The organism is Bradyrhizobium zhanjiangense (genome assembly GCF_004114935.1).
GTDB classification, from domain to species: Bacteria; Pseudomonadota; Alphaproteobacteria; order Rhizobiales; family Xanthobacteraceae; genus Bradyrhizobium; species Bradyrhizobium zhanjiangense.
Map to the genome: position 1 here is coordinate 563,793 of NZ_CP022221.1, position 56,736 is coordinate 620,528.

Consider the following 56,736-nt stretch of genomic DNA (forward strand, 5'->3'; position numbering starts at 1 on the left):
CGGATTCCTGGAGCACGGGTCCGGCGATACGGATCTCGTCATTGTTCGCGAGGCGGCGGATCACGGACGGCGGCGCCTGCGCGATCGGCGCAAGCTGCGCGCTGATCTCGGCGAGCGCAACGCGGGCGCCGATATCGGCGATGGCGCGCAGCTCGATGGTGCCGATCAGGCGCTCGAGCACGTCGTCGAACAGCGCGATCTGCTCGTCGTCAAAACTGCCGGCAGAAGCCAGGAACAGGTCGGTGACGCGCCGGGCCGTCTCCAGTCCTTTCTCCGGCGAGCCCATCCGTATCGCGGATTCGACCTCGTCGACGATCGATAGCTCGGCCTTGGACATCACGCGCTGCTCGTCCTGAGCGGTTACGAAAAGCTTGTTCTAAGCAACCGCTATCATTAAAGCCGAGCGCTGAACGTTTCGTAAACCATGGCCTGAGGGCGACTAGCTTTAGCGAGATGCCGCCGCAGCGTAAGTGCGCTCCCTCCCCCGCTTGCGGGGGAGGGCTGGGGAGAGGGTATCTCCACAGAGGGACTCCCCAAGAGGAGAGAACCCTCACCCGGCGCTACGCGCCGACCTCTCCCGCAAGCGGGAGAGGTTCAGTCCCCGTTCCATCCGCAGGCGCGGAGGCGCTCGTGCATGTGGGGCGGAGCCGGCGCCACGACGCGGATCGGCTCCTTGTTCCGGGAGATCGGCACCACGATCTCGCGGGAATGCAGGTGCAGGCGCGGCTCGCCGAAGCGCGGGCCGGTGCCGTAAATGTTATCGCCGATGATCGGCCAGCCGGTCGCGGCCGAATGCACGCGCAATTGATGGGTCCGTCCGGTCACCGGTTCCATGGCGAGCCAGGCGAGGCCCGCGCCGCGGCCCATGACCTTCCAATTGGTGATCGCCTTCTGCCCTTCCGGATCCGGCTTCTGCCACCAGCCGCGCTCGGCGTTGAGCCGGCCGAGCGGCATGTCGATGCTGCCTTCGTCTTCGGCAGGACCGCCCTCGACCACGGTCCAGTAGGTCTTGCCGATCTTGCCGTGCTTGAACAGCAGGCCAAGCGAGGCTGTCGCCTTGCGGTGGCGACCAAGCACGAGGCAACCGGAGGTATCCTTGTCGAGCCGGTGGGCCAGCACCGGCGGCCGCGGCAGGCCGAAGCGGAGCGCGTCGAAGGAGGCTTCGAGGTTCGCCCCGCCCTTGGGGCCGCGATGCACCGGCAGGCCGGCCGGCTTGTCGATGACCAGCATCAAGCCGTCGCGATGGAGCACGCGGCCTAAGATTTCATCGGCGGTCAATTCGGGAACATCGAGCAATTGCAAGACTTTCGTTTAATCGTCGGAACGGCTAACACACCCCCGCCATGAACGATACCTCCGAGACCCCCAAGCTGAGCTGGTGGCGCCGCCTGTCCAACGGGCTGAAGCGCACGTCGTCCTCGCTCGGGACTGCGGTCGCCGACCTCGTCACCAAGCGCAAGCTCGACCGCGCCATGCTCGACGACATCGAGGACGTGCTCCTGCGCGCCGATCTCGGCACGCAAGTCGCGGTACGGATCGCGGACGCCGTCGGCGCGGGGCGCTACGACAAGGCGATCTCGGCGGACGAGGTCAAGGACGTCGTCGCGACCGAAGTCGAGAAGGTGCTCGTACCGGTCGCGAAACCGCTCGAGATCGATGCAGCGAAAAAGCCGTTCGTCATCCTCGTGGTCGGCGTCAACGGCTCCGGCAAGACCACCACCATCGGCAAACTCTCGCAAAAGTTCGCGTCCGAAGGCCGCAAGGTGATGCTGGCCGCGGGCGACACGTTTCGCGCAGCGGCGATCGAGCAGCTCAAGGTCTGGGGCGAGCGCACCAAGACGCCGGTCATCGCCGGCGCGCAAGGCTCGGATTCGGCAAGCCTCGCCTTCAACGCACTGACGGCAGCGAAGGAGCAGAGCATCGACGTGCTCCTGATCGACACCGCCGGCCGGCTTCAGAACAAGGCCGAGCTGATGAACGAGCTCGAGAAGGTCGTGCGCGTCATTCGCAAGGTGGACGCCACCGCGCCGCATGCGGTGCTGCTGGTGCTCGATGCCACCGTCGGCCAGAACGCGCTGTCGCAGGTCGAGGCCTTTCATCGCACCGCCGGGGTCACCGGCCTCGTGATGACCAAGCTCGACGGCACCGCGCGCGGCGGCATCCTGGTGGCGCTGGCGGAGAAATTCAAACTGCCGGTGCATTTCATCGGCGTCGGCGAAGGCGTCGACGATCTCGCGCCCTTCACCGCGCGCGATTTCGCCCGCGCCATCGCCGGAATCGAAAGTTGAGAATGGACAAGACCCAGCCGCATCCGCTGTTCAAGCTCGCGACCGAGCTCGGTCCACTGCTCGTGTTCTTCTTCGTCAATGCGAAGTTCAATTTGTTCGCCGCGACCGGCGCCTTCATGGTGGCGATCGTGGCGGCGATGGCCGCCTCCTATGTGGTGACGCGGCACATTCCGATCATGGCGATCGTGACGGGCGTCATCGTGCTGGTATTCGGCACGCTGACGCTGGTGCTACACGATGAGACCTTCATCAAGGTCAAGCCGACCATCATCTACGGCCTGTTCGCCGCGATCCTCGGCGGCGGCCTGCTGTTCGGCCGCTCCTTCATCGCCGTGATGTTCGACCAGGTGTTCAATCTGACGCCGCACGGCTGGCGCATCCTCACGCTGCGCTGGGCGCTGTACTTTGCCGGCATCGCGGTGCTGAACGAGATCATCTGGCGCACCCAGAGCACGGACTTCTGGGTGAACTTCAAGGTCTTCGGCGTCCTTCCGCTGACCGCCATCTTCGGCATGATCCAGATGCCGCTGATCAAGCGCTATCACCTCGAGCCGGTGTCGCTGGAGGCGAGCGAGGCCGAGGCGGGAGATGTGAGCAAGGGGTGAGCGCTCGCCACACATTCGGTGTCATCGCCCGGCTTGACCGGGCGATCCAGTACTCCGAGCCGTCTGTGGCTGAATCGATAAGCCGCGGCGTACTGGATGCCCCGGTCAAGCCGGGGCATGACAGCTGTATGTGGGGCGCCGGGTCTTTGATTCGCAATGATGGGCTTGGCTAAGATCCCGCCTTCAGCGCCTTCTCCAACTCCGGCATCAGCACCGTCTTGAGGTTTTGCGGCGTGACCGGTCCGACCAGCTTATAGACGATGGTGCCCTCGCGCCCGACGACGAAGGTCTCGGGCACGCCATAGACGCCCCATTCGATCGAGGCGCGGCCGTTGGCGTCGACGCCGACGCGGCCGAATGGATTGCCGTAGCGTCCGAGGAAGCGCCGAGCATTGTCGGCCGCGTCCTTGTAGTTGATGCCGACGAGCTGGAAGCGCTTGTCCTTGGCGAGCTCGGTCAGGAGCGGCGCCTCGTCATGGCACGGCACGCACCAGGACGCCCAGACGTTGACGAGGCTGACCTTGCCCTTGAACGCGGCAGGATCCAGCCCCGGCACCGGCGCATTGTCAGCCTGCAATCCCTCGAGCGGCGGCAGCAGCGTTTGCGGCGCAGGCCGCCCGATCAGTGCGGACGGAATCCGCGAGGGATCGCCGCTGCCGAGTCGAAACCAGAACAACAGCGCAAGGCCGAGGAAGGCGATCAGCGGCAGCGCCATCAGGAAGGTGCGGCGCTGCGGCGTCGCCGGGCTCGATTGATTGCTCATGATCGATCCGTCGCGCTGCGGCCCGAGCGGCGGGTCACGCCGCTGCGATCGAGCTCGCGCAGGCGCTGCATCTGGTTGCGATAGTCGAGCACGACCCAGCCGATCAGGATCACGACCACGAGGGCCGCTGCGACATAGGACGTCACGATGAACGACGCGTAAGGGCCGAGCGCCATCATCACGCAGCTCCAGCTTCTTTTGACGCGTTTTCTTCACGCGAACCGGCGCCCACTTCGCTCGAAAACGCGACGCGGCTCGCCTGCATCATTTGCAGGGAACGGACACGGCGGCGCAGGATCTCGTTGCGCATCGCGGCCAAGTGCAGCGTGACGAACAGCAGCGTGAAGGCGATCGCCATCACCAGCAGCGGGATCAGGAACGACTTGTCGAGCGTCGAGCCGCCCATGCGCATCACCGATGCCGGCTGGTGCAGCGTGTTCCACCAGTCGACGGAGAACTTGATGATGGGCAGATTGATGGCGCCGACCAGCGTCAGCACCGCCGCGGCGCGTGCCGCGCGCGAGGGATCGTCGACCGCGCGCCACAGCGCCATCAGGCCGAGATACATCAGGAACAGGATCAGCACCGAAGTCAGCCGCGCGTCCCACTCCCAGTAAGTGCCCCACATCGGCCGGCCCCACAGCGAGCCCGTGAGCAACGCGAGGAAAGTGAAGGCAGCGCCGATGGGAGCAGCCGCTTTCGCGGCGACGTCGGCGAGCGGATGCCGCCACACCAGCGTGCCCAATGAGGCGATGCTCATCACGCCCCACACGAACATCGAGAGCCAGGCATTGGGCACGTGGATGAACATGATCTTCACCGTCGCGCCCTGCTGATAGTCGTCGGGCGCAAGCGCTGACTGGTACAGACCGATGGTGAGCAGGATGACGGTCGCAGCCGCGAGCCACGGCAGCAGGCGCGCTGTCAGCGCGAGGAACCGCGTGGGATTGGCGAGGTCGATCAGCGTCATGGTATTCTGATAATCATCCGGGAGCGCTCAGGCAATCAGCACGAAAGCACGTCGCGAAGGTTGATGCGGGTCAAGGTCAGGCAGGCCCATCTCAGTCGAGCCCATCTCAGTCGAGTCCATGCCGCAGGCTCGCCGCCGCCGCGAACGGGCCGATCACGAGGCTGACCAGCGACAGCGCGCAGAGGATCGAGAACGGTGCACCGAACATCATGGGACCGACGATCACGGCCTGCGAGGCCGCAACCCCGAAAATCAGCACCGGAATCGACAGCGGCAGCACCAGCACGGCCATCAGCAGTCCGCCGCGATGCAGGGTCACCGCCAGTGCCGCGCCGATCATGCCGGTGAAGGTGAGCGCCGGGGTTCCTGCCAGCAACGTCAGCGCCACCGCGCCGGTTGCGACCATGTCGAGGTTGAGCAAGAGGCCGAGCACGGGGGTTGCGACAATCAGCGGCAGGCCGGCCGCCAGCCAATGCGCCAGCGCCTTGGCGGCACAGGCGAGTTCCAGCGGCGTCCGGCTCATCGTGATCAGGTCGAGCGAGCCGTCCTCGTGGTCGGCCATGAACAGCCGGTCCAGCGTGAGCAGGCTTGCCAGCAGCGCACCGAGCCAGAGAATGGCCGGGCCGAGCCGCGACAGCAGCGCCAGATCCGGCCCCACCGCGAACGGCATCAGCACCACCACGGTCAGGAAGAACAGCACGCCGATCAGCGCCCCGCCGCCGACGCGGAGCGCGATCCGGATGTCCCGGCGGATGAGGGCCGACAAGGCGGTCATGGAGGGCTCCCCTCGTGCCCCAAAGGCGGTGCGCTCCCTCCCCCGCTTGCGGGGGAGGGCTGAGGAGAGGGTGTCTCGACAACGAAGATTCCCCCTGAGGAGAGAACCCTCACCCGGCGCTCCGCGCCGGCCTCTCCCGCAAGCGGGAGAGGCGTGGGAGCTCCCGGCGACGGCTGCGTCCCGGGTGAAAGAGCGAAGCTTTGCCGCTCGAAAAACTGAGGGTGAAGCCGCCTCACGCCATTCCCCCGATCCTGAGCTCCCGCGAATCGATCCCCAATGGCGCGTGGGTCGCTGCGATGATCAGGCCGCCGCTTGCCAAGTGCTGTCGCATCAATCCGGCAAACATGTCCTGGCCGGCCACGTCCAGCGCCGTGGTCGGCTCGTCCAGCAGCCAGACCGGGCGGCGCACGGTCAATAGCCGCGCCAGTGACAACCGGCGGCGCTGGCCGGCGGAGAGGAAGGCGGCGGGCAGGTGGGTGGCGTGGTCGAGGCCGACTTTGGTGAGGCTCTCGGCGGCATCGCAGCGCTCGCCGCCTAGAAATTCAGCCCAAAACGCCAGATTTTCTGCCACGCTCAGCGCCGGCTTCAGGGCATCGCGATGGCCGAGATAGTGGCATTGCTCCGGCAGCGTCAGCTCGCCGTCGCCCCCATCCAGCGCGATCGTCCCGCCGGCCGGAATGAGCAGGCCGGCGATCAGCCGCAGCAGCGAGGTTTTGCCCGATCCGTTGCGACCCATCACCGCCAGGGCTTCGCCGGAGGCGGCCGCGAAATCGAGGCCGGCGAACACCTCGCGGCCACCGCGCACGCATCTGAGTCCGTGACCTGAAAGCCGCATCTCGCCTCGTTTCAACCCGCTCAAAGCCAGGCCTCAGGAAAACTTGGGGTAGCGCATGGGAATTTTTGGCTCGCGGATTGGCGCGGCACGATTGTGGCTGTGGCGGCGCGGTTAGAAAGCTTCTATAAGCCCGGAACTACTTGATGCAGCAACTCAACCTGCCCCTGCAAGCGGCCAAGCCTGATACGCTGACGGTGTTAAAATACCCTGCCGGGTATAACTAACAATTGGGATTCCTACATGACCTCGCTCGACAGCTTCAAATGCAAAAAGACCCTCAAGGTCGGCGCCAAGACCTATGTCTATTACAGCCTGCCCACGGCCGAGAAGAATGGTCTGAAGGGAATTTCGAAACTTCCCTATTCGATGAAGGTCCTGCTCGAGAACCTGCTGCGCAACGAGGACGGCCGCTCGGTCAAGAAGGAAGACATCGTCGCGGTGTCGAAGTGGCTGCGCAAGAAGTCGCTGGAGCATGAGATCGCGTTCCGCCCGGCGCGCGTCTTGATGCAGGACTTCACCGGCGTGCCCGCAGTGGTCGACCTCGCCGCGATGCGCAACGCGATGCAGAAGCTCGGCGGCGATGCTGAGAAGATCAATCCGCTGGTCCCGGTCGACCTCGTCATCGACCACTCCGTGATCGTGAACTTCTTCGGCGACAACAAGGCCTTCGGCAAGAACGTCACCGAGGAATACAAGCAGAACCAGGAGCGCTACGAGTTCCTGAAGTGGGGCCAGAAGGCGTTCTCGAACTTCTCCGTCGTGCCGCCCGGCACTGGCATCTGCCACCAGGTCAATCTCGAATATCTGGCCCAGACGGTCTGGACCAAGAAGGAGAAGATGACGGTCGGCAAGAAGACCGGCACCTTCGAGGTCGCTTATCCCGACTCGCTGGTCGGTACCGATTCCCACACCACCATGGTCAATGGTCTCGCCGTGCTCGGCTGGGGTGTCGGCGGCATCGAGGCGGAAGCCTGCATGCTCGGCCAGCCGCTGTCGATGCTGTTGCCGAACGTGGTCGGCTTTAAGCTGAAGGGCGCGATGAAGGAAGGCGTCACCGCGACCGACCTCGTGCTGACCGTGACGCAGATGCTGCGCAAGCTTGGCGTCGTCGGCAAGTTCGTCGAGTTCTTCGGCCCCGGCCTCGACCATCTCTCCGTCGCCGACAAGGCGACCATCGCCAACATGGCGCCCGAATATGGCGCGACCTGCGGCTTCTTCCCGGTCGACGCCGCCGCGCTCGACTACCTCAAGACCTCCGGTCGCGCCTCGGCGCGCGTTGCGCTGGTTCAGGCCTATGCCAAGGCGCAGGGCCTGTTCCGCACCGCCAAGTCGGCCGATCCGGTGTTCACGGAAACGCTGACGCTCGACCTCGCCGACGTCGTTCCCTCGATGGCCGGTCCGAAGCGTCCCGAAGGCCGTATCGCGCTCCCGTCGGTGGCCGAGGGCTTCTCGCTCGCGCTCAGCAGCGAGTACAAGAAGGCCGAGGAGCCGGAGAAGCGCTTTGCCGTCGAAGGCAAGGACTTCGAGATCGGTCACGGCGACGTCGTGATCGCGGCGATCACCTCCTGCACCAACACCTCGAATCCGAGCGTGCTGATCGGCGCCGGCCTGCTTGCGCGCAACGCGGCTGCGAAGGGCCTCAGGGCCAAACCGTGGGTGAAGACCTCGCTTGCCCCGGGTAGCCAAGTGGTCGCGGGCTATCTCGCCGATTCCGGTCTGCAGAAAGATCTCGACAAGGTCGGCTTCAACCTGGTCGGCTTCGGCTGCACCACCTGCATCGGCAATTCCGGTCCGCTGCCGGAAGAGATCTCGAAGTCGATCAACGACAACGGCATCGTCGCGGCCGCCGTGCTCTCAGGTAACCGCAACTTCGAAGGCCGCGTCTCGCCGGACGTGCAGGCGAACTATCTGGCCTCGCCGCCGCTGGTCGTCGCGCACGCGCTCGCGGGCAGCGTGACCAAGAATCTCGCCACGGAGCCGCTCGGCGAGGGCAAGGACGGCAAGCCGGTGTACCTGAAGGACATCTGGCCGACGACGAAGGAGATCAACGCCTTCATGAAGAAGTTCGTGACCGCGTCGATCTTCAAGAAGAAGTATGCCGACGTGTTCAAGGGCGACACCAACTGGCGCAAGATCAAGACGGTCGAGAGCGAGACCTATCGCTGGAACATGTCTTCGACCTATGTGCAGAACCCGCCCTATTTCGACGGCATGAAGAAGGAGCCGGAGCCGGTCACCGACATCGTCGAGGCGCGCATCCTCGCCATGTTCGGCGACAAGATCACCACCGACCACATCTCACCGGCCGGCTCGATCAAGCTCACCTCGCCCGCTGGCAAATATCTCAGCGAGCACCAGGTGCGCCCCGCGGACTTCAATCAGTACGGCACGCGCCGCGGCAACCACGAAGTGATGATGCGTGGCACCTTCGCCAACATCCGCATCAAGAACTTCATGCTGAAGGGCGCCGACGGCAACATTCCCGAGGGCGGTCTGACCAAGCACTGGCCCGACGGCGAGCAGATGTCGATCTACGACGCCGCGATGAAGTACCAGGAAGAGAAGGTGCCGCTGGTGGTGTTCGCCGGCGCTGAATACGGCAACGGCTCCTCGCGCGACTGGGCCGCGAAGGGCACGCGCCTGCTCGGCGTTCGCGCCGTGATCTGCCAGAGCTTCGAGCGCATCCACCGTTCGAACCTGGTCGGCATGGGCGTGCTGCCGCTGACCTTCGAGGACGGCACTTCCTGGCAGTCGCTGGGTCTGAAGGGTGACGAGAAGGTCACGTTGCGCGGCCTCGTCGGCGACCTCAAGCCGCGCCAGAAGCTGACCGCGGAGATCGTCTCCGGCGACGGTTCGTTGCAGCGCGTTTCGCTGCTTTGCCGCATCGATACGCTGGACGAGCTCGATTACTACCGCAATGGCGGCATCCTCCATTACGTCCTGCGCAAGCTCGCGGCGTAAGCGCGGATTTGTGAACGATGGCTCACTGCGAAGTGAGTAGAAGCCAGAACGAAGGCGGCCTATCAAAAGGCCGCCTTCGCGCGTTTTGCGGCACGTTTCGGATGGGCCCGGCCGGTGGAAAACCTCCTCTTGGACGGATGAATGTGCTGCGCCCCGTAAGATTACGGTGACCATCAGGCGATAAGATTCCCTCTCACGAGCAATGGTGTGCGGCGTTCGACATGACAACAATGACGGCTTCTCATCCGATTTCACGTTGGTCCAGTGCCCTCTGGTCGGGTGCTCTCGGCATCTGTGCGATCGTCGCCGTCATCCGCCCTGCCGAGGCTGATCCCCGCGCCGTTGTCGAATTGTTTACCTCGCAGGGCTGCTCGTCCTGCCCGCCCGCCGACAAGATCATCGGCGATCTCTCCAAAGATCCCTCGGTCATCGCGCTGAGCATGCCGATCGACTATTGGGACTATCTCGGCTGGAAGGACACGCTGGCCGATTCGCGCTTCTCTGCGCGGCAGCGTGCTTACTCGCGCATGCGCGGCGACCGCGAGGTCTACACGCCGCAGGTCGTCGTCAATGGCTCGACCCATGTCATCGGCAGCGATCGCACCGGCATCGAGAATGCGATCGGCAAGACCGACAAGGGCATGGGCGTGATGAGCGTGCCGGTGACGATGTCGCTTGCGGGCAAGCAGATCAGCGTCTCCGTCGCCGCGAGCAACGAGCCCACGGTCTCGCACGGCGAGGTCTGGATCTGCTCGATCGCCAAGTCGGTGCCGATCACGATCACCCGCGGCGAAAATCGCGGACAGCAGATCACCTACCACAACGTGGTGCGCAACCTGCTCAAGGTCGGCGATTGGACCGGCCGTCCGGAAAGCTGGACGGTGCCGATCGAGAACCTCACGCGCGACGGCGTCGACGGCGCGGTGGTTTATGTTCAGGATGGCAACCGAGAGAAGCCGGGTGCGATGCTGGGCGCGGCCTACACGTCGCTGCACTGATTTCACTGACTCACCGGCGTCGCGCTCGCTCTAACTCCTCATGGTGAGGAGCGCGCCCTTGCGCGCGTCACGAACCAAGCAGGCCCGGCGGATGCAGTTCGGCCTTATCCTTCGAGACGCCGCGCGAGCGCGGCCCTCAGGAGGGGAGGGAGCCGGTGCATGAGGAGAGCGAAGGCTCGGCGAGCCGGAAACACCCGACACAAACAAAAAAGGACCAACTTGCGTTGGCCCTCCTTGTCGCGCGTACAGACCCGATCCTGTCGACCCCGGGGGGCTGGGGGCTGAGGAATCCGGAACCGAAGGACCGGGCCAACGCACGTGAGCCTTTTCGCAGTGCAGGGCGGCAGTCGCTAGGCGGAAAAGCGGCGACACTATGATTCCTGCTAACGATCCCGTGACGGTTTGCCGCGATAAAGTTCCACCATTGCGTGTGTCCCGATTCGATGAGTCGAACGGGAAGGCCCCTTGCGGTAGGGACCGGTTGGCGCAATCATGCAACTGTCATGATGCCAGAGGTTCCGGTTGTCGCGGACGCGGGTCATGCCGTGCGATGAGGAGGCGCTTCCCATGAATCTGATGTCGGAGGATGCCGAGCCGAGCGAGCAGCGCGCGGCGGCGCGCCCCGCCGCTGCGACGACGCAGCCGAATCGGGTGACCTTCAACCGCCTCGAACTGCACCGGATTCTCAATCTCTACGGCCGCATGGTCGCCGACGGCGAGTGGCGCGACTACGCCATCGACTTCCTGAAGGACCGCGCCGTGTTCTCGGTCTATCGCCGCGCCTCGGAAGTGCCGATCTATCGGATCGAGAAGGACCCGCGGCTTGCGCGCAAGCAGGGCATGTACAGCGTGATCTCGGCGACCGGCCTGATCCTGCGCCGCGGCCACGAGCTCGAGCGCGTGCTGCTGGTGATCGATCGGAAGCTGGCGGTGGTGTGAAGACCTTCGGTCGTCATTCCGGGGCGCGACGAAGTCGCGAGCCCGGAATCCATTCATCCACCGTCCGTGTCGTTCAATGGATTCCGGGTTCGCGCTGCGCGCGCCCCGGAATGACGGGAGCCCCTACTTCCCCGGCACCGTGCTCGCGCCCTCGCCGAGATCCCGCTGCATCATCACCGTATCCAGCCAGCGGCCGAATTTCAGCCCGACATTGGGATGCGTGCCGATCATCTTGAAGCCGCTCTTGGTGTGAACGCCGATCGAGCCGGCATTGGCGGAATCGCCGATCACGGCGATCATCTGGCGGAAGCCACGCGCCTCGCATTCGGTGATCAGCCGCTCCAGCAGCAGCGAGCCGACACCGCGGCGGTGGAAGGAGGGGTCGAGATAGATCGAATTCTCGACCGTGAAGCGATAGGCCGGCCGCGGCCGGTAGGCCCCGGCATAGGCATAGCCGGCCACGCGACGATCGAGGATGGCGACGAAATAGGGATAGCCGCCGTCGATCAGTGCGCGATAGCGGCGCGTCATCTCGGCAAGGTCGGGCGGCTCCAGCTCGAACGTCGCGGTGCCCTCGCGGACGGCCTGCTGATAGATGGCGGTGATGGCGGGAAGGTCGGCCTCCGTGGTGGGCCTGATTTCAGGTGCGGACATGGCGGGAAGGATAGAGGCTTCCCGCGGCCGCTGGAAGAGGCTGCGCTGCTTCTCCGGCGTCATTGCGAGCGTAGCGAAGCAATCCAGAAATGCATCCGTGGAGGCACTCTGGATTGCTTCGTCGCAAGAGCTCCTCGCAATGACGGTGCCTGTGGGTACAGCCCGGCCCAAACAAAAACCCCGGCCTTTCGGCCGGGGTTCATCTCGTTCCCTCGTCCTGGCGTTAGTCGCGCTGGCCGAGGAGCTGCAGCAGCAGCGTGAACAGGTTGATGAAGTTCAGGTACAGCGACAGCGCGCCGGTGATGGCCGCACGCTCTGCGATGTCACCGCCGGCCGAGGCGTAGCCGTAGATGTAGTCGTTCTTCAGCCGCTGGGTATCCCAGGCGGTGAGGCCCGCGAACACCAGCACGCCGACCACCGACACGATGAACTGCAGCATCGAGCTGGCCAGGAACAGGTTCACCAGGCTGGCGATGATGATGCCGATCAGGCCCATGAACAGGAACGAGCCCATTCCGGTCATGTCACGCTTGGTGGTGTAGCCGTAGAGGCTGAGCGCACCGAAGGTCGCCGCGGTGATGAAGAATACCCGCACGATCGAGGTGTGCGTGAACACCAGGAAGATCGACGACAGCGAGATGCCCATCAGCGCCGAGAACACCCAGAACAGGATCTGGGCCGTCGAGGGTGCCAGACGGTTGATGCCCGCCGAGATCACGAACACCATCGCGAGCGGCGCCAGCATGAACAGCCACTTCAGGGGGCTCACGAACATCGCGTAGCCGAATGGCGTCAGGAACAGCTTGCCGACGCGGACGGCTTCCGGCGTCGGGACGTCCGTCACGGCGGCCATGTAGACGCCGAGCGCGGCAAGGCCCGTGATGGCCAGGCCGATGCTCATGTAATTGTAGATGCGCAGCATATAGGCGCGCAGGCCGGCATCGACCGTCGCGGCGTCAACACGCCCGGCGGCCCTGCCGAAAGGAGAAGCGTAGTTACGGTCTAGGTCCGACATGGTCGAATTCCCGTTGGTTGGTCCGGTCCGGCATGAGGGTCGCCACGCCGCCGGTTCGTCAGTTCTATCTCGGATACCGATCCCAGCCGACTAAATTTAGGCTCACAATCGGGGCTCCGAACCCACTCGATATGTGGGAAACTAACACATTCGCTGCAACCGTCCACGCGCGGCTGAATGTCGCCCTCGGCCACAATCCTGACGGGCGGACGTGGTTAATCGCAGGAATCGTGCGATTCCTGCTCCCGCGCGCCCATCCGCTACCTTTTGTCACAAATTCCGCAACACCGTCGCGGGCTTTTTGTTCAACGCGAGCAGCGTGCCGGCGAGCCCGAGCCCCACAGTGACGACGAGCGCGGCCGCGACCACGCTGGCGGCGCTGCCGGCCTGCCAGACGAAACTCAGCGTCATCAGCCGCGTCACGATCATCCAGGCCGCGATGCTGCCGGCGATCACGCCGAACACCGCGGTGGCGAGCCCGATCAGGAGGTATTCGAGCGCATAGGCGCCGAGCAGCCGCAGCCGCGTCGCGCCCAGCGTCTTCAGGATCACCGCATCATAGACCCGGTGGCGATGGCCGGCGGCGAGCGCCCCGCCGAGCACCAGGATCGCCGAGATCAGGGTCACGGCACTGGCGCCGCGGATCGCCAGCGCCAGGTTGGTCACCACCGAACCGACCGTCTCCATCACCTCGCGCACGCGCACGCTCGTCACCATCGGATAGGCGTCGGCCACCTGCTTGATGATCTTGCCGTCGCCCGCAACGTTGCTGCCGGCCTCGGTCAGCGTTGCGATATGGGTATGCGGTGCGCCCTTGAAGGCATTCGGCGAGAAGACGAGGACGAAATTGATGCCGAGCCCCTGCCAGTCGATGGTGCGCAGATTGCCGATTCTGGCCGGGATGTCACGGCCAAGCACGTTGACCACGATCTCGTCGCCGAGCTTGAGACCGAGTCCGTCGGCGATCTTCTTTTCCATCGAGACCAGCGGCGGGCCGGAATAGTCGGCGCTCCACCATTCGCCCTCGACCACCTTGGACCCCTTCGGCAGCTCGCCGGTGTAGGTCAGGCCCCGGTCGCTTTGCAGCACCCATTCGGAATCGGTCGAGGGCTTGAGCTCCTCGGCGCGCAACCCGCGCGCGCCGACGATGCGGCCGCGTAGCATAGGCACATCCTCGACCTTGGCACCGGGGGCAATCTGCCGCAGATAGAGGTCGAACTGCTCGGCCTGCGCGCTCGGGATGTCGATGAAGAAAAACGATGGCGCCTGCTCAGGAAGCGCCGCCAGGAACTGGCGGCGCAGATTGCCGTCGATCTGGGTGATGGTGACGAGCACGGCGAGCCCGAGCCCCAGCGACAGCACGACGGACGGCGTCAGCGCGCCCGGCCGGTGGATGTTGGCGATCGCCAGCCGCAGCATCGGCAGCCGCGTCCGCGGCAGGTGCCGTGCGATGGCCATCAAGAGGGCGGCGATGCCGCGCAGCAGGCCGAACACCACGACGGAGGAGGCCACGAACACCGCGGCGATGCGCTTGTCGAATGAGAGCCCGATCACGACGGCGACGAGCAGGACGATCACGACGCCCATGAACACCAGGTAGCCCAGGCGCGGCCGGTGCCATTCGGAGCTGATGGTGTCGCGGAACAGCGCGGCCACCGGCACGTCGTGGACGCGGCCGAGCGGCCACAGGCCGAAGGCCAATGCGGTGAGGAGGCCATAGACGAAGGACAGCGCGAGCTCGTCGGCATGCACGGCCGGCACCACCGGCAGCGGCAACAGCTTGCCGAACAGGCCGACGATGGCGAAGGGCATCGCGGCGCCGAGCGCAAGGCCGATCACCGAACCGATCGCGGCGAGCAGGATGACCTGCGCGAGATAGATGCCGAACACGTCGCGGCCGGTGGCACCGACGGCCTTGAAGGCCGCGATCACCTCGAGCCGGCGGTCGATATGGCTCTTCACGGCATTGGCGACGCCGACGCCGCCGACCAGCAGCGCGGCGAGGCCGACCAGCGTCAGGAACTGGGTGAAACGGTGGATGTTGCGCTCGAGCTGCGGCGAGGCGTTGGAGCGGCTGCGGATCTCCCAGCCGGCCTGCGGCGCCGCGTTGCGCGCATCAGCGATGAAAGTCTCGGTGGCGCGTTCGCTGTTGGCGGCGTCAGGCAGCTTCACCCGGTAGACCCAGCGCACCAGGCTGCCGGGCTGGATCAGGCCGGTGGCGCGCAGGCCCGCCTGGCTGATCAGGAAGCGCGGGCCGAAGCCGATGCCGCTGGCGAGCTTGTCGGGTTCGGCCTCGACGGTGCTGCGGATCTGGAAGGTCGCCGAGCCGATGGTGACGCGATCACCGGGCTTGAGCGACAGCCGCGTCAGCAGCGTCGGATCGGCGGCCGCGCCGAACGCGCCGTCACGTTCGGCGAGCAGCTCAGTCATCGGTAGCGGCGGTGCCAGTGTCAGCTGGCCCAGCATCGGATAGCTGCCATCGACCGCCTTCATCTCGACCAGCGCGAGCTTGCCATCAGTCGAGCGTGCCATGCCGCGCAGGGTCGCGGCGGTCGACACGGTGCCGCGCGAGCGCAGGAACGCGACCTCTTCCGGCTTGGCCTCGCGCTGGAACAGCACGAACGAGACGTCGCCGCCGAGCAGCGTGCGGCCTTCGCGCGCAAGACCGTCGGAGAGGCTCGCCGAGACCGAGCCGACGCCGGCGATCGCCATCACGCCGAGCGCGATGCAGGCGATGAAGACGTAGAAGCCGCGCAGGCCTCCGCGCAATTCGCGCAGCGCGTAGCGCAGTGACAGCGCGACGGCACTTGGCTTCGCGAACGATTCGGCAGCCGTGCTCATGCGGGCGCGGACTGCGTGTCGATGCGCCCGGAGCGCAGGCGGATGACGCGATCGCAGCGATGCGCGAGCGAGGAATCGTGCGTCACCAGCACCAATGTCATGCCGCGCTCGGCATGCTTGCTAAATAGGAGATCGATGATCTGCTTTCCGGTGGCCTCATCGAGATTGCCGGTCGGCTCGTCGGCGACGAGGATCGCCGGATCGGGCGCCAGCGCGCGCGCCAGCGCAACGCGCTGCTGCTCGCCACCGGAGAGTTGCGTCGGATAGTGATGCAGGCGATCGCCGAGGCCGACCGATTGCAGCTCCTGCGCCGCGCGCCTGGCGGCATCCGGATTGCCGGCGAGCTCGAGCGGCACGGCGACGTTCTCAAGCGCCGTCATGGTCGGGATCAGATGGAAGGACTGGAAGACGATGCCGACCTGGCGGCCGCGGAAGCGGGCCAGCGCGTCCTCGTCGAGGGCATTGAAAGGCGTCCCAGACACCACCACCTCTCCGCTATCAGGACGCTCCAGCCCCGCCATCACCATCAGCAGCGTGGATTTGCCCGAGCCTGACGGGCCGATCAGGCCGATCGTCTCGCTCCGGCCCACGCGCAGGCTGATATCCTTGAGGATGTGAACGCGCGCCGCGCCCGTGCCCAATGAGAGATTGACGTTGGAGATGGCGATGGTGTCCGCCGCGGTGGCGGCGAGCGAAGAGGTTTCGATGCGACTGTCCATGGTCCGGTCATATGGCAACTCCGCTGGCGCGGTCGAGAGGCGTTACGGATTGTTCATGCACATAGCCGTGTTGATGTTCGCTTTGATGACGGCCATCACGCCGGCCTCGGCACAGGGGCAGAAGCCGATCAAGCTCGTCGTTCTCGGCGATTCCCTGAGCGCCGGTCTCGGCCTGCCGGCCCAGGACGCATTCCCCCAAAAACTTCAAAAAGCCTTGCAGGCCAAAGGCATAGCGGTCGACATGGTCAATGCCGGAGTGTCCGGCGACACCTCCTCCGGCGGTCGCGACCGGCTCGACTGGTCGGTGCCTGAAGGAACTGAGGCCGTCATTGTCGAGCTCGGCGCCAACGACGCGCTGCGCGGCATCGATCCCGATTTGACGCGCGCCGCGCTGAGCGACATCATCCAGCGGCTCAAGGCACGCAAGATCGCGGTGCTGCTGTGCGGCATGCTGGCGCCGCCGAATTACGGCGCCGATTACGCCGCGCGCTTCAATTCGATTTATCCGGAGCTGGCGAAAAAATTCGACGTGCCGCTCTATCCGTTCTTCCTCGACGCCGTCGCAGCCGACGCCAAGCTCAACCAGGCCGACGGCATTCATCCAACCGCGGCCGGCGTCGACATCATCGTCGAAAGGATGATGCCCACCGTGGAGGCATTCCTTGGCACGATCGCTGAGCAACGGCGTTGAAAAGCAGGCAGCGCTAACCGTAATTCCCAGGGTTTTACCGGGGTGAGGCGGGCTAAGCTTCGCAGAGTCACACAACTGCGATAGGAATCAGGGTACCGGTGATTCGTCGCCGGCTCTAATTTGGTTATGGTCCTGCTTCCCAGGGGCTGTACCCAAGCATCGGGAGTGCGAAACGATGCCGCGTTTGTTCACTGGTCTGGAAATTCCGGCCGAGATCGGCCAGTCGCTTTCCAACTTGAGGGGTGGCCTTCCCGGCGCCCGCTGGATCGATCCCGAAAATTATCACGTCACCCTGCGCTTCATCGGCGATATCGATGGTGTCTCCGCCAACGAGATCGCCTCGATGCTGTTTCGCGTCGACCGCAAGCCGTTCGAGGTGAAGGTGCAGGGCCTCACGAGTTTTGGCGGCCGCAAACCGCGGGCAGTCGTTGCGACGATCGCGCCGAGCAAGCCGCTGATGGAATTGCAGGCCGAGCTCGAACGCATGATGCAGCGGATCGGTCTCGACCCTGAAGGCCGCAAATTCATCCCGCATGTCACGCTGGCCCGGCTGCACGACGCCTCCGATCGCGACGTCGCCGACTATCTCTCGCTGCGCGGCTACTTCCCGAGCAAGGCGTTCATGGCGGAGCGCTTTGTTCTGTTCTCGTCCCGCGCTTCAACCGGCGGCGGTCCGTATGTCGTCGAGGACGCTTACGAGCTGTGTGCGTAGCTCGCTCTCCTGCCCGGCCGTAGAGCCGGGCCCAGCGCTCAGCGATAAACGAAATTTGGCGATGAACGAAACGGTGGGTCCCGGATCAGCGCGTCCGGGACACGAATCCGCATACCCCGTCCACCAATTCACGGCTTGCAATTTCCGCCGGTCTCTGGCGGTAAGGGGCCATGCTCACGACCCCAAGTTCCCCGTTCAGCGAAGCCTATCAGGCCGAGATCGCGTCCGGCGCGATCGAGCCGGATGCCGCGCAGGCCGAAGTGGCCGAGGCCTATGCGGCGCTCGACCTGCGGCTCGCGACTTACAAGCCGCAGCGCAAGCAGGGCCTGCTCAGCCGCCTGTTCAGCAGTGACAAGGACGAGGCGCCGCGCGGGCTCTACATCCATGGCGAGGTCGGTCGCGGCAAGACCATGCTGATGGATCTGTTCTTCCAGAACAGTACCGTCGAGCACAAGCGCCGCGCGCATTTCCACGAGTTCATGGCGGAAGCGCATGAGCGCATCTACGACTATCGCCAGAGCATCGCGCGCGGTGAGATCGCCGACGGCGACGTCATCGCGTTGACCGCGAACGCGATCTTCGAGGAGAGCTGGCTGCTCTGCTTCGACGAATTCCATGTCACCGACATCGCCGACGCGATGATCCTCGGCCGTCTGTTCGCAAAGCTGTTCGAGCTCGGCACCGTCGTGGTCGCGACCTCCAACGTCGCACCCGACGATCTCTACAAGGGCGGCCTGAACCGGTCGCTATTCCTGCCTTTCATCAAGCAGATCACCGACCACATGGACGTCGCGCGGCTCGATGCGCGCACCGACTTCCGCCTGGAGAAACTTCAGGGCGTGCCGATGTGGCTGACGCCGGCGGACGTTGATGCGGACGCAGCGCTCGACCGCGCCTGGTCGAAGATGAGCGGCGGCGCCCGATGCAAGCCGCACGACATTTCGATCAAGGGGCGCATCCTGCACGTGCCATGCTCGGCCCATGGCGTGGCGCGGTTCTCGTTCGCCGATCTCTGCGAGAAGCCGCTTGGGGCATCGGACTACCTCAGGCTCGCGCACGACTATCACACCATCCTGGTCGACCATATTCCAGTGATGGACTTCTCCCAGCGCAACGCCGCCAAGCGTTTCATCACGCTGATCGACACGCTCTATGACAATGCGGTGAAGCTGATGGCCTCGGCCGATGCCAATCCGATCTCGCTGTACCTCGCCACCGAAGGCAACGAGGCCAACGAGTTCAAGCGGACCGCGTCACGCCTGATCGAGATGAGCTCGGAATCCTATCTGGCGCTGCCTCACGGCCGCAAGGATTCCACCGCCAGCGGCTCGACCAAGGGCCTGGTAGAGACTTAAGTCCTATTTGCCAGCGCTGTCATTCCAGGGTGCGCCACGCGCGAGCCCGGAATCCATCGCATCACCAACTCTGCAGCTCAATGGATTCCAGGCCTGCGCCTGTCGGCGCATCCCGGAATGACAGACCGGGTATGGCTGCTATCGCGGCAAGCCCGACAATTGGGCATCCACCGACTTGAACGGGGGAGGCGAAAGGGATAACCACCCGTCTCAGTTTTCCCCTCCTTACGTGTCTAAAGGACAGGTTCACATGGCGCGCGACAAGATTGCTTTGATTGGCTCCGGCCAGATCGGCGGAACGCTGGCTCACCTCATCGGCCTGAAAGAATTGGGCGACGTCGTGATGTTCGACATCGCCGAGGGCGTGCCGCAGGGCAAGGCGCTCGACATCGCGCAGTCCTCGCCGGTCGACGGCTTTGACGCGCACTACAGCGGCGCGAACTCCTACGAAGCGCTCGACAACGCAAAAGTTTGCATCGTCACCGCCGGCGTGCCGCGCAAGCCCGGCATGAGCCGCGACGACCTCCTCTCCATCAACCTCAAGGTCATGGAGCAGGTCGGTGCCGGCATCAAGAAGTACGCTCCCGACGCTTTCGTCATCTGCATCACCAACCCGCTCGACGCGATGGTCTGGGCGCTGCAGAAGGCGTCGGGCCTGCCGCACAAGAAAGTCGTCGGCATGGCCGGCGTGCTGGATTCGGCGCGCTTCCGCTACTTCCTGGCCGATGAGTTCAACGTCTCGGTCGAGGACGTCACCGCCTTCGTGCTCGGCGGCCATGGCGACACCATGGTGCCGCTGGTGAAGTACTCCACGGTCGCCGGCATCCCGCTGCCCGACCTCGTCAAGATGGGCTGGACCTCGCAGGCACGTCTCGATGAGATCGTCGACCGCACCCGCAACGGCGGCGCCGAGATCGTCAACCTGCTCAAGACCGGCTCGGCCTTCTATGCGCCGGCGGCGTCCGCGATCGCGATGGCCGAGAGCTATCTGCGGGACAAGAAGCGCGTGCTGCCCTGCGCCGCCTACCTGAACGGCGAGTACAGCGTGAAGGATATGTATGTCGGCGTGCCCGTCGTGATCGGCGCCAAGGGCGTCGAGCGTGTGGTCGAGATCGAGCTCGCCGGCAAGGACCGCGAGGCCTTCGACAAGTCGGTCGGCGCCGTCCAGGGCCTGGTCGATGCCTGCAAGAAGATCGCACCCGATCTTCTCGGTCGCTAAGCGCCAGCAATTCCCGCCGAAGCCCGAAAACCGGTCTTCGGCGGTTTCATTTCCGGAGCCCGGGTGTCCGGGCGGGCTCCGGGCCAGCCAGTGATCTCCCAGTTCAGAGATCTCGAAGTCAAAGAATCCGGGTTGCAGTTCCTGTGGTATATGGTATGCCAGCCACAAGACTGAGGTGGGCCCTTGAGGTCACCGCCCGCGGGTTCAGGGAGCGACCATATGAATATCCATGAGTACCAGGCCAAAGCGCTGCTGAGCGAGTTCGGCGTGCCGATTTCCAAGGGCGTGCCTGTCCTTAAGCCCGCTGACGCGGAAGCCGCCGCCAAGGCGCTGCCGGGCCCGGTCTGGGTGGTGAAGAGCCAAATCCACGCCGGCGGCCGCGGCAAGGGCAAGTTCAAGGAAGCCTCGGCCGGCGACAAGGGCGGCGTCCGCATCGCCAAGTCGGCCGCCGAGGTCTCCGAATTCGCCAAGCAGATGCTGGGTGCCACGCTCGTGACCGTGCAGACCGGTCCCGCCGGCAAGCAGGTCAACCGCCTCTACATCGAGGACGGCTCCGACATCGACAAGGAATTCTACCTCTCGATCCTGGTCGACCGCGAGACCTCGCGCGTCTCCTTCGTCGTCTCGACCGAGGGCGGCGTCAACATCGAGGAGGTCGCGCACAACACGCCTGAGAAGATCGTGACCTTCTCGGTCGATCCCGCAACCGGCGTCATGGGCCATCACGGCCGCACCGTTGCGAAGGCGCTGAACCTGTCAGGCGATCTCGCCAAGCAGGCCGAGAAGCTGACCGCGCAGCTCTACGCCGCCTTCGTCGCCAAGGACATGTCGATGCTGGAGATCAACCCGCTGGTCGTGACCAAGCAGGGCCAGCTCCGCGTGCTCGACGCCAAGGTCTCGTTCGACGACAACGCGCTGTTCCGGCACCCCGAGGTGCTCGCGCTGCGCGACGAGACCGAGGAAGACGCCAAGGAAATCGAGGCGTCGAAATACGATCTCAACTACGTCACGCTCGACGGCAATATCGGCTGCATGGTCAACGGCGCCGGTCTTGCTATGGCCACGATGGACATCATCAAGCTCTACGGCATGTCGCCGGCCAACTTCCTCGACGTCGGCGGCAGTGCCAGCAAGGAAAAGGTCGCTGCCGCCTTCAAGATCATCACCGCGGATCCCAACGTGAAGGGCATCCTGGTCAACATCTTCGGTGGCATCATGAAGTGCGACGTGATCGCCGAGGGCGTCACCGCCGCTGTGCGCGAGGTCGGCCTCAGCGTCCCGCTGGTGGTCCGCCTCGAGGGCACCAATGTCGAGCTCGGCAAGAAGATCATCCGTGAATCCGGCCTGAACGTGGTGCCGGCCGACAATCTCGACGACGCCGCGCAGAAGATCGTGAAGGCCGTCAAGGGAGGCTAAGGCCATGGCCCAGGACCATCTCGCCGCATCATCTCCGCTCCCCGAACACACGCGCCTCGCCGCGTTCGCCGGCGAATGGAATGGCGAAGAGATGGTCTTTCCGTCGCGTTGGACGGAGGGCGGGCCGGCCACCTCGCACGTCGTCGCGCGCATGGACCTCAACGGGTTCTATCTGATCCAGGACTCGGTCCAGATGCGCGACGGCAAGCAGATCTTCGCCACCCACGGCATCTTCACCTACGACCGCGACGATCGGACCTACAAATTGTTCTGGTACGACTCGCTCGGCTACACGCCGCCCTCGCCCGCCTCCGGCGGCTGGGTCGGCAAGACCCTGACGCTGGTGCGCGGCTCGCTCCGCGGCAATGCGCGCCACGTCTACGAGATCATCGACGACAATTCCTATTCGTTGAAGATCCAGTTCTCGCCGGACGCGGAAGGCTGGGCCGACGTGCTCACCGGCGTCTACCGCCGCATCCACTGACCTCTCACTCGTTAGTTCGCGAAAGCAGATCTCATGTCCATCCTGATCGACAAGAACACCAAGGTCATCTGCCAGGGCTTTACCGGCAAGAACGGCACCTTCCATTCGGAGGCCGCGCTTGCCTATGGCACCAAGATGGTCGGCGGCACCTCGCCGGGCAAAGGCGGCGCGACCCATCTGGGCCTTCCGGTGTTCGACACCGTGCGCGAGGCGCGTGAGAAGACCGGCGCCGATGCGTCGGTGATCTACGTGCCCCCGCCGGGTGCGGCGGACGCGATCTGCGAAGCCATCGATGCCGAGATCCCGCTGATCGTCTGCATCACCGAGGGCATTCCGGTCGTCGACATGGTGCGTGTGAAGCGCTCGCTGATCGGCTCCAAGTCGCGCCTGATCGGGCCGAACTGCCCGGGCGTCATGACCGCCGGCGAGTGCAAGATCGGCATCATGCCGGCCAACATCTTCAAGACCGGCAGCGTCGGCATCGTCTCCCGCTCCGGCACGCTGACCTATGAAGCCGTGTTCCAGACCTCCCAGGAAGGCCTCGGCCAGACCACTGCGGTCGGCATCGGCGGCGACCCGGTCAAGGGCACTGAGTTCATCGACGTGCTGGAGATGCTGCTCGCCGACCCCAAGACCGAATCGATCATCATGATTGGTGAGATCGGCGGTTCCGCCGAGGAAGACGCCGCCCAGTTCCTCAAGGACGAGGCCAAGCGCGGCCGTAAGAAGCCGATGGTCGGCTTCATCGCCGGTGTCACGGCACCCCCCGGCCGCCGTATGGGCCATGCCGGCGCGATCATCTCGGGTGGCAAGGGCGACGCCGGATCCAAGACGGAAGCGATGAAATCGGCCGGAATCACCGTCTCTCCGTCGCCCGCGCGCCTCGGACATACGCTTGCCGAAAAGTTGAAAGGTTAATTCACTTCTTCGTGCTTTTCCGGGCGAAGTTTCGCAGCAAATAGGGTAAAGGGTGCCTGTCGCGCCGAGCCTCTGCCGGGAGCTCGGCGCCAGCGCCGTTTGTTATGCGCGAACCGAAATCGCCAGGAACTCCAGTATGTCTCGCCAGGACGCGAACGCAGCCTTTGCCCTCTCATCCTTTTTGCAGGGCACCAACGCCACCTACATCGACGAAATCTACGCCCGCTACGAGAAGGATCCGTCCTCGGTCGACGCCGAGTGGCGGGAGTTCTTCAAGAGCCTCAACGACCAGCCCGCCGACGTCCGCAAGAACGCGGAAGGGCCGTCCTGGGAGCGCGACAACTGGCCGCTGACACCGCAGGACGACCTCACGTCGGCCCTCGACGGCAACTGGGCCGAGGTCGAGAAGGCGGTCGGTGCCAAGATCGCCGCCAAGGCGCAGGCCAAGGGTGCCGACATCTCCTCTGCCGACGTGCTTCAGGCCACGCGCGACTCGGTCCGCGCGCTGATGCTGATCCGCTCCTACCGCATGCGCGGCCATTTCCACGCCAAGCTCGATCCGCTCGGCATCGAAGCCCAGCGCAACCGCGAAGAGCTCGACCCGCGCACCTACGGCTTCAGCGAAGCCGATTTCGACCGCAAGATATTCCTCGATCACGTGCTCGGCCTCGAATACGGCACGCTGCGCGAGATCACCGCGATCTGCGAGCGCACCTACTGCCAGACGCTCGGCGTCGAGTTCATGCATATCAGCAATGCCGCGCAGAAGGCCTGGATCCAGGAGCGGATCGAGGGACCGGACAAGGAGATCTCGTTCACCCGCGAAGGCCGCCGCGCCATCCTGACGAAGCTGGTCGAAGCCGAGGGTTTCGAAAAGTTCTGCGACACCAAGTTCACCGGCACCAAGCGCTTCGGCCTCGATGGCGGTGAAGCGCTGATCCCCGCGCTCGAGCAGATCATCAAGCGCGGCGGCAATCTCGGCGTGAAGGAGATCGTGCTCGGCATGCCGCATCGCGGCCGCCTCAACGTGCTGACCCAGGTGTTGGGCAAGGCCCATCGCGCACTGTTCCACGAGTTCAAGGGCGGCTCGGCCAACCCCGACGCGGTCGAAGGCTCGGGCGACGTCAAGTACCACCTCGGCGCGTCCTCGGACCGCGAGTTCGACGGCAACCGCATCCATCTGTCGCTCACCGCCAACCCCTCGCATCTCGAGATCGTCGATCCCGTGGTGCTCGGCAAGGTCCGCGCCAAGCAGGACCAGCACGGCGATCCCCCGGACATGCGCATCTCGGTGATGCCGCTTTTGATGCACGGCGACGCCGCGTTCGCCGGCCAGGGCGTGGTCGCGGAGTGCTTCGGCCTGTCGGACCTGAAGGGCTACCGCACCGGCGGCTCCGTGCACTTCATCGTCAATAACCAGATCGGCTTCACCACCTATCCGCGTTACTCGCGCTCCTCGCCTTATCCGTCGGATGTGGCGAAGATGATCGACGCGCCGATCTTCCACGTGAACGGCGACGATCCGGAAGCCGTGGTGTTCGCGGCCAAGGTCGCGACCGAATTCCGGCAGAAGTTCCACAAGCCGGTCGTGATCGACATGTGGTGCTATCGGCGCTACGGCCACAATGAGGGCGATGAGCCGGGGTTCACCCAACCCGTGATGTACAAGCGGATCGCGGCCCATCCCTCGACCCTCACTCTCTACTCCAAGCGCCTGATTGCCGAAGGCGTGGTCACCGAGGGCGAGGTCGACAAGCTGAAGGCCGACTGGCGCGCGCGGCTCGATGCCGAGTTCGAGGCCGGCACCTCCTATAAGCCGAACAAGGCTGACTGGCTCGACGGCAAGTGGTCCGGCTTCAAGATCGCCGACCAGGAAGAGGATGCGCGGCGCGGGGTCACCGGCGTCGACATCGCCACGCTGAAAGACATCGGCCGCAAGATCACCAAGGTGCCGGACGGCTTCCGCGTTCACCGCACCATCCAGCGTTTCCTTGACAACCGCTCGAAGGCGATCGACAGCGGCAACGGCATCGACTGGGCGACCGGCGAGGCGCTGGCGTTCTGCTCGTTGCTCAACGAAAACCATCACGTCCGCCTGTCCGGACAGGATTCGGAGCGCGGCACCTTCTCGCAGCGCCACTCGGTCCTGATCGACCAGGAGGACGAGAGCCGCTACACGCCGTTCAACCATCTTGGCCACGAGCAGGGCCATTATGAGGTCATCAACTCGCTGCTGTCGGAAGAGGCCGTGCTCGGCTTCGAATACGGCTACTCGCTCGCCGAGCCGAACACGCTGACGCTGTGGGAAGCCCAGTTCGGCGACTTCGCCAACGGCGCGCAGGTCGTGTTCGACCAGTTCATCTCCTCGGGCGAGCGCAAATGGCTGCGCATGTCCGGCCTCGTCTGCCTGCTGCCGCACGGCTATGAGGGCCAGGGACCGGAGCACTCCTCGGCGCGTCTCGAGCGTTACTTGCAGATGTGCGCGGAAGACAACATGCAGGTGGTCTATCCGACCACGCCGGCGAACTACTTCCATGTGCTGCGGCGCCAACTCCACCGCGAGATCCGCAAGCCGCTGATCATGATGACGCCGAAGTCGCTGCTGCGTCACAAGCGGGCGGTGTCGCGTCTCGAAGAGCTCGCGAAGGGCACGACCTTCCACCGCATCCTCTATGATGACGCCCAGATGCAGCCGAACGAGGCGAGCAAGCTCGTCCCGGACGAGAAGATCCGCCGTATCGTGCTCTGCTCCGGCAAGGTCTATTACGACCTCTACGAGGAGCGCGAGAGGCTCGGCATCGACGACATCTATCTGATGCGCGTCGAGCAGCTCTATCCGGTGCCGCTGAAGGCGCTGGTGGTCGAGCTGTCCCGCTTCAAGAAGGCGGAAGTGGTGTGGTGCCAGGAAGAGCCCCGCAACATGGGTGCCTGGCACTTCATCGAGCCCTATCTGGAATGGGTGCTGAACCAGGTGCACGGTGCGAGCCGGCGTCCGCGTTATGTCGGCCGCGCGGCTTCCGCCGCGACTGCCACGGGTCTGATGTCCAAGCATCAGGCGCAGCTGAAGGCGTTCCTCGACGAAGCACTGAGCTAGACAATTTTAAACTGAGTCATGCCCCGCCTTGTGCGCAGTTGCGCAACTAGGGCGGGGCATCCAGTACTCTGCGGCGTTCGTTCTGATCACCAACGTCTCGGCGTACTGGATCGTTCGCCCCCGTGCGCAATTGCGCACAAGGCGGGCGATGACACCTGAGAATTCATGACCGCATTGGCGATCCCCTTAAGGAAAAGACCATGACTGAAATTCGAGTGCCGACGCTCGGCGAATCCGTCACCGAGGCCACCATCGGCCGCTGGTTCAAGAAGGCCGGCGATCCCGTCGCCGTCGACGAGCCCTTGGTGGAGCTCGAGACCGACAAGGTCACCATCGAAGTCCCGGCGCCCTCCGCTGGCACGCTGAGCGAGATCATCGCTGCTGACGGTGCGACCGTTGCGGTCGGTGCGCTGCTCGGCCAGATCACGGAAGGCGCAGGTGCTGCAAAGCCTGCCGCTGCTCCCGCCAAGCCTGCCGCTGCTCCGGCTCCCGCTGTAGCCACTGCTGCACCGGCCGCGGCCGCGAAGGCGCCGCCGGCCGATGCGCCGCTCGCCCCGTCGGTGCGCAAGTTGTCGGCCGAGACCGGCATCGACGCCTCGACCGTTCCGGGTTCCGGCAAGGACGGCCGCGTCACCAAGGGCGACATGCTCGCCGCGATCGAGCGTGCGGCCTCCGCGCCGACCCCGGTCAACCAGCCCGCCGCCGCCGTTCAGGTCCGCGCGCCGTCGCCGGCCGATGACGCCGCCCGCGAGGAGCGCGTCAAGATGACTCGCCTGCGCCAGACCATCGCGCGCCGGCTCAAGGACGTGCAGAACACCGCGGCCATGCTCACGACCTTCAACGAGGTCGACATGACCAACGTCATGGCGCTGCGTGCCCACTACAAGGACGCGTTCGAGAAGAAGCATGGCGCCAAGCTCGGCTTCATGGGCTTCTTCACCAAGGCTGTCGTGCAGGCGCTGAAGGACATCCCGGCCGTCAACGCCGAGATCGACGGCAGCGACCTGATCTACAAGAACTATTACCACGTCGGCGTTGCCGTCGGCACCGACAAGGGCCTCGTCGTCCCCGTGGTGCGCGACTGCGACCACAAGTCGATCTCCGACATCGAGAAGAGCATCGCTGATTTCGGTCGCCGCGCCCGCGACGGCCAGCTCAAGATCGACGAGATGCAGGGCGGCACCTTCACCATCACCAATGGCGGCATTTACGGCTCGCTGATGTCGACCCCGATCCTGAATGCGCCGCAGTCCGGCATTTTGGGCATGCACAAGATCCAGGAGCGGCCGATGGTCGTCGGCGGCAAGATCGAGGTCCGCCCGATGATGTACCTGGCGCTGTCCTACGATCACCGTGTGATCGATGGCAAGGAAGCCGTGACCTTCCTGGTCCGCGTCAAGGACAGCCTGGAAGATCCGGCACGCCTGGTGCTCGATCTCTGATCCCTGATGCTTTGCGAGCGCCGTCGCAACCAAACGCGACGGCGCATGTCGAACCATGGAGGCGCGCATGACGGATAAAGTCGTTGTCATCACCGGCGGCAGCCGCGGCATCGGACGGGCGACCGCGCTTGCGGCGGCCGCGCGCGGCTTCCGCGTCGTGGTCGGCTACGCCAGCAACAAGCAGGCTGCGGACGAAGTCGTGGCCGCGATCGAAGCCAAGAACGGCAAGGCCATTGCGGTGAAATGCGATGTCGCCGAGGAAAGCGACATCCTCGAGCTGTTCAAGCAAGCCGACAAGTTCGGCACGCTTGGCGCGCTCGTCAACAATGGCGGCATCGTCGGCAAGAGCGGCGTGCGCGTCGACGAGATGTCGGCCGAGCGCATCCAGCGGGTGATGGCCGTCAACGTCACCGGTTCCATCCTCTGCGCGCGCGAGGCGGTGAAGCGGATGTCGACCAAGCACGGCGGCAAAGGCGGCGTCATCGTCAACCTGTCGTCGGTGGCGGCCAAGCTCGGCTCGCCCAATACCTATGTCGATTATGCGGCGTCCAAGGGCGCGATCGATTCCTTCACCGTCGGGCTCGGCTATGAGGTCGCGAGCGAAGGCATTCGCGTCGCGGCGATCCGCCCCGGCCTGATCGACACCGACATCCACGCCGCCGGCGGCGAGCCCGACCGCGCCCATCGTCTGGCCCATCTGGTGCCGATGAAGCGCGTCGGCACCGCCGACGAAATCGCCAACGCCATCGTCTGGCTGATCTCGGACGAGGCCTCCTACGTCACCTCAGCCATTCTCGATGTGTCCGGCGGACGCTGACACATCCTCACGCTAAACCTACGGGACTTTCTCTCATGGCTAGCTACGATCTCGTCGTCATCGGCACCGGACCGGGCGGATATGTCTGCGCGGTGCGCGCAGCCCAGCTCGGCATGAAAGTCGCCGTGGTCGAAAAGAACGCCACGCTCGGCGGCACCTGCCTCAATGTCGGCTGCATGCCGTCGAAGGCGCTGCTGCACGCCTCCGAAATGTTCGAGGAAGCCGGCCATTCCTTCGCGAAAATGGGCGTGAGCGTTTCCGCGCCGAAGCTCGATTTGCCCGCGATGATGAACTTCAAGCAGCAGGGCATCGACGGCAACGTCAAGGGCGTCGAGTTCCTGATGAAGAAGAACAAGATCGACGTGCTCAAGGGCACCGGCAAGATCTTGGGCACCGGCAAGGTCGAAGTCTCCGCCGACGGCAAGGCGCAGGTGATCGAGACCAAGAACATCGTGATCGCGACCGGCTCGGATATCGCACGTCTTAAGGGCATCGAGATCGACGAGAAGCGCATCGTCTCCTCGACCGGCGCGCTGTCGCTGGACAAGGTGCCCGGCCGATTGCTGGTCATTGGCGCGGGCGTGATCGGGCTCGAACTTGGCTCGGTGTGGCGCCGGCTCGGTTCCGAGGTCATGGTGGTCGAATTCCTCGATCGCATTCTGCCCGGCATGGACGGCGAGGTCGCACGGCAATTCCAGCGGATGCTCGAAAAGCAGGGATTTGCATTCAAGCTGGGTTCGAAGGTCACCGGCGTCGAAGCCAACAGCAAGGCATTGCTCGCGAAAATCGAACCGGCTGCCGGCGGTGCTGCGGAGATCATTGAAGCCGACGTCGTGCTCGTCTGCATCGGCCGCACGCCCTACACCGATGGCCTCGGCCTGAAGGAAGCCGGCGTCGCGCTCGACGCACGCGGCCGCGTCCAGATCGATCCGCATTTCGCCACCAGTCTGAAGGGCGTCTACGCCATCGGCGACGTCGTCGCAGGACCCATGCTCGCGCACAAGGCCGAGGATGAGGGCGTCGCGGTCGCTGAGATCATCGCAGGGCAAGCCGGCCACGTGAACTACGATGTCATCCCGGGCGTCGTGTATACCACGCCGGAAGTGTCCTCTGTCGGCAAGACCGAGGAGGAACTCAAGCAGGCCGGTGTCGCCTATACCGTCGGGAAGTTTCCCTTTACCGCCAACGGGCGCTCCAAGGTCAATCAGACCACCGACGGTTTTGTGAAGATTCTCGCAGATGCGAAGACCGATCGCGTGCTCGGCGTGCACATTGTCGGCCGCGAAGCCGGCGAAATGATCCATGAAGCCTGCGTTCTCATGGAATTTGGCGGCAGTGCGGAGGATCTCGCCCGCACCTGCCACGCGCACCCGACCCGCTCGGAAGCGGTCAAGGAAGCCGCGCTTGCAGTCGGCAAGCGGGCCATCCATATGTAGTCACGGCCCGAGCCGAATCGGGCGGGACAACACATGCTGCGCCGCCTTCTTCAACCGGTCTGGGTCCTGCTTGCGATCGTCTTCCTGATCGAAGCCTGGCTGTGGGACCATCTCGAGCCGATCGTTGCAAAAGTCGTCGCAGCCATCCCGCTTGCGCGCCTCAAGCAATGGCTGACGGAGCGCGTCGATGCGCTGTCGCCGGCCATGACGCTGATCGTGTTCGCGGTCCCCATCATCCCGCTGTTTCCGCTCAAGCTGGTCGGCCTGTGGCTGCTCGCGCACGAATACTGGACCAGCGCGGTATTCACCATCGTGTTCGCGAAGATGCTCGGCGTCGGCGTCACCGCCTTCGTGTTCGACGTCACGCGCGATAAGCTCCTGGAGATGCACTGGTTCGAGCGGATCTATGAGCTCGTCCTGAAAGTGCGCGCCAAGGCCGCCGAGCTGGTCGATCCGATCAAGCGCCGCATTCGCGAGCTGATCACCGGCAACGGGGAGGGATGGTCGTCACGGACGCTGCGCCTGATCCAGCGTTTTCGCAAAAGCGTGCACGAGGCGCGGTAGTTGTTTGCCGCCTACGCGGTGTCATCGCGCGGCTTGACCGGGCGATCCAGTACTCCGAGACAGCGCGGCTAGAACCGAGACGCCGCGGCGTACTGGATGCCCCGCCTTCGGAGCATGACACCGTTCGTGTGACTTTAAGCGTGCGCGCGCCAACTAATGCAAATGCAAGAGATGCGGCCACCACAGGCCGAGCGCAGTCATGATCAGGCCGGCTATCGTCAGCACGCCGCTGACATAAGCGAGCGCGAACATGCCGGTGATGATGGTGGCTGACGCCAGCACGATGCCGATCTGGAACGCGGCCGAGGCCAGCTCGAAGTGATGGTACTTCGCGGTCGCCTCGTCGCGTTCGTGCTCGGCATGCTTGGCCTTCTCGGCGAGCTGCTCGGTGCCTTCGCCGGTCTCGGGCTCGGAGCGGTAGCGCTGCGCGGTCTTGGTCCAGTCGTCGACCTGTTTCTGCACCGTCGCCTTCATGGTGTCGTCGGTCGTGCCACCCAGCGTCAGCTTGCCCTGCTCGGCCGCGGTCGCCACCACGGTGCGGCGGATGCTCTTGGCCTGAAAGAACGCCCAGAGATTGGCGGCCTCGACGTTCTTGCTGATCGATTCGGTCTGGGCGCCCTTGCCGAGCGTCTCCGAGATCGCCAGGAACAGCGCCAGAACCGCGATCAGGAGCGCGATCTTCTTGTTCGAGCCGGACGCGTGTTCGGCGTGCTCGGCATGCTCCATGCTTTCATGTGCGCTCATATGTCCTCCTGCTCGGTTCCGCAACGATTGACCGAACCGCGTGCGCCGCGCAAGAGGCACGCGCGTTATGACATCAATGTGTCACCGCCGCGGATGTGCGCTCGCATAGACTTCGAGCAGCCGCTCGGAATCGATGCCGGTATAGACCTGCGTGGTCGAGAGCGAGGAATGGCCGAGCAGTTCCTGGATGGCGCGTAAGTCGCCGCCGCGCGAGAGCAGATGCGTGGCGAAGGAATGGCGGAGCGCGTGTGGGGTGGCGCTGTCGGGCAGGCCGAGCGCGCCGCGCAGCCGCTCCATCGCAAGCTGGATGATGCGCGGGCTCAAGGGCCCGCCGCGCGCGCCGACGAAGATCGGCCCCTCCGCCGGCAACGGATAGGGGCACATCGCAACGTACTCTTGCACGAGCTCGAGCACGTTTTGCAGCACCGGCACCATGCGGGTCTTGTTGCCTTTGCCTGTCACGACGAGCACGTCGCCCTCGCCCGGCCGCGGCACCTCGCGGCGCTTCAGGCCGAGCGCCTCGGAGATGCGCAGGCCCGAGCCATACAGCAGCGCCATCACCGCGGCATCGCGTGCCAGAATCCAGGTCTCGCGTTCCTCGCCGGCGCGCTCGTCGGCATCGGCAAGCCGTTTGGCCGACGCCATCGGCAGCGGCTTGGGCAGGCTTTTTGCGACTTTCGGCGCGCGGATCGCGGACAATGCGCCGACCTTGCCCTTGCCCTCGCGCTCCAAAAAACGTCCGAACGAGCGCAGGCCCGCCAGCGCGCGCATCAGCGAGCGGCCGGCAATGTCGTCGGCGCGGCGCATCGCCATGAAGGCGCGCACATCAGTGGCTTCCAGCGCGGCGAACCGTGCGAGCGTGACGCGCTCGCCCCAATGGGCGCAGAGAAAATCCAGGCATTGCCGCAAGTCGCGGCCATAGGCCTCCAGCGTCTTCGGCGACAGCCGCCGCTCGGCGCCGAGATGCGACAGCCAACGCGCCATCTCCTGCGCGATCGAGGGATCGGCGCTGGCAAGCTCGATAGGTGGGGCGGCCGCTTTGCTCATGCGCTCTGGACGTGGTGATTCCGCACAGTATATCGCATCACACTCGTTTATCGTTCGCTAAGGCCGGCCCGTGGCGCTAGCCTCGAGACCCCAGGTTCCGATTCTCAATCCATGGATCACACACCGCGCAGTCCCGCCTCCGCCAACGCGACCCGCATGATCGACGTGCTGGTGCCGGTCGCGCTCGACCAGACCTATTCCTACAAGGTGCCGCGCGGGATGGAGCTGAAGGCGGGTGATCTCGTCGGCGTGCCGCTCGGCCCGCGCGAGGTACTGGCCGTGGTCTGGGCTGAAAACGCCAATCCCGATCCGCGCCTGCACAACCGTCTCAAGGACGTCAGCGAGAAGCTCGACATCCCGCCGCTCAAGCCCGAGCTGCGCTCGGTCGTCGACTGGGTCGCCAATTACACGCTGAGCCCGCGCGGCATGGTGCTGCGCATGTGCCTGCGGATGGGCGAGAATCTCGGCCTCGAACGGGCGCGCCCCGGCGTGCGCCTGGTCGGTGATCCCCCGAAGCGGCTGACGCCGGCGCGGCAGCGGCTGATCGCGGTGCTGTCGGACCGGCTGCTGCACGGCAAGTCCGAGGCAGCCAAGGAGGCCGGCGTCTCGGCCGGCGTGATCGACGGCCTCGTCGACGAAGGCACGCTCACGGTCGAACCGATGCCGCCGCCTCCGCCGCCGCCCGCACCCGATCCGGATTTTGGCCGGCCGGATTTCACACCGCTCCAGCGCACTGCGGTCGACACGATGCGCGCGCTCGCCGCCAACGGCACCTTCCACGTCGCGCTGCTCGACGGCGTCACCGGCTCGGGCAAGACCCAGGTCTATTTCGAGGCGGTCGCGGAAGCCATTCGTCGCGGCAAGCAGTCGCTGATCCTGATGCCGGAGATCGCGCTCACCGGCCAGTTCCTCGACCGCTTCGCGCAGCGCTTTGGCGTGCGGCCGATCGAATGGCATTCGGAGCTGACGCCGCGCACCCGCGCGCGCAATTGGGCGGCGATCTCCGCAGGCAGTGCGCCGGTCGTGGTCGGCGCGCGCTCGGCGCTGTTTCTGCCTTACGCCAATCTCGGCCTCATCGTGGTCGATGAGGAGCACGATCAGGCCTACAAGCAGGACGACGGCGTACATTACCATGCCCGCGACATGGCCGTGGTGCGCGCGCATATCGCGAAAATTCCGGTCGTGCTGGCCTCCGCGACGCCGTCGGTCGAGTCCGAGGTCAATGCGCGCAAGAACCGCTATCAGCGCATCGCGCTGCCCTCGCGCTTCGGCGGCCAGCACATGCCGCATATCGAGGCGATCGATCTGCGCCGCGAGCCCCCCGCGCGCGGCCGCTTCATCTCGCCGCGGCTTGCGGGCGAGATCAAGACCGCGATCGAGCGGCGCGAGCAGGCGCTGTTGTTCCTCAATCGCCGCGGCTATGCGCCGCTGACGCTGTGCCGCGCCTGCGGCCATCGCTTCGCCTGCACCATCTGCGATGCGTGGCTGGTCGATCATCGCTTTCGTCAGCGCCTGGTCTGCCATCACTGCGGCTTCTCGATGCCGCGTTCGCACATCTGTCCGAACTGCTCGGCGGAGGAATCGCTTGTGGCGGTCGGGCCCGGCGTCGAGCGCTTGCAGGAGGAGGCGGCCGCGCTGTTCCCGGACGCGCGCACCATGGTGCTGTCGAGCGACCTCATCACCTCGATCGAGACGATGCGCAGCGAGCTCGCCGAAATCGCCGAGGGTCGTGTCGACATCATCATTGGCACGCAGCTCGTCGCCAAGGGCCACAACTTCCCGCGGCTCAATCTGGTCGGCGTGGTCGATGCAGATCTCGGCCTTAGCAATGGCGATCCGCGCGCGGCGGAACGCACCTGGCAATTGCTCAACCAGGTGATCGGCCGCGCCGGACGCGAGCAGGGCCGCGGCGTCGGCTATCTCCAGACCCACCAGCCCGATCATCCCGTGATGAAGGCGCTGATCGCCTGCGATCGCGAGGCCTTTTACGACAGCGAGATCGACCTGCGCGAACGCACGCTCTATCCGCCGTTCGGCCGGCTCGCGAGCCTGATCATCTCCGCGGGCGACCGCCCGAGCGCGGAAGGTTTCGGCCGCCGTCTGGTGGCGCTGGCGCCGCGCGACGAGCGCGTGGTGGTGCTGGGGCCTGCGGAAGCGCCGCTCGCCGTCATCAAGGGCCGCTACCGCTTTCGCATCCTGGTGAAATCGGCCCGCGGCTTCGATCTGTCGGACTATTTGCGCAACTGGCTCGCCGTCTGCCCGAAGCCGAAGGGCAATCTGAAGCTCGAGGTCGACGTCGATCCGCAGAGCTTTTTGTAGGGGCGCGCTCGCTCTTTCCACGTCATTGCGAGCCACCGGGTCCGCGCAACGCGCGGCCCCGGTGGCTCGCAATGACGGCGCCAACAAAAAAAGCCCGCGGTCCCCCAAGACCACGGGCTTGTTTCATGCGCGCATCAAACTGATGAAAACTGCGCGTGCGAGGCGCTTGGAGCGCGCCTTAGGAGACGACTTCCGCGGTGACGCGGCCGACGCCGGCGCCGGTGAGGCCGATGGCGCGGGCAGCGCCGGTGGAGAGGTCGAGCACGCGGCCGCGAATGAACGGGCCGCGGTCATTGATGGTGACGATGACACTCTGGCCGCCATGGGTGACGCGCAGCTTGGTGCCGAACGGCAGCGAGCGGTGCGCGGCGGTCAAGGCGTTCTGGTTGAAGCGCTGGCCCGAGGCGGTCCGGCTGCCGGACTCGTTGCCGTAATAGGAGGCCATGCCGGAGAAGCTGCGGCCCGTGCCCGACGACGGCGTCATCGCGGCGTTGGCGTTGCGCCAATCGGAGCTCGCGTTGGTATCGTTCTGGATGTGGTGGCGGTGATGGTGATGCCGGTGATGCCTGGATTTGGCGGAAGCTTCGGTGGCAGTTCCACCGATGACGAGAGTTGCGGCAACGAAAGCAATCGCCGTGCGCGGCCGGGTCACAAAGCCCAGCGTCTTCAAAGACAGCATATAGTGGTCCCTAAGCTAGTATTGCCACATATGTGGCTAGTGGAGCCCCCATCAGTTTGTGAGCGGGATCGCGTTTCCTTTCGCAATGCGGCGTGAATTGGGCAGTAAATCTGTTCTGTTTCGTCATGAAATATCTTGTTACCTGCCCGCGATATTCAGGCGATGTTCCGTAATCTTTTGCTTTAACAATTCATTAACCAGTCCAATACTTGCGAATACTGTAGAGTGAAGTCATCGCCGCCGGTGTTTAGAATTGGGTAAGTATTCCTCGAGTGGAACCGGCGTGGTGGGATTCACGTCTCTGCGATCTGTGTTCATGGCGGCTATGCGCTGAGGGCAGGAACCAATGCGCCCCGGCCGGCTGCAAGGCTCGCGGCAATTCCGTGGCGCGGCAGGTCCTCAACGTCATTTGCGGCGTGCGACGAACTGGCAACAGAACCCCATGCCTTTAATTTGGCGTCATGTTGCACCTGCGCGCCTGCTATGTTAGCAAAGCCGCGATTTTAACGGACCCGGCACCTCCCGTGTCGGCCGAAAATCGAAGTCCCGCTTGAATTCCAAGGGCTTGGATCGCTAGGCGCCGCTTCGTGGCGACGGTTTTTCCCTTGCGAGTTTGACAGCAAAAAGAGCGCGTCTGTGGCTGCAGAAGATACGTCCGTTTCAGGTGTGTCCGGCCGTTATGCAACGGCCTTGTTCGAACTGGCCCGCGACCAGAAAGTGGTCGACGAGGTCAAAGCCGATCTCGACAAATTCGATGCCTTGCTCAACGAAAGCGCCGATCTGAAGCGCCTCGTCCGCAGCCCGGTGTTCGCCGCAGACGCCCAGTCCAAGGCCCTGTCGGCCGTGCTGGCCAAGGCCGGCATCGCCGGTATCTCCGCCAATTTCCTGAAAGTGCTGACCGCCAACCGCCGCCTGTTCGCGGTGTCGGACGTCATCCGCGCCTACAGCGCCCTCGTCGCCAAGTTCAAGGGCGAGACGACGGCCGACGTCACCGTCGCGGAAGCGCTCTCGGACAAGAATCTCGACGCCCTCAAGGTTGCCCTGAAGTCGGTGACCGGTAAGGACGTCGCGCTGAACGTGAAAGTCGATCCCTCGATCATCGGTGGCCTCGTCGTCAAGCTGGGCAGCCGCATGGTGGATGGTTCGCTTCGCACCAAACTCAATTCGATCAAGCACGCGATGAAAGAGGCAGGCTGATGGACATCCGCGCCGCGGAAATTTCCGCGATCCTCAAGGACCAGATCAAGAATTTCGGCCAGGAAGCTGAAGTCTCCGAAGTCGGACAGGTGCTGTCCGTCGGCGACGGTATCGCTCGCGTCTATGGTCTGGACAACGTCCAGGCCGGTGAAATGGTCGAGTTCGAGAACGGCACCCGCGGCATGGCGCTGAACCTCGAAACCGACAACGTCGGTGTCGTTATTTTCGGTGCCGACCGCGAGATCAAGGAAGGCCAGACCGTCAAGCGCACCCGCGCCATCGTGGACGCGCCGGTCGGCAAGGGTCTGCTCGGCCGCGTCGTCGACGCGCTCGGCAATCCCATCGACGGCAAGGGTCCGATCCAGGCCGACAAGCGCATGCGCGTCGACGTCAAGGCGCCCGGCATCATTCCGCGCAAGTCGGTGAACGAGCCGATGGCGACCGGCCTCAAGGCGATCGACGCCCTGATCCCGATCGGCCGCGGCCAGCGCGAGCTGATCATCGGCGACCGCCAGACCGGCAAGACCGCGATCGCGCTCGACACCATCCTGAACCAGAAGCCGCTCAACGCGCAGCCCGACGAGAACATCAAGCTGTATTGCGTCTACGTCGCGGTCGGCCAGAAGCGTTCGACCGTCGCGCAATTCGTGAAGGTGCTGGAAGAGCAGGGCGCGCTCGAATACTCCATCGTCGTCGCCGCCACCGCCTCGGATCCGGCGCCGATGCAGTACATCGCGCCGTTCACCGGCTGCACCATGGGCGAGTACTTCCGCGACAACGGCATGCACGCGGTCATCATCTATGACGATCTGTCCAAGCAGGCCGTCGCCTACCGCCAGATGTCGCTGCTGCTGCGCCGCCCGCCGGGCCGCGAAGCCTATCCGGGCGATGTGTTCTATCTGCACTCCCGCCTGCTCGAGCGCGCGGCGAAGCTGAACAAGGACCAGGGCTCGGGCTCGCTGACCGCGCTGCCGGTCATCGAAACCCAGGCAAACGACGTGTCGGCCTACATCCCGACCAACGTCATCTCGATCACCGACGGCCAGATCTTCCTGGAAACCGACCTGTTCTTCCAGGGCATCCGTCCCGCGGTCAACGTCGGTCTGTCGGTGTCGCGCGTCGGCTCCTCGGCGCAGACCAAGGCCACCAAGAAGGTCGCCGGCAAGATCAAGGGCGAGCTGGCGCAGTACCGCGAAATGGCGGCGTTCGCGCAGTTCGGCTCCGACTTGGACGCCTCGACCCAGCGCCTGCTCAACCGCGGATCGCGCCTCACTGAGCTGCTCAAGCAGCCGCAGTTCGCGCCGCTGAAGATGGAAGAGCAGGTTTGCGTGATCTGGGCCGGCACCAACGGTTACCTCGATCCGCTCCCGCTTAACAAGATCAAGGCGTTCGAGGACGGTCTGTTGTCGCTGCTGCGCGGCAAGAACGTCGAGATCCTCAACTCGATCCGCGACACCCGCGACCTCAGCGATGACACTGCTGGCAAGCTGAAGTCGGTGGTCGAGGGCTTCGCGAAGACCTTCGCTTAAGAGTGCCCACTAGGGCCGGGCTAAAGCGCGAAGCGCGTCTTCGCATCTGATGTCCCGGCCATCCACGCGTCACCGCGTGGAGCGAGAAGACGTGGATGCCCGGGGCAAGCCCGGGCATGTCGACTGGGATAGGCTAGCGGCTTGATCGTAAGGGGTCGAACCGCCGGGGTGAACGAAGAATGGCGTCACTTAAAGACATGCGGGTGCGCATCGCCTCCACCAAGGCGACGCAAAAGATAACCAAGGCCATGCAGATGGTCGCGGCCTCCAAGCTGCGCCGCGCACAGACCGCCGCGGAAGCGGCGCGTCCCTACGCCGACAAGATGAGCGCGGTGATCGGTAACATCGCCAGCGCCGCCGCCGGTTCGCCCGGCGCGCCCAAGCTGCTTGCCGGCACCGGCAGGGACCAGGTTCACCTGCTGCTGGTCTGCACCGGCGAACGGGGCCTCTCGGGCGCCTTCAACTCCTCGATCGTGCGTCTCGCCCGCGAGCACGCGCAGTCGCTGATCGCGCAGGGCAAGGAAGTCAAACTCTTCTGCGTCGGCCGCAAGGGCTATGAGCAGCTCCGCCGCCTGTTCGAAAAGCAGATCGTCGAGCATCTCGACCTGCGCAGCGTTCGCCAGCTCGGCTTCGTCAATGCCGAGGACATCGCCAAGAAGGTGCTGGCCCGTTTCGATGCCGGTGAGTTCGACGTCTGCACGCTGTTCTATTCGCGTTTCAAGTCGGTGATCGCGCAGGTCCCGACCGCCCAGCAGATCATCCCGCTGGTGGTCGAGGAAGGCGCTGCCGCCAATACGACGGCTTACGAATACGAGCCGGAGGAGGACGAGATCCTCGCTCGCCTGTTGCCGCGCAATCTCGCGGTGCAGATCTTCCGTGCCCTGCTCGAGAACAACGCTTCGTTCTACGGTGCGCAGATGTCGGCGATGGACAACGCCACCCGCAACGCTGGCGAAATGATCCGCAAGCAGACGCTGGTCTACAACCGCACGCGTCAGGCCCAGATCACCAAGGAACTCATCGAAATCATCTCCGGCGCAGAAGCAGTCTGACCGGACACGAAATTCGGATCGAAGGAGACAGTAAATGGCTACAGCAGCCACCCAGATCGGTCGCGTCACCCAGGTCATGGGCGCCGTCGTCGACGTGCAGTTCGAAGGCCACCTGCCGGCCATTCTCAACTCGCTGGAGACCAAGAACGGCAACAACCGCCTGGTGCTCGAAGTCGCCCAGCACCTCGGCGAATCGACCGTCCGCACGATTGCGATGGACGCCACCGAAGGTCTGGTGCGCGGCCAGGAAGTGACCGACACCGGTCAGCCAATCTCGGTGCCCGTGGGTGACGGTACGCTGGGCCGCATCATGAACGTCATCGGCGAGCCGATCGACGAGGCCGGCCCGATCAAGTCGGAGGGCACTCGCGCCATCCACCAGGAAGCGCCGACCTATACCGACCAGTCGACCGAAGCTGAAATTCTCGTCACCGGCATCAAGGTCGTCGACCTGCTCGCGCCCTACGCCAAGGGCGGCAAGATCGGCCTGTTCGGCGGCGCCGGCGTCGGCAAGACCGTGCTGATTCAGGAACTGATCAACAACGTCGCCAAGGCGCACGGTGGTTACTCGGTGTTCGCCGGCGTCGGCGAGCGTACCCGCGAGGGCAACGACCTCTATCACGAGTTCATCGAGTCCAAGGTCAACGCCGATCCGCATAATCCGGATCCGAGCGTCAAGTCGAAGTGCGCGCTGGTGTTCGGCCAGATGAACGAGCCGCCGGGCGCCCGCGCCCGCGTCGGCCTCACCGGTCTGACCGTCGCCGAGCACTTCCGCGACCAGGGCCAGGACGTGCTGTTCTTCGTCGACAACATCTTCCGCTTCACCCAAGCCGGTTCCGAAGTGTCGGCGCTGCTCGGTCGTATTCCTTCGGCGGTGGGTTATCAGCCGACGCTCGCCACCGACATGGGCGCGCTGCAGGAGCGCATCACCACCACGCAGAAGGGCTCGATCACCTCGGTGCAGGCCATCTACGTGCCGGCCGACGACTTGACCGACCCGGCGCCCGCGACCTCGTTCGCGCACTTGGACGCCACGACCGTGCTGTCGCGCGCGATCTCGGAAAAGGGCATCTACCCCGCGGTGGACCCGCTTGACTCGACCTCGCGCATGCTCTCGCCGCTCGTCGTCGGCGAAGAGCACTACCAGACCGCCCGCATGGTCCAGCAGGTGCTCCAGCGCTACAAGTCGCTGCAGGACATCATCGCCATTCTCGGCATGGACGAGCTGTCGGAAGAGGACAAGCTGACGGTGGCGCGCGCCCGCAAGATCGAGCGCTTCCTGTCGCAGCCGTTCCACGTCGCCGAAGTCTTCACGGGATCGCCCGGCAAGTTCGTCGAGCTCGCGGACACCATCAAGGGCTTCCGCGGCCTCTGCGAAGGCAAGTATGACCACCTGCCGGAAGCTGCCTTCTACATGGTCGGCACCATCGAAGAAGCCGTCGAGAAGGGCAAGAAGCTGGCCGCTGAAGCAGCTTAAGAAGCGAATGGCGAATGGGGAGTAGCGAATAGTCCGCTGCTCCCAGTTCGCCACCCGCTATTCGCTACTCACCATTCGCAGGTTCTTCATGGCCACCTTCCACTTCGATCTCGTCTCTCCCGAAAAGCTCGCCTTCTCCGGCGAGGTCGATCAGGTCGATATTCCCGGCGCCGAGGGTGATTTCGGCGTGCTCGCCGGACACGCGCCGGTGGTGGCTGCGGTTCGTCCCGGCATCCTCACCATCACCACCGGCGGCACGCATCAGAAGATGATCGTGCTCGGCGGCCTCGCCGAAGTTTCGGAGAACCGTCTCACGGTGCTCGCTGACGTTGCCACCTCGATCCAGGAGATCGATCGCGCGCAGTTCGCCGAGACGATTGCCGAAATGGAAGCAAAGCTTGCCGAGAAGGAAGGCTCTGAGCTTGATCACGCCATCGAGCGGCTCGACCATTACAAGAGCATCCAGAACGTGATCGGCACCACGGCTATGCACTAAGCCCCGGGGCACCGCTCCGGGGCTCAAGCTCAAATTTCCTGAACAAGTTCAGCGCTCGTCACACCCGTGGCGGGCGCTGAAACTTTGTTGCACCGCGTCGCCGATAACGGCATTCTGCAGTCGCGAATTTGTTCCGGGGCTGGGCAGATGAAACGCAAGATCGCAGCGATTTTCGCAGCCGATATTGCCGGCTACTCGAGACTGGTCGCGGAAGACGAGGAGGAGACGCTGCGGCGTCTCGCCTCCTATCGCGAGGTCGTCGACGATTTCATCGCCAGGTCGGGCGGGCGCATCTTCAACACGGCGGGCGATGCCGTGCTCGCGGAATTTCCCAGCGCGGTCGACGCGGTGCGCTGCGCCATCGACATCCAGGAATCGTTGCGGACCCGCAACATGGCCTATCCGCCGAGCCGGCAGATGTCGTTCCGCATCGGCATCACCATCGGCGACGTGGTCGAGCGCGACGGCGATCTCTTGGGTGACGGCGTCAACATCGCGGCGCGGCTGGAAGGCCTCGCCGAGGTCGGCGGCATCTGCGTCTCCCGCGCCGTGCACGAGCAGGTCGCCAACAAGCTGTCGGTCCAGTTCGCCGATATCGGTGCCCAGGAGGTCAAGAACATCCCGACGCCGGTGCACGCCTACATGGTGGCGATGCGGCGCGAGGACGGATCCTATGCGAAACCGCAGCTGAAGAAGCCGGCCTCCAAGCTGGCCGCCGCGCCGGTATGGATGTGGCCGCTGGTGGTCGCCGTCGTCTCGATCGTCGCCATCGGCGTCAGCGGCTTTCTCTACAACACCAAGCTCAAGCAGACGGCGAGCATCGCAGCGCCGCCGGCCGCGATGTCCGGTGCAGCTCCGACTGCAAATGCGGCGGCGACCAGCCTGATGCCGACTCAAATGGCGAAGACACTGATGACGCCGCCGAATGCCGACGCCGCGATGGCGCCGATGCCGGCACCGTCACGATCGGCTTCGCCGATATCAGGCAAATTTTCTGCCGAGAGCGTGCCCTTCATCAACGAGCGCGTCCGCAATTATCTTGCGGGCGATTATTCCGCTGCCGCCGACTACAAGGCCTTCGCGCTCAATGTCGGCGGCTTCACCGGCTCGGCGTTGAACCAGCCGAACGAAGAGGCCGCGCGCAACATGGCGGTCGAGCAGTGCCAGAAGCGCGCCGACGCCGCGCAATCGCCGCGGCGCTGCGAGCTCTACGCGGTCGGCAATACCGTTGTGTACACCCACGGCAGGCCGCCGATGCCGCCGCAGCCCTTCGTGCGGCACGATGCCATGACCGAGCGGCCGTTCGTGTCGAAGGACTTTCCGATGGTGCGCGATCCCCAGAAAGTCCGGCTCGAGAACATGTTCGTACCGGCAGCGAAATCCCGCTCGGTCGCGCTCGGGCCGGGTGGCCAATATTTCATGGTGCTGGGCGCCGCATCGGCCGACGACGCGGCACGACGTTCCCTGGAATCGTGTGGCGCCATCGCCGGCGTTGCCTGCCTCGTCGTCGCGGTCGACGACAATTTCGTGGTGCCGATCCCGACCTTGTTCAGGATCACCGGCTTCTTCAACGCCGCCTCCAATGCCTCGATCATGGCGGATGCGCGCGGCGAGGTCATGCACAAGCTCACGGACGCCATGGGCTGGAATGCAGTCGCGGTCGGCACCGCCGGCCGCCCGGGTCTCGGCCTCAGGGCCGCCGACGAGCAGACCGCCGTCAATTCCGCGCTCGCCGACTGCGCCAAGCGCGATAGCGATTGCCACGTCATCGCCATCGGCCCGTTCAGGGTGGGGCCGATCAATTAGAGCCTCTTGTGCTTAGGTCCGATTGCTACCCGCGAGCGAGATGCGCCCCCTCCCCCGCTTGCGGGGGAGGGCTGGGGAGAGGGTGCATCCGCAAAGAGACAATCCCTAAGAGGAGAAAGCCCTCACCCGGATCGCCTTCGCGATCCAACCTCTCCCGCAAGCGGGAGAGGTTGGCGTTCGTGGGCTCCGCCGATCGCACCCCGCCGCAGATTATTCTCTCCACATATCAAGCACATCGCTACTGTGCATGGGGTTGATTTCGTAGTTTTAGTTTCCGAACGTCGCGAACTGCGCTGCCACGGCGCGATAAACGTCGCGTCGGAACGGCACCACGAGATCGGCGACACGGTCGAGGCGCTCCCAGCGCCAGGCGTCGAACTCCGCCGGCTGGCCGTTGCGCGGCGTCAGCGGATCGATCTCCTCGTCGCGGCCGGTGAAGCGCAGCGCGAACCATTTTTGACGCTGGCCGCGGAATTTCGCCAGCCGATGCGTCTGCGGTCCGTCGTAAGGCGGGAATTCATAGGTGAACCAGTCGGTCTCGCCGAGATAGTCGGCGCTGACCACGTTGGTCTCCTCCCAGAGCTCGCGCATCGCGGCATCGCGCAGATTCTCGCCTTCGTCGACGCCGCCCTGCGGCATCTGCCAGTCAAGGCCCGGCAGGATGATCTCGGGCCCGTCGCCCTTGAAGCGGTGGCCGATCAGCACACGGCCGTCGGCATTGAACAGGGCGATTCCCACGTTGGGGCGGTAGGGTTTTTCATTGGTCACGCGTGGATCTTTCGTTGTCACTCCGGCGGTGCCTTTAGCATCGAACCCGGCGAGACAATTTGATTTACTGATCCGCCAGCGCGGAAAATTCCTTCACCACGCGCTCATAGACCGGGCGCTTGAACGGGATGATCAATCCGGGGAGATTCTTCATCGGCTCCCAGCGCCAGCTCACGAACTCGGCCTTGTGGCCGCCGCCGCCAGGCTTTTCGACATTGATCTCGCTGTCCTTGCCGGTGAAGCGCACCGCGAACCATTTTTGGCGCTGGCCGCGGTAGCGGCCCTTCCAGGCGCGTCCGGCGACCGTGCGTGGGATGTCGTAAATGAGCCAGTCCGGAACCTCGCCGAGGCGCTCGACCGAGCGCACGCTGGTCTCTTCATAGAGCTCGCGCTTGGCGGCCTCCCAAGTGTCCTCGCCGGGATCGACGCCGCCCTGCGGCATCTGCCAGATATGGGCGTCGTCGACATGCTCGATGCCGCCGGCGCGGCGACCGATGAACACCAGTCCCTTCGTGTTGATCAGCATCACCCCGACGCAGGTCCGGTAGGGCAGATCCTCGTAACGCGCCATTCCGCCAGACCCCCTCACATACTGTTGTCGGTAGGGCCTGAAGTGGCCCCGCGGGGGACCCGTGCCGTACCAATTCGTTGATTTAGCTGGATTTTGATTTCAGCATCGCAGTTGTCAATGGCACCAAAAGGATACCCCGGTCGCCCAAAGTCTTGGTCCAGGCACCGATGCGCTCGATCGAGACCGGCAGGGCCGAGGCGGTGCCGACGGCGATGCCGCGCTCGCGCGCCGTCGCTTCGAGCTTGTTCAGGGCGCGGTCGATCTCGGTCGGGGTCGGCACCACGTCGATCGCGATGTCGCCCTTGCCGAACGGCATCGCCTGGTTGGCCGCGGCCTGGGGCGCGATGCTGCGCGGCGAGGAGCCGTCGTCGAAGAAGCCGAGCCCGCGCTTGGCCGCCTCGCGGATGATCGGCTGCATGGCCGGCTCGGTCGCGATGAAGCGGGCGCCCATGAAATTGGTGAGGCCGGCATAACCCTGCATCCGGCTCAGGTGCCAGTACAGACGGTCCATGTTCTGGTCGGTGCTGAGCGAGGTCAGCAGCGTCTGCGGTCCGGGATCGTTGTCGGGGAAGTCGTAGGGCTCCATCGGGATCTGGAGGAAGATCTCGTGGCGCTGGGCGCGGGCCCGCTCGGCAAGCTTGCCGGGGTCGGATCCGTAAGGTGTGAAGGCCAGCGTCACCGCCGGCGGCAGCTTCATGATCGCATCGGTGGTCTTGGCGGCGCCGACGCCGAGGCCGCCGATCACGATGGCGACCACCGGCATCTTGGCGGCTTTGGCGCGGTCGGCATCGGCCGCGTAGACGTTGAACGGCTTCATGTCGCCTGCGACCACCGGGATCATGCCGTAGCGCGACTTCTCCAGCAGTTTTGGATCGATCCCGGCCATGACAGGCGGCGGTGCCGAAGCCGCTCCGCCCTTGTCGGTGGCCTCGCCCGCGCCGATCACCACGTCATGGCGTGCGCCGGTGGAGCCGTCGATCATGGTGACGGTCTTCTGCTCACCGGGACCAGCCTGCTTCGGCGCCTCCTTGGTCTCGTGCTTGCCCTCTTGCCTGCTTTCGCCGGCATGGCCCGAGGCCACCGGCTTTTCATCCGTGGCTTTGGGCTCGCGGATTGCGATCCGCGTCATCGGCTCGCCGCCGAGCGGGTCCTTGTTGAAGATGGCGAAGCCGGCAAAGGTGACCAGAAACAGGAGAAGCACGACGGCAAGCAGCTGCATGGCCGTGAACGGCAGCCGCAGCCGGCGTTTCCGGCGCGGCTTATCCTGTCCGAGCGGGGCGCTCAGATCATCGGCCGTTTCAGTCATGCGCGATCCCGAATCACTCGCAATGACGATACCACGCCGAGATCAAGCGGCGGCAGGCCGGGATAGGCCGGGGATGCGTGATCGAATCGGCTGCACCCTTGACGCAGGTGCGCTCCCCTCTCCCGCTCGCGGGCGAGGGTTGGGGAGAGGGTGTCTCCGCAGAGAGAGACTCCCCCCAGAGGAGAAAGCCCTCACCCGCACCTTCGGCGCGACCTCTCCCGCAAGCGGGAGAGGTTAGGAAGCGTCGCTCCTCCGGGGCCACGGGCCTAAGTACCAAGCAAAAAGGGCGGCCTCCTGGAGCCGCCCTTTGCGAGAGATTCGTCTAAGCCGATTCTAGTTCGCCGCTTTGGGCTTGTCGGCGGCGGCCTTGTCGCCACCCGGCGTGGGCGCGGCCGAGGCGCTGTTCTTGATGCCGTGGAGCAAATCGTCGGCGAGCTTGAGCGCCTTGTCGTCCTTGGCATCCGGCGGGACGTAGGACTGCGAGCCGGTCTTCTCGTCGCCGTCGTTCTTGAGGTGGCCGCGCAGCGACGCTTCGCCCTTGGTGTCGGTGCGGGACTTCAGCTCGTCCGGCACGTCCTGAAGCACTTCGATGTCGGGCACGATGCCCTTGGCCTGGATCGACTTGCCCGACGGCGTGTAGTAGCGCGCCGTGGTCAGCCGCAGCGCGCCATTGCCGCTTCCGAGCGGAATGATGGTCTGCACCGAGCCCTTGCCGAACGAGCGCGTGCCGACGATGGTCGCGCGCTTGTGGTCCTGCAGCGCGCCGGCGACGATTTCCGACGCCGAAGCCGAGCCGCCATTGACCAGCACGATGACCGGCTTGCCCTTGGTCAGGTCGCCTGCATGCGCGGTGCGGCGCTGGGTCTCCTCGGCATTGCGGCCGCGGGTCGAGACGATCTCGCCCTTCTCCAGGAAGGAGTCGGAGACGGTGACCGCTTCCTCCAGCAGGCCGCCCGGATTGTTGCGGAGGTCGATGATGTAGCCCTTCAGCTTGTCGCCGATCTGGTTCGAGAGATTGGTGACCTCACGCTTCAGGCCTTCAGTGGTCTGCTCGTTGAAGGTGGTGATGCGGATGTAAGCGATGTCGTCGGCTTCGACGCGCGCGCGCACCGAGCGGACGCGGATGTTGTCGCGCACCAGCGTGACGTCGAGCGGATTGTCCTGGCCCTTGCGAATGATCTTGAGCTTGATCTTGGTATTGACCGGACCGCGCATCTTCTCGACCGCCTGGTTCAGGGTCAGGCCCTGCACCGCCTCGTCGTCGAGATTGGTGATGATGTCGTTGGCCATGATGCCGGCGCGCGAGGCTGGCGTGTCGTCGATCGGCGAAACCACCTTGATCAGGCCGTCTTCCATCGTGACCTCGATGCCGAGGCCGCCGAACTCGCCGCGGGTCTGCACCTGCATATCGCGGAAGCTCTTGGCGTCCATGTAGCTCGAATGCGGATCGAGGCCGGTGAGCATGCCGCTGATGGCGGATTCGATCAGCTTGGTGTCATCGGGCTTCTCGACATAGTCGGAGCGCACGCGCTCGAAGACGTCGCCGAACAGATTGAGCTGGCGATAGGTGTCCGCGGTGGCGGCTCGCGCGCTGGAGCCCATGAACACTGCACGCGGCTGGGTCACGAACAGCGTCAGCGCCGCGCCGGTGGCTGCGCTGAGGAGGATTACTGAAGTCTTGCGCATCATCCGCGAACCTTCTCGCCTTCATTTGCGGCCCACCATGGGCCTGGATCGATTGGAGTGCCGTCCTTACGGAACTCGACATAGAGCACAGGTTGACTCGCGTTCGTGGCGAGAATGGAGGCGACTTGAGAGGTCGACCCCATGGTCGCGACCGGCTCCCCCGTGAGCACAAACTGTCCGATGTTGACCGAAATGCGCTCCATCCCGGCGATCAGGACATGATACCCGCCACCAGCGTTAAGGATCAAGAGTTGTCCATAGCTGCGGAAGGGGCCGGCATAGACCACCCAGCCGTCACACGGCGTTGTGACCTGGGAGCCGGGCTTGGTGGCCAGCGAAATGCCCTTCTGGACCCCGCCGACGCCATCGGAACCGCCAAAGTCTCTGATCTTGTTACCGTTAACCGGAAGAGGCAGGAGCCCCTTGGCCGACGCGAAGGCAATTGCGGGCGTGGTCCGGGACCGGTCCTTGAAAGCGGCCGGACCAGACTTGGCACCGGCATTGGCGCTGGCAGCCGCCTTCGCCTCGGCCTGCTTGGCCGCCTCGGCCGCCTTCTCAGCAGCCTTGGCGGCGCTTTGCAGATCCTGCTCCATCTTGGTGATCAGGCCCTGGAGATCACCGACCTGCTTTGACAGCATGATCGCGCGCGAATTCTCGGCGTCGAGGTCCTTTTCCCGCGCCGCCTGCTGGCGCTGCCGCTCGTCGACCAAAGCAGTGAGCCGGCTCTGGTCGTTGCGGACCCTGTCGCGGTCCAGGGCGAGCTGGTCGCGTTCGCTGGTGATGTTCTTGCGCAGCGCCACGAGCTCGCCGAGCTCGCCGGCGATCGCCTCGGCACGGCCGCGCAATTCCGGCACAACCGCACCGAGCAGCATCGCGGTGCGCAGGGATTGCAGCGCGTCTTCGGGACGCACCAGCAGCGCCGGTGGCGTGCGCCTGCCGGCGCGCTGCAAGGCGGCCAGCACTTCGACAATGTCGGCGCGGCGCGAATCGAGCGAGGCGCGCATCTGTTGCTCGCGGCCGTTGAGGTTTCGCAGCCGGGCTTCGGCTTCGTCGATCTTGGTCTCGACGGAGCGCACATTGGCGGCGGTGTCGATCAGCTGCTGATTGAGCTGAGTGCGGTCCTGACCGAGCGCGGTGATCTCGGCCTTGAGCTTGGCCTGCGCTTCCTCGGCGCTTTTCTGCCTGGCGCGGGCGGCCTCGAGCTCCTGCTCACGCTGCTTGATCGCATCGGGCGAGACGGCCGCGGTCTGCGGCGGCGTCGCCGTCTGAGCTTGCGCGAGGCTTACGCCGGCGAGGCCAGTGATCAGCAACAGGTTGAGGAGCGGCGCTCGCATCTTGTCGGCAAAGGTGCTCGTTATGACGCGCATCACGCGCGGTGATAGGGGTGGCCGGCCAGAATGGTGGCGGCCCGATAAAGCTGTTCCAGAAGCATGACGCGGACCATTTGGTGCGGCCAGGTCGCAGAGCCGAACGCGATCGCGAGCTTGGCCTTACGGCGCAATTCGGGCGAAAGTCCGTCCGCCCCTCCGATCACGAAGATAGTATGTCCGGCACCCTCGTCGCGCCAGCGCCCGAGATGCCGTGCGAATACGGTGGAATCCAGATTCTGGCCGCGCTCGTCCAGCGCCACCAGGATCGACTTTTCCGGAATATGCGCGCTTATCGCCGCGGCTTCTTCAGCCATCCGCGTCGCGGAGTCGCGCGCACGGCTTTCCGGGATTTCGTGGACGGTGAGCTCGCGGAATCCGAGCTTGCGGCCGGCCTCGTCGAACCGCTCGAAATAGCGGTCGGCAAGCTCCCGTTCGGGGCCCTGCTTCAGCCGGCCCACGGCAATGATGGCAACACGCATGATGGCTTCAGCGTCGTGTTTCAGGGTCGCGCGCATCAGGCGCGCGCACGACGCTACCATGCGCGTCAGCCGATTCGAAATCGGCTCAGTGAGCCTAGATCGCCTTCGCCGCCCCTGGGCCCTGCGTATACAATCGCTCGAGATTGTAGAACTCGCGGACCTCGGGTCTGAACACGTGCACGATCACATCGCCGGAATCGATCAGAACCCAGTCGCAATTGGGCAAGCCCTCGACATGGATGTTCCTGATGCCGTTTTCCTTGAGGCCCTTCGTGACGTTGTCCGCGATCGCGCCGACGTGCCGGTTCACCCGGCCGGTGGTGACGATCATGTAGTCGGAGTACGTCGATTTGCCGCGAAGGTCGATGGTGACCGTCTCTTCCGCCTTCATGTCCTCGAGGCGGGAGAGGATGAGGCTCAGCGTCTTGTCGGCGTCGGGTTGCGCCTTCAAGGCCGCAGCTTTGGTCGATGTTTTACGCGTAGGCTTAGCAACCTTGGGTAAAACAGACTTGGACAATACAGATGTGGCCAGGGACCATTCCTTTCACTGTATCGCGAACGCCGAATCCGACGCTCACTGGTTACACTACATCATGTGGGGTTAAGGCTTTCAATATGCCAGAGAGCCCCAAATCCACACACTCCGTCTCACTCCGTACCTTTTCTCACTTCGTACCTTTCCAGCTCCCGTCCGGGTTCCGCAGGCCCGTCGAGGAGAGATTCAGCTTCAATCCGGTCAAAAACACCCAGGCCGGCGCCGGCTGGTCCGCAAGCAGTGCTGCCTTGTCCTCGGGCAGGCGGTAGCGCGATAGCGCTTGGCCTGCGGGCGAGGCGAGGGCGCGAAAACTCTGCGGGGGGCGATCGATGACTGCCATCGGCACCTGGGCGGCGATGCGCCGCCAGTCCTGCCAACGGTGGAATTGAGCGAGGTTGTCGGCGCCCATAATCCAGACAAAGCGCAAGCCAGAGAAGCGGCGGCGCAAGATGTTGATCGTGTCGATAGTATAGCGGGTACGAATGACGGATTCGAGACAGCTTACCTCGATCCTGGGATCGTTGGCGACCTCGCGCGCCGCCTGCATGCGCGCGCCGAGCTCTTGCAATGCGCCGTTCTCCTTGAGCGGATTTCCCGGCGTCACCAGCCACCAGACGCGATCGAGCTGCAATCGCTTCAGCGCGAATTGGCTGATGGCGCGATGGGCCTGATGCGGCGGGTTGAACGAACCGCCGAGCAGGCCGATGCGCATGCCCTCCGTATGGGGTGGGACCGCTTGCGCCACGAAATGCGGCACGACGAATGTGTTGCTCAATACCCGCCCCGCGACGTTGCTTACGGCCGCGTCTGCCCGGTGCCGCGAACGCGATATTTGAAGCTCGTCAACTGTTCGGCGCCGACAGGGCCGCGGGCATGGAAGCGGCCGGTGGCGATGCCGATCTCGGCGCCGAAGCCGAACTCGCCGCCATCGGCGAACTGCGTCGAGGCGTTGTGCAGCACGATTGCGGAATCGACCTCGCTCAGGAATTTGTTTGCGGCGGTCTCATCCGCGCTCACGATGGCGTCGGTGTGATGCGAGCCGTGGTTCTGGATGTGCGCGATGGCGCCGTCGACGCCGTCGACCACTTTCGCTGCGATGATCGCATCGAGATATTCGGTGTCCCAATCGTCTTCGCTGGCAGGCTTTACGCGCGCATCGGTCTTCTGCACGGCATCGTCGCCGCGCACTTCGCAGCCCGCCTCGATCAGCATCTCCACCAGCGGCTTCAGGCTCTTTGCGGCTCCCGCGCGATCTACCAGCAGCGTCTCGGCGGCGCCGCAGACACCGGTGCGGCGCATCTTGGCGTTGAGCACGATCGACTTCGCCATGGCGAGGTCGGCGCTGCCGTCGACATAGACGTGGTTGACGCCTTCGAGATGTGCGAACACCGGCACGCGCGCTTCCTGCTCGACGCGCGCGACGAGGCTCTTGCCGCCGCGCGGCACGATCACGTCGATGGCGCCATTCAACCCTGATAGCATCATGCCGACCGCCGCACGGTCGCGCGTCGGCACCAGCGTGATCGAGGCTTCAGGCAGGTCCGCTTCGCGCAGGCCCTGCACCAGGCACTCATGGATGGCGCGGCAGGAACGAAAACTGTCGGAGCCGCCACGCAGGATCACGGCATTGCCGGACTTCAGGCACAACACGCCGGCGTCCGCCGCAACGTTCGGCCGGCTCTCGAAAATCACGCCGACGACGCCGAGCGGCACGCGCACGCGCTCGATGGTCATGCCGTTGGGCCGCTGCCAGCTTTCGGTGACGACACCGACCGGATCGGCAATGCCGCGCACGATGCCGATGCCCTCGGCCATCCCTTCGACGCGTGCCGGCGTCAGCGTCAGCCGGTCGATGAAGGCGGAGGTCGCATTGCCGGAGGCGCGGGCCTCGGCGACGTCCTCGGCGTTGGCGGCGAGGATCGCCGCCGCGTTGCCGCGGATCGCCCGCTCCATGGCTTCCAGCGCCCGGTTCTTCTGCTCCGGCGGCGCGAGCGCCAGCACTCGCGCGGCGGCGCGGGCCTTGGCGGCGAGATCGGACATCAGCGCCTGGAGATCGGCATTGCCGTCGACGGCTTTGAGGGGGGCGGCCATGGGGTCAACCTTCTGCTAAGGCGGTGTCCTAGCACGGAAATCCCGCGTCTGCGAAGGGCGGGGAGGGTATGGCTGGTTTCCCCGGTCGCGACGGGCTGGGTCGCGGGCCTACCCGGTCTCTTGCAAAAGGGCCGCTGCGGCCCTTACCCGCCCACCACGAGGTCGTCGCGGTGGATCATCTCCGACCGCCCGCTGATGCCGAGGATGGCCATCACGTCTGGGGAGGAGCGGCCCTTGATCCGCTCGGCGACCTCGGCGTCATAGGCGATCAGGCCACGCCCGACCTCGCTGGCGTCGGGACCGCGCACGATCACGGCATCACCGCGGGCAAACTGGCCCTCGACCTTGATCACGCCGGCCGGCAGCAGGCTGGCGCCGGCGCGCAGCGCCGTCACCGCGCCGGCATCGATGGTCAGCGTGCCCTTCGGCTCCAGCGTGCCGGCGATCCAGCGCTTTCGCGAGGTGATGGGATTGGCCGGCGTCAGGAACCAGGTGCAGCGGCCGCCATCGGCGATCGCCTGCAGCGGATGTTCGATCTTGCCGGAGGCGATCAGCATATGCGTGCCGCCTGTCGTGGCGATCTTGGCTGCCTCGACCTTCGTGCGCATGCCGCCGCGCGACAGCTCGGACTCGGCATCTCCGGCCACACCCTCGATCTCCGAGGAGATGCTCTCGACCACCGGAATCAGCTTTGCGTTCGGGTTGTTCTTGGGTGGGGCGTCGTAGAGGCCGTCAATGTCGGAGAGCAGCACCAGGAGGTCGGCGCTCGCCATGGTGGCGACGCGCGCGGCGAGGCGGTCATTGTCGCCGTAGCGGATCTCGTTAGTGGCGACCGTGTCGTTCTCGTTGATCACGGGAATCGCGCGCCACTCCAGCAGCTTGCCGATGGTGGAACGCGCATTGAGGTAACGGCGGCGCTCTTCGGTGTCCTGGAGCGTCACCAGGATCTGGCCGGCGCCGATGTCGTGCGCCCCGAGCACCTCCGACCAAATCCGCGCCAGCGCGATCTGGCCGACCGCGGCGGCGGCCTGGCTCTCCTCCAGCTTCAGCGGACCGCGCGGCAATTTGAGTCGGCTGCGGCCGAGCGCGATCGAGCCCGAGGAGACCACCAGCACGTCGCGGCCTTCGCGGTGCAGTTTTGCCATGTCGTCCGCCAGCGCAGCCAGCCAGGACGCCCGCACCTCGCCCCTGTCGGAATCGACCAGCAGCGCGGAGCCGACCTTGACGACGATACGGCGGAATTGACTGAGTTCGGGGCTGGCCATGTGTATTTGTGCTGGCGCTGGATGCGAATTGCTCGGGAAACGGCGGAGCGACGGCGGCGCCGATGAGTCCTGCTTTTGCAGCAGGACGGTGACCGGCGCAAGGCAGCCGGCATGGTAAACGGCGTATGTCGGCCTTGTCTCGGGCGTCCGCCTGGCTCTAATTGCCGCCAACCAAAATGGGCTGAAAGAGGAAACGAATGGATCGCCGCAAATTCATGGCCGGATGCTTGGGGCTGCCGCTGCTGGCGCAGGCGGGTGGGGCGCAAGCGCAGGCCGGGCTCACAAAGGTCATCTTCCCGTTCGCAGCGGGAGCTGGCGGCGACACGCTGTGCCGGCTGATCGCGCAGGAGATGGCGCCAGCGTTGCAACGGACCGTCGTCGTCGAGAACCGCACCGGCGGCGACGGCCTGATCGGCATCAAGGCGGTGAAGGGTGGCAGTCCCGACGGCAGCATGGTGCTGGTGACGACGGGGCCGACCATGTATCTGCTGCCGATGGTGGAGACGACACCGAGCTTCGACACGGCCAAGGACTTCATGCCGGTGTCGCTGCTGGCGCGGTTCGAATTTGCGCTGGTGATCAACCCGACTGTCGAGGCCGCTGATTTCAAGAGCTTCGTGGCCTGGCTCAAGGCGCATCCGGACAAGACCTCGTTTGGGGTGCCGAGTAATGGCACCATTCCGCATTTCATGGGCTCCAAGCTCGAGAAGGACCTCGGCATTCCCCTGACCCGCGTGCCCTATCGCGGCAGCGCGCCCATCCTCAACGACATCGTCGGCGGCCACATCTCGTTCGGCATCACGACATTGGCCGACGCTCTGCCGCAACATCGCGCCAAGGGTGTGAAGATCATCGCGGTCGCGAGCGCGGAACGATCGCCGTTTGCGCCAGACGTTCCGACGCTGAGGGAGAGCGGCATCGATCTCGTCGCGGACGCCTGGTACGGCATGTGGCTTCCGGCCGGCAGCCCGCCGGAGTTCGCCAGCAAGCTCGGCGCCGCCGCAAGCGCCGCGCTCGCGAAGCCCGAGGTGAAGGAGAAGCTCACCGCGATTGGGCTCATTCCGGTCGGGTCCACGCCGGAAGGATTGACGAAGGAGCTCGCAGCGAACATCGCCTTGTGGCAACCGATCGTGAAGGCGACGGGATACAAGATCGAGAATTGAGTCTTCTCCCTCTCCCCGCTTGCGGGGAGAGGCAAAGAGCGCCTCTACATCTTCGCGCGCTGTGCGATGCCATCCTTGATCGCCGCAAGCTCGGCTTCATCCCAGATGCCGATCAAAATGCCGCCCTTCACCTGCAGCTGGTTGTCCGCATAGGCCGCGATCTTCTCGCGCGGGGTGGTGATGTGGTCGTTCGGATGCAGCGCCCAGTCGAATAGCTCGGCCTGAAGCCGCGCGATGATGCCGGTGCATTCGGGGTCATCGCCGCGATCCAAATATTCGTCCGGATCGGTTTCGAGGTCGTACAGCATCGGACGGAAGCCGGAGGCGTGGATGTATTTCCAGCGGCCGTCGAACACCATGAACAGGCGGCAGCGTTCGATTGGCTGGTTCAGCTTCAGCCGCACATCCTGCATGGCATAGTCGTATTCGGAGAACGCCACCTTGCGCCAATCTGACGGCGTCGGGCCACGCAGCAGCGGCAGCAGCGAGCGCCCTTCGAGGATGTGGCCCGGCACCTTGCCGCCGAAATAGTCGACGAAGGTCGGTGCAAGATCGATCGCCTCGACCAGCGCATCGCTGCGCGTGCCGCGCGTGGTGTCGGCTTCCCTGGACGGATCGATGATGATCAGTGGAATCTTGGCTGACTGCTCGTGGAACAGGTCCTTCTCGCCCATCCAGTGATCGCCGAGATAGTCGCCGTGATCGGAGGTGAACACGATCATGGTTGTTTCCAAGAGGCCGCGCGCGTCCAGAAACTTCATCAGCACGCCCATCTGGTCGTCGATCTGGGTGATCAGGCCCATATAGGTCGGGATCACCTTCTCGCGGGCATCATCGCGCGCGATGTTGCGGGAGTAGCGCATGTCCATATAGGCGCCGAACACCGGATGCGGATTCTGCCGCTCACGCTCGGAGCGGATCACCGGGATCATGTCATCAGTCGAATACATGCTCGCATAGGGCTCGGGCGCGATATAGGGCCAGTGCGGCTTGATGTAGGACAGATGCAGGCACCACGGCCGGCCATCGGTCTCGGCCTCACTGATGAAGTCCATCGCGCGCCGCGTCATGTAGGGCGTCTCGGAGTGCTCGTCTGGCACGCGCGCGGCCTTGTCGGCATGCACCAGCAGCCACCCATTCTGCAAGCTACCGTCGTCCGCCGCGCCGGAATTGGCCCAATGCTCCCAGGGATTGGTGGCCTCAAAACCCTGCTGGCGCAGATACTCGTCGTATTTCGGCCGCGGCCGGCCGGTCGGATGCAGGCCGTCGTCACGCTCATAGGGCTCGAAGCCGCATTCGGCGACATGCACGCCGATGATCGATTCCGGGGGGATACCGAGCGCCTTCATGCCCTCGAGGTCGGGCGCCATATGGGTCTTGCCAACCAGCACGTTGCGCACGCCGATCTTGCCCAGGTGATCGCCGAGCGTCGGCTCGCCGACACGCAGCGGCCAGCCGTTCCAGTGCGAGCCGTGCGAGCGCATGTAGCGCCCGGTATAGAACGACATCCGCGACGGGCCGCAGATCGGCGACTGCACGTAAGCCTTGCTGAAAAGCACGCCACGCTTGGCCATGGCGTCGATGTTCGGCGTCTTCAGCGTGGGATGGCCGGTGCAGCCGAGATAGTCATAGCGAAGCTGGTCGCACATGATCCAGAGAACGTTCTTCGCGCGCGCCATGCGTCTCGCTCCGTACTTCGTTTGCCGGATATTGCGCTATTGATGGCGCGAAGAAAACCTCTCCCGAAGGGAGAGGTGTCGAGAGAGTGTCGTCTTACTACGCCGACCACGGCTCCGCTTCAGCGGCGCTTTTCGCCTTGGCGGAGACCGGGCTCTCGCCGATCACGCCGGCCAGCGCGCGCAGCGCTTCCTTGACGCCCTGGCCGGTCGCGCCGGACAGCAGCAGTGGCGTCTTCTTGGCGGCGCGCTTCAGGCGGTCCTTCTGCTTCTTCAATTCGTCCGGCTCGACCGCATCGATCTTGTTGAGCGCGACGATCTCGATCTTGTCGGTGAGCTGGCCGCCATAGGCCTCCAGCTCCGTCCGCACCGTCTTGTAGGCCTTGCCGGCGTGCTCGCTCGTCGCATCGACGAGATGCAGCAGCACGCGGCAGCGTTCGACATGGCCGAGGAAGCGGTCGCCGAGGCCGGCGCCTTCATGCGCGCCTTCGATGAGACCCGGAATGTCCGCCAGCACGAATTCGCGGCCGTCGGCATTCACGACGCCGAGCTGCGGATGCAGCGTGGTGAAGGGATAGTCGGCGATCTTCGGCTTTGCCGCGCTGACCTTGCTGAGGAAGGTCGACTTGCCGGCATTGGGCAGGCCGACGACGCCCGCATCCGCGATCAATTTCAGCCGCAGCCAGATCCAGCGCTCTTCGCCCACTTGGCCGGGATTGGCGTTGCGCGGCGCGCGGTTGGTCGACGATTTGAAATGCGCGTTGCCGAAGCCGCCATTGCCGCCCTCGGCCAGCACGAATTTTTCGCCGACCTTGGTGAAGTCGTGGATCAGCGTCTCGCGGTCTTCGTCGAAGATCTGCGTGCCGACCGGAACCTTCAGCACGATGTTCTTGCCGTTGGCGCCGTGGCGGTCCGAGCCCATGCCATTCTCGCCCTTCTGGGCCTTGAAATGCTGCTGGTAGCGGTAGT

At 64.8% G+C, this 56,736-nt stretch carries 51 protein-coding genes (2 of these 51 running past the window's edge); 25 read left to right on the forward strand and 26 right to left on the reverse strand.

The annotated features are described in order from the left end of the window. On the reverse strand, positions 1-337 hold the 5' portion of the coding sequence (locus XH85_RS02755) for a DUF2336 domain-containing protein (protein ID WP_128930636.1). Its footprint begins 773 nt before the window's first position; only the first 337 of its 1,110 coding nucleotides appear in the window; it begins with the start codon at positions 335-337; its stop codon lies off the left edge, out of view. Positions 338-594: 257 nt separating this feature from the next. Beyond that, entirely contained in the window at positions 595-1,296 is a 702-nt protein-coding gene (locus XH85_RS02760; RefSeq protein ID WP_164940262.1) for an RluA family pseudouridine synthase, read from the reverse strand. 47 nt (positions 1,297-1,343) lie between these two features. Between XH85_RS02760 and ftsY the strand changes: the two genes are divergently transcribed. Further along, a complete protein-coding gene (ftsY, locus tag XH85_RS02765; protein WP_128930637.1) occupies positions 1,344-2,288 on the forward strand; it encodes a signal recognition particle-docking protein FtsY in 945 nt (314 codons plus the stop codon). Between the two features lie 2 nt (positions 2,289-2,290). Beyond that, positions 2,291-2,893 (forward strand): septation protein A, encoded by a 603-nt coding sequence (locus XH85_RS02770; protein ID WP_128930638.1) that lies wholly within the window; start codon positions 2,291-2,293, stop codon positions 2,891-2,893. Between the two features lie 169 nt (positions 2,894-3,062). Here XH85_RS02770 and XH85_RS02775 read toward each other — a convergent pair whose 3' ends face one another. The 5 genes from XH85_RS02775 to ccmA all read right to left on the reverse strand — a co-directional run bounded on the left by XH85_RS02775 (position 3,063) and on the right by ccmA (position 6,236). After that, complete coding sequence (locus XH85_RS02775; RefSeq protein WP_128930639.1) at positions 3,063-3,656, reverse strand: DsbE family thiol:disulfide interchange protein; 594 nt, start codon at positions 3,654-3,656, stop codon at positions 3,063-3,065. Beyond that, entirely contained in the window at positions 3,653-3,838 is a 186-nt protein-coding gene (gene ccmD, locus XH85_RS02780) for a heme exporter protein CcmD (RefSeq protein WP_128930640.1), read from the reverse strand. The genes XH85_RS02775 and ccmD overlap by 4 nt, the downstream gene beginning before the upstream one ends. Then, positions 3,835-4,626 carry a heme ABC transporter permease gene (locus tag XH85_RS02785; protein ID WP_128930641.1) on the reverse strand — a complete coding sequence of 264 codons (792 nt, stop codon included), beginning with the start codon at positions 4,624-4,626 and terminating at the stop codon, positions 3,835-3,837. Before XH85_RS02785 ends, ccmD begins: the two co-directional genes overlap by 4 nt. 106 nt (positions 4,627-4,732) lie before the next feature. After that, on the reverse strand, positions 4,733-5,401 hold the full coding sequence (gene ccmB / locus XH85_RS02790) for a heme exporter protein CcmB (RefSeq protein WP_128930642.1): 669 nt from the start codon (positions 5,399-5,401) through the stop codon (positions 4,733-4,735). A gap of 232 nt (positions 5,402-5,633) precedes the next feature. Further along, positions 5,634-6,236: a heme ABC exporter ATP-binding protein CcmA gene (ccmA, locus tag XH85_RS02800; RefSeq protein ID WP_128930643.1), complete on the reverse strand. Its 603-nt coding sequence runs from the start codon at positions 6,234-6,236 to the stop codon at positions 5,634-5,636. Positions 6,237-6,476: 240 nt separating this feature from the next. Between ccmA and acnA the strand changes: the two genes are divergently transcribed. The 3 genes from acnA (at position 6,477) to XH85_RS02815 (ending at position 11,134) form a co-directional block, all read left to right on the forward strand. Next, on the forward strand, positions 6,477-9,197 hold the full coding sequence (gene acnA / locus XH85_RS02805; protein ID WP_128930644.1) for an aconitate hydratase AcnA: 2,721 nt from the start codon (positions 6,477-6,479) through the stop codon (positions 9,195-9,197). Between the two features lie 221 nt (positions 9,198-9,418). Continuing rightward, positions 9,419-10,195, forward strand: coding sequence for a DUF1223 domain-containing protein (locus XH85_RS02810; RefSeq protein ID WP_128930645.1), 777 nt, complete (start codon positions 9,419-9,421; stop codon positions 10,193-10,195). 567 nt (positions 10,196-10,762) lie between these two features. Next, positions 10,763-11,134 (forward strand): DUF2794 domain-containing protein, encoded by a 372-nt coding sequence (locus XH85_RS02815; RefSeq protein ID WP_128930646.1) that lies wholly within the window; start codon positions 10,763-10,765, stop codon positions 11,132-11,134. A gap of 123 nt (positions 11,135-11,257) precedes the next feature. Here the strand turns inward: XH85_RS02815 and XH85_RS02820 are convergent, their stop codons facing one another. The 4 genes from XH85_RS02820 to XH85_RS02835 all read right to left on the reverse strand — a co-directional run bounded on the left by XH85_RS02820 (position 11,258) and on the right by XH85_RS02835 (position 16,363). Beyond that, a complete protein-coding gene (locus XH85_RS02820; RefSeq protein ID WP_128930647.1) occupies positions 11,258-11,788 on the reverse strand; it encodes a GNAT family N-acetyltransferase in 531 nt (176 codons plus the stop codon). 223 nt (positions 11,789-12,011) lie between these two features. Then, positions 12,012-12,803 (reverse strand): Bax inhibitor-1/YccA family protein, encoded by a 792-nt coding sequence (locus tag XH85_RS02825; RefSeq protein WP_128930648.1) that lies wholly within the window; start codon positions 12,801-12,803, stop codon positions 12,012-12,014. Between the two features lie 270 nt (positions 12,804-13,073). Further along, complete coding sequence (locus XH85_RS02830) at positions 13,074-15,644, reverse strand: ABC transporter permease (protein ID WP_128930649.1); 2,571 nt, start codon at positions 15,642-15,644, stop codon at positions 13,074-13,076. Beyond that, complete coding sequence (locus XH85_RS02835) at positions 15,641-16,363, reverse strand: ABC transporter ATP-binding protein (protein WP_128930650.1); 723 nt, start codon at positions 16,361-16,363, stop codon at positions 15,641-15,643. The genes XH85_RS02830 and XH85_RS02835 overlap by 4 nt, the downstream gene beginning before the upstream one ends. Positions 16,364-16,418: 55 nt before the next feature. Between XH85_RS02835 and XH85_RS02840 the strand changes: the two genes are divergently transcribed. The 12 genes from XH85_RS02840 (at position 16,419) to XH85_RS02895 (ending at position 30,511) form a co-directional block, all read left to right on the forward strand. After that, a complete protein-coding gene (locus XH85_RS02840) occupies positions 16,419-17,054 on the forward strand; it encodes an arylesterase (RefSeq protein WP_164940906.1) in 636 nt (211 codons plus the stop codon). A 175-nt stretch (positions 17,055-17,229) separates the two neighbouring features. Next, positions 17,230-17,766 carry an RNA 2',3'-cyclic phosphodiesterase gene (thpR, locus tag XH85_RS02845; RefSeq protein ID WP_091893084.1) on the forward strand — a complete coding sequence of 179 codons (537 nt, stop codon included), beginning with the start codon at positions 17,230-17,232 and terminating at the stop codon, positions 17,764-17,766. Between the two features lie 170 nt (positions 17,767-17,936). Then, complete coding sequence (zapE, locus tag XH85_RS02850; protein ID WP_128930652.1) at positions 17,937-19,121, forward strand: cell division protein ZapE; 1,185 nt, start codon at positions 17,937-17,939, stop codon at positions 19,119-19,121. A 250-nt stretch (positions 19,122-19,371) separates the two neighbouring features. Continuing rightward, positions 19,372-20,340 carry a malate dehydrogenase gene (gene mdh / locus XH85_RS02855; RefSeq protein WP_128930653.1) on the forward strand — a complete coding sequence of 323 codons (969 nt, stop codon included), beginning with the start codon at positions 19,372-19,374 and terminating at the stop codon, positions 20,338-20,340. Between the two features lie 219 nt (positions 20,341-20,559). Then, positions 20,560-21,756: an ADP-forming succinate--CoA ligase subunit beta gene (sucC, locus tag XH85_RS02860; protein ID WP_091893090.1), complete on the forward strand. Its 1,197-nt coding sequence runs from the start codon at positions 20,560-20,562 to the stop codon at positions 21,754-21,756. Positions 21,757-21,760: 4 nt separating this feature from the next. Further along, a complete protein-coding gene (locus XH85_RS02865) occupies positions 21,761-22,240 on the forward strand; it encodes a DUF1579 family protein (RefSeq protein ID WP_091893092.1) in 480 nt (159 codons plus the stop codon). A gap of 33 nt (positions 22,241-22,273) precedes the next feature. Continuing rightward, complete coding sequence (gene sucD / locus XH85_RS02870; protein WP_091893094.1) at positions 22,274-23,158, forward strand: succinate--CoA ligase subunit alpha; 885 nt, start codon at positions 22,274-22,276, stop codon at positions 23,156-23,158. Between the two features lie 136 nt (positions 23,159-23,294). Continuing rightward, complete coding sequence (locus XH85_RS02875; protein WP_128930654.1) at positions 23,295-26,252, forward strand: 2-oxoglutarate dehydrogenase E1 component; 2,958 nt, start codon at positions 23,295-23,297, stop codon at positions 26,250-26,252. A gap of 200 nt (positions 26,253-26,452) precedes the next feature. Next, positions 26,453-27,694, forward strand: a complete 1,242-nt coding sequence (gene odhB / locus XH85_RS02880; protein WP_128930655.1) for a 2-oxoglutarate dehydrogenase complex dihydrolipoyllysine-residue succinyltransferase — start codon at positions 26,453-26,455, stop codon at positions 27,692-27,694. A 67-nt stretch (positions 27,695-27,761) separates the two neighbouring features. Then, on the forward strand, positions 27,762-28,511 hold the full coding sequence (locus XH85_RS02885; protein ID WP_164939881.1) for an SDR family oxidoreductase: 750 nt from the start codon (positions 27,762-27,764) through the stop codon (positions 28,509-28,511). Between the two features lie 35 nt (positions 28,512-28,546). Further along, the gene (lpdA, locus tag XH85_RS02890; protein ID WP_128930657.1) at positions 28,547-29,947 is read left to right on the forward strand and encodes a dihydrolipoyl dehydrogenase; all 1,401 of its coding nucleotides are present in this window, start codon (positions 28,547-28,549) and stop codon (positions 29,945-29,947) included. A 33-nt stretch (positions 29,948-29,980) separates the two neighbouring features. Next, the gene (locus XH85_RS02895; RefSeq protein ID WP_128930658.1) at positions 29,981-30,511 is read left to right on the forward strand and encodes a hypothetical protein; all 531 of its coding nucleotides are present in this window, start codon (positions 29,981-29,983) and stop codon (positions 30,509-30,511) included. A 153-nt stretch (positions 30,512-30,664) separates the two neighbouring features. Here the strand turns inward: XH85_RS02895 and XH85_RS02900 are convergent, their stop codons facing one another. After that, positions 30,665-31,255, reverse strand: coding sequence for a DUF4337 domain-containing protein (locus tag XH85_RS02900; protein WP_128930659.1), 591 nt, complete (start codon positions 31,253-31,255; stop codon positions 30,665-30,667). An 81-nt stretch (positions 31,256-31,336) separates the two neighbouring features. After that, positions 31,337-32,302, reverse strand: a complete 966-nt coding sequence (locus XH85_RS02905; protein WP_128930660.1) for a tyrosine recombinase XerC — start codon at positions 32,300-32,302, stop codon at positions 31,337-31,339. A 111-nt stretch (positions 32,303-32,413) separates the two neighbouring features. On the opposite strand from XH85_RS02905, the gene XH85_RS02910 reads away from it, so the two are divergent. Further along, positions 32,414-34,621, forward strand: a complete 2,208-nt coding sequence (locus XH85_RS02910) for a primosomal protein N' (RefSeq protein ID WP_128930661.1) — start codon at positions 32,414-32,416, stop codon at positions 34,619-34,621. Between the two features lie 178 nt (positions 34,622-34,799). On the opposite strand, the gene XH85_RS02915 is transcribed toward XH85_RS02910, so the two are convergent. Beyond that, positions 34,800-35,300 (reverse strand): septal ring lytic transglycosylase RlpA family protein, encoded by a 501-nt coding sequence (locus tag XH85_RS02915; protein ID WP_128930662.1) that lies wholly within the window; start codon positions 35,298-35,300, stop codon positions 34,800-34,802. A 636-nt stretch (positions 35,301-35,936) separates the two neighbouring features. Here XH85_RS02915 and XH85_RS02920 point away from each other — a divergent pair. From XH85_RS02920 to XH85_RS02945, 6 genes are all read left to right on the forward strand, one after another. Next, complete coding sequence (locus XH85_RS02920) at positions 35,937-36,497, forward strand: F0F1 ATP synthase subunit delta (protein ID WP_128930663.1); 561 nt, start codon at positions 35,937-35,939, stop codon at positions 36,495-36,497. After that, the gene (gene atpA, locus XH85_RS02925) at positions 36,497-38,026 is read left to right on the forward strand and encodes a F0F1 ATP synthase subunit alpha (RefSeq protein WP_128930664.1); all 1,530 of its coding nucleotides are present in this window, start codon (positions 36,497-36,499) and stop codon (positions 38,024-38,026) included. Before XH85_RS02920 ends, atpA begins: the two co-directional genes overlap by 1 nt. 179 nt (positions 38,027-38,205) lie before the next feature. Further along, complete coding sequence (locus XH85_RS02930; RefSeq protein ID WP_128930665.1) at positions 38,206-39,078, forward strand: F0F1 ATP synthase subunit gamma; 873 nt, start codon at positions 38,206-38,208, stop codon at positions 39,076-39,078. 34 nt (positions 39,079-39,112) lie between these two features. Next, a complete protein-coding gene (gene atpD / locus XH85_RS02935) occupies positions 39,113-40,555 on the forward strand; it encodes a F0F1 ATP synthase subunit beta (RefSeq protein ID WP_128930666.1) in 1,443 nt (480 codons plus the stop codon). 88 nt (positions 40,556-40,643) lie between these two features. Then, a complete protein-coding gene (locus tag XH85_RS02940; protein WP_128930667.1) occupies positions 40,644-41,051 on the forward strand; it encodes a F0F1 ATP synthase subunit epsilon in 408 nt (135 codons plus the stop codon). A gap of 147 nt (positions 41,052-41,198) precedes the next feature. Next, positions 41,199-42,857, forward strand: a complete 1,659-nt coding sequence (locus tag XH85_RS02945; protein WP_128930668.1) for an adenylate/guanylate cyclase domain-containing protein — start codon at positions 41,199-41,201, stop codon at positions 42,855-42,857. Between the two features lie 267 nt (positions 42,858-43,124). Here XH85_RS02945 and XH85_RS02950 read toward each other — a convergent pair whose 3' ends face one another. The 10 genes from XH85_RS02950 to proB all read right to left on the reverse strand — a co-directional run bounded on the left by XH85_RS02950 (position 43,125) and on the right by proB (position 52,928). Next, entirely contained in the window at positions 43,125-43,625 is a 501-nt protein-coding gene (locus XH85_RS02950; RefSeq protein WP_128930669.1) for an RNA pyrophosphohydrolase, read from the reverse strand. Positions 43,626-43,689: 64 nt separating this feature from the next. Then, positions 43,690-44,196: an RNA pyrophosphohydrolase gene (locus XH85_RS02955; RefSeq protein ID WP_128930670.1), complete on the reverse strand. Its 507-nt coding sequence runs from the start codon at positions 44,194-44,196 to the stop codon at positions 43,690-43,692. Between the two features lie 82 nt (positions 44,197-44,278). Beyond that, positions 44,279-45,502 carry a divergent polysaccharide deacetylase family protein gene (locus tag XH85_RS02960; protein ID WP_128930671.1) on the reverse strand — a complete coding sequence of 408 codons (1,224 nt, stop codon included), beginning with the start codon at positions 45,500-45,502 and terminating at the stop codon, positions 44,279-44,281. A gap of 333 nt (positions 45,503-45,835) precedes the next feature. Further along, positions 45,836-47,191 (reverse strand): S41 family peptidase, encoded by a 1,356-nt coding sequence (locus XH85_RS02965; protein WP_128930672.1) that lies wholly within the window; start codon positions 47,189-47,191, stop codon positions 45,836-45,838. Next, positions 47,188-48,522, reverse strand: coding sequence for a murein hydrolase activator EnvC family protein (locus XH85_RS02970; RefSeq protein ID WP_128937073.1), 1,335 nt, complete (start codon positions 48,520-48,522; stop codon positions 47,188-47,190). The genes XH85_RS02965 and XH85_RS02970 overlap by 4 nt, the downstream gene beginning before the upstream one ends. A gap of 32 nt (positions 48,523-48,554) precedes the next feature. Further along, positions 48,555-49,037 (reverse strand): 23S rRNA (pseudouridine(1915)-N(3))-methyltransferase RlmH, encoded by a 483-nt coding sequence (gene rlmH, locus XH85_RS02975; protein ID WP_128930673.1) that lies wholly within the window; start codon positions 49,035-49,037, stop codon positions 48,555-48,557. Positions 49,038-49,131: 94 nt separating this feature from the next. Continuing rightward, positions 49,132-49,488 carry a ribosome silencing factor gene (rsfS, locus tag XH85_RS02980; protein ID WP_091893134.1) on the reverse strand — a complete coding sequence of 119 codons (357 nt, stop codon included), beginning with the start codon at positions 49,486-49,488 and terminating at the stop codon, positions 49,132-49,134. Between the two features lie 214 nt (positions 49,489-49,702). Further along, complete coding sequence (locus XH85_RS02985; RefSeq protein WP_164940256.1) at positions 49,703-50,347, reverse strand: nicotinate-nucleotide adenylyltransferase; 645 nt, start codon at positions 50,345-50,347, stop codon at positions 49,703-49,705. A 20-nt stretch (positions 50,348-50,367) separates the two neighbouring features. Beyond that, positions 50,368-51,663 (reverse strand): glutamate-5-semialdehyde dehydrogenase, encoded by a 1,296-nt coding sequence (locus XH85_RS02990; RefSeq protein WP_128930674.1) that lies wholly within the window; start codon positions 51,661-51,663, stop codon positions 50,368-50,370. A gap of 143 nt (positions 51,664-51,806) precedes the next feature. Beyond that, positions 51,807-52,928, reverse strand: coding sequence for a glutamate 5-kinase (proB, locus tag XH85_RS02995; RefSeq protein ID WP_091893138.1), 1,122 nt, complete (start codon positions 52,926-52,928; stop codon positions 51,807-51,809). Positions 52,929-53,125: 197 nt separating this feature from the next. Here proB and XH85_RS03000 point away from each other — a divergent pair, with 197 nt between their 5' ends. Then, on the forward strand, positions 53,126-54,091 hold the full coding sequence (locus tag XH85_RS03000; RefSeq protein WP_128930675.1) for a Bug family tripartite tricarboxylate transporter substrate binding protein: 966 nt from the start codon (positions 53,126-53,128) through the stop codon (positions 54,089-54,091). Between the two features lie 44 nt (positions 54,092-54,135). On the opposite strand, the gene XH85_RS03005 is transcribed toward XH85_RS03000, so the two are convergent. Then, the gene (locus tag XH85_RS03005; RefSeq protein WP_128930676.1) at positions 54,136-55,770 is read right to left on the reverse strand and encodes an alkaline phosphatase family protein; all 1,635 of its coding nucleotides are present in this window, start codon (positions 55,768-55,770) and stop codon (positions 54,136-54,138) included. A gap of 97 nt (positions 55,771-55,867) precedes the next feature. Then, positions 55,868-56,736 carry the 3' portion of a GTPase ObgE gene (obgE, locus tag XH85_RS03010; RefSeq protein ID WP_128937075.1) on the reverse strand. Its footprint extends 172 nt past the window's final position, so only the last 869 of its 1,041 coding nucleotides appear in the window; its start codon lies beyond the right edge, outside the window — the gene reads right to left on this strand; it ends in the stop codon at positions 55,868-55,870.

Excerpts from the sequence above, each read along its gene's own strand:
- XH85_RS02940 (WP_128930667.1), top strand. The coding sequence starts at position 40,644 with ATGGCCACCTTCCACTTCGATCTCGTCTCTCCCGAAAAGCTCGCCTTC.
- XH85_RS02840 (WP_164940906.1), top strand. The coding sequence starts at position 16,419 with ATGCACATAGCCGTGTTGATGTTCGCTTTGATGACGGCCATCACGCCG.
- thpR (WP_091893084.1), top strand. The coding sequence starts at position 17,230 with ATGCCGCGTTTGTTCACTGGTCTGGAAATTCCGGCCGAGATCGGCCAG.
- proB (WP_091893138.1), bottom strand. The coding sequence starts at position 52,928 with ATGGCCAGCCCCGAACTCAGTCAATTCCGCCGTATCGTCGTCAAGGTC.
- XH85_RS02770 (WP_128930638.1), top strand. The coding sequence starts at position 2,291 with ATGGACAAGACCCAGCCGCATCCGCTGTTCAAGCTCGCGACCGAGCTC.
- zapE (WP_128930652.1), top strand. The coding sequence starts at position 17,937 with ATGCTCACGACCCCAAGTTCCCCGTTCAGCGAAGCCTATCAGGCCGAG.
- XH85_RS02905 (WP_128930660.1), bottom strand. The coding sequence starts at position 32,302 with ATGAGCAAAGCGGCCGCCCCACCTATCGAGCTTGCCAGCGCCGATCCC.
- XH85_RS02835 (WP_128930650.1), bottom strand. The coding sequence starts at position 16,363 with ATGGACAGTCGCATCGAAACCTCTTCGCTCGCCGCCACCGCGGCGGAC.
- XH85_RS02990 (WP_128930674.1), bottom strand. The coding sequence starts at position 51,663 with ATGGCCGCCCCCCTCAAAGCCGTCGACGGCAATGCCGATCTCCAGGCG.
- XH85_RS02915 (WP_128930662.1), bottom strand. The coding sequence starts at position 35,300 with ATGCTGTCTTTGAAGACGCTGGGCTTTGTGACCCGGCCGCGCACGGCG.
- XH85_RS02885 (WP_164939881.1), top strand. The coding sequence starts at position 27,762 with ATGACGGATAAAGTCGTTGTCATCACCGGCGGCAGCCGCGGCATCGGA.
- sucD (WP_091893094.1), top strand. The coding sequence starts at position 22,274 with ATGTCCATCCTGATCGACAAGAACACCAAGGTCATCTGCCAGGGCTTT.
- XH85_RS02810 (WP_128930645.1), top strand. The coding sequence starts at position 9,419 with ATGACAACAATGACGGCTTCTCATCCGATTTCACGTTGGTCCAGTGCC.
- mdh (WP_128930653.1), top strand. The coding sequence starts at position 19,372 with ATGGCGCGCGACAAGATTGCTTTGATTGGCTCCGGCCAGATCGGCGGA.
- XH85_RS02820 (WP_128930647.1), bottom strand. The coding sequence starts at position 11,788 with ATGTCCGCACCTGAAATCAGGCCCACCACGGAGGCCGACCTTCCCGCC.
- XH85_RS02930 (WP_128930665.1), top strand. The coding sequence starts at position 38,206 with ATGGCGTCACTTAAAGACATGCGGGTGCGCATCGCCTCCACCAAGGCG.
- XH85_RS02785 (WP_128930641.1), bottom strand. The coding sequence starts at position 4,626 with ATGACGCTGATCGACCTCGCCAATCCCACGCGGTTCCTCGCGCTGACA.
- sucC (WP_091893090.1), top strand. The coding sequence starts at position 20,560 with ATGAATATCCATGAGTACCAGGCCAAAGCGCTGCTGAGCGAGTTCGGC.
- ftsY (WP_128930637.1), top strand. The coding sequence starts at position 1,344 with ATGAACGATACCTCCGAGACCCCCAAGCTGAGCTGGTGGCGCCGCCTG.
- odhB (WP_128930655.1), top strand. The coding sequence starts at position 26,453 with ATGACTGAAATTCGAGTGCCGACGCTCGGCGAATCCGTCACCGAGGCC.
- XH85_RS02900 (WP_128930659.1), bottom strand. The coding sequence starts at position 31,255 with ATGAGCGCACATGAAAGCATGGAGCATGCCGAGCACGCCGAACACGCG.
- XH85_RS02825 (WP_128930648.1), bottom strand. The coding sequence starts at position 12,803 with ATGTCGGACCTAGACCGTAACTACGCTTCTCCTTTCGGCAGGGCCGCC.
- acnA (WP_128930644.1), top strand. The coding sequence starts at position 6,477 with ATGACCTCGCTCGACAGCTTCAAATGCAAAAAGACCCTCAAGGTCGGC.
- atpA (WP_128930664.1), top strand. The coding sequence starts at position 36,497 with ATGGACATCCGCGCCGCGGAAATTTCCGCGATCCTCAAGGACCAGATC.
- XH85_RS02910 (WP_128930661.1), top strand. The coding sequence starts at position 32,414 with ATGGATCACACACCGCGCAGTCCCGCCTCCGCCAACGCGACCCGCATG.
- XH85_RS02970 (WP_128937073.1), bottom strand. The coding sequence starts at position 48,522 with ATGCGAGCGCCGCTCCTCAACCTGTTGCTGATCACTGGCCTCGCCGGC.
- XH85_RS02875 (WP_128930654.1), top strand. The coding sequence starts at position 23,295 with ATGTCTCGCCAGGACGCGAACGCAGCCTTTGCCCTCTCATCCTTTTTG.
- XH85_RS02945 (WP_128930668.1), top strand. The coding sequence starts at position 41,199 with ATGAAACGCAAGATCGCAGCGATTTTCGCAGCCGATATTGCCGGCTAC.
- XH85_RS03005 (WP_128930676.1), bottom strand. The coding sequence starts at position 55,770 with ATGGCGCGCGCGAAGAACGTTCTCTGGATCATGTGCGACCAGCTTCGC.
- XH85_RS02960 (WP_128930671.1), bottom strand. The coding sequence starts at position 45,502 with ATGACTGAAACGGCCGATGATCTGAGCGCCCCGCTCGGACAGGATAAG.
- XH85_RS03000 (WP_128930675.1), top strand. The coding sequence starts at position 53,126 with ATGGATCGCCGCAAATTCATGGCCGGATGCTTGGGGCTGCCGCTGCTG.
- ccmB (WP_128930642.1), bottom strand. The coding sequence starts at position 5,401 with ATGACCGCCTTGTCGGCCCTCATCCGCCGGGACATCCGGATCGCGCTC.
- XH85_RS02815 (WP_128930646.1), top strand. The coding sequence starts at position 10,763 with ATGAATCTGATGTCGGAGGATGCCGAGCCGAGCGAGCAGCGCGCGGCG.
- XH85_RS02965 (WP_128930672.1), bottom strand. The coding sequence starts at position 47,191 with ATGATGCGCAAGACTTCAGTAATCCTCCTCAGCGCAGCCACCGGCGCG.
- atpD (WP_128930666.1), top strand. The coding sequence starts at position 39,113 with ATGGCTACAGCAGCCACCCAGATCGGTCGCGTCACCCAGGTCATGGGC.
- XH85_RS02865 (WP_091893092.1), top strand. The coding sequence starts at position 21,761 with ATGGCCCAGGACCATCTCGCCGCATCATCTCCGCTCCCCGAACACACG.
- XH85_RS02830 (WP_128930649.1), bottom strand. The coding sequence starts at position 15,644 with ATGAGCACGGCTGCCGAATCGTTCGCGAAGCCAAGTGCCGTCGCGCTG.
- XH85_RS02775 (WP_128930639.1), bottom strand. The coding sequence starts at position 3,656 with ATGAGCAATCAATCGAGCCCGGCGACGCCGCAGCGCCGCACCTTCCTG.
- XH85_RS02895 (WP_128930658.1), top strand. The coding sequence starts at position 29,981 with ATGCTGCGCCGCCTTCTTCAACCGGTCTGGGTCCTGCTTGCGATCGTC.
- ccmA (WP_128930643.1), bottom strand. The coding sequence starts at position 6,236 with ATGCGGCTTTCAGGTCACGGACTCAGATGCGTGCGCGGTGGCCGCGAG.
- XH85_RS02955 (WP_128930670.1), bottom strand. The coding sequence starts at position 44,196 with ATGGCGCGTTACGAGGATCTGCCCTACCGGACCTGCGTCGGGGTGATG.
- rlmH (WP_128930673.1), bottom strand. The coding sequence starts at position 49,037 with ATGCGTGTTGCCATCATTGCCGTGGGCCGGCTGAAGCAGGGCCCCGAA.
- lpdA (WP_128930657.1), top strand. The coding sequence starts at position 28,547 with ATGGCTAGCTACGATCTCGTCGTCATCGGCACCGGACCGGGCGGATAT.